Raw genomic sequence first — 50,082 nt, 5'->3', positions numbered from 1 at the left:
TACCGCCACGGTTGAGCAGGCTGTCTATTTCGCTGATACCGGTATCGATCGAATAACCGCTGTTGCCATAGGTGAAAATGTCATGCAGGCCAACGCCCTGTACCAGCATGGCGGTGGCAGCACCGGCCAGCACACCGGCAAACAGCGACGGGATCGGCGGCATGCGCTTGACGGCCAGCACTATAACCAGCGCGGCGGGCAGCAGCAGCCAGGCCGAGATCGTGAAGTTATCCTGCAAGGCAGCGGTAATGGCATTGATCTTGTCGAAGGAACCACCGTCCTGGTCAATGAGGGCAAAGCCTGCAAACAGATAGATCGCGAGAGCAATCAGCATCGCCGGGATGGTCGTCGGCATCATGTTCCTGATGTGGGAGAACACATCGGTGCCGGTCACGGCCGGCGCCAGGTTTGTCGTATCCGACAGCGGCGAGACCTTGTCGCCGAAGAAGGCCCCCGACACCACAGCACCGGCGGTCCAGTAGACCGGTATATCGAAACCGGCACCGATGCCCATCAGCGCCAGACCCACGGTACCGACGGTACCCCAGGAGGTGCCCAGTGCCAGTGACACGACGGAGCAGAGCAGCATCGCGGCGGCCAGAAAGATCTGCGGCGTCAGCAGGGTCAGGCCGTAGTAGATCAGGGTGGGCACGGTGCCGCTGGCAATCCAGACGCCGATGATCATGCCGACACAGATCAGCACGGAGACGGAGGGCAGGGACACATGGATAACGTGAAAGACGCCTTCTTCGATATCACGCCACTTCAGGCCGAGCTTGATGCCGACCAGGGCGGTGATCGCCAGGCCAATGGCCAGGGGAATATGCGGGGTAAAGTCGCCGAAATAGAACAGCTGTATCCCCAGTACCAGCAGCGTCAGCACTATGGGTGTGAGCGCGAGCAGCAAACCGGGCAGTCTGCAGCTTCCAAGTTTCGTTGGAACAGTCATGTTAATTCACCTCAATGTAGTCGCTATTTGGGTGTGCTCTAGTCAGTTTTTTTATAATTTGGAATGACAAGATTCACCTCACACTGGTTGCTGCTTATTACAGCCATCAGGGTGATGTACTACTCAGGTTTCAGACCCAATCCTTAAAAAAAGGTCATAAAAACACCTGACAAGTAGCACTGGTTTATCCAGTCCGCTAGCAATTAAAATGACAAATGGTTAAACAGTATTATTAATTTTTTAACGTTTTTTATTGGGGTTTTTCTGGGTCGTGCAATTGGATTTTTTAAATGTCCGGCCAGCTATATAAAACATAAAGCGGCCTTACGGGGTTCGGGGATTAGGCGTCTATCACTGTGCTGCCATCGGTGGATGTATCTCCGTTTGTAGGAGCCCGCTCCGCGGGCGAATAGGGCTTGGGAGGGCACCCGATTCGCCCGGAGACCGGGCTCCCACAGATATCCAGCACAGCTCCGGTTGACGATGTATTTGTCAGCCGGGTTAATAAGCGGCTGGCGATTTTTTAAATCATGCTTATTCGAAAACAATGCCCTGGGCCAGGGGCAGTTGACCACCGTAGTTGATGGTATTGGTTGTGCGGCGCATATAGGCCTTCCAGGAATCGGAACCCGACTCGCGACCGCCACCGGTCTCCTTCTCGCCACCGAAGGCACCACCGATTTCCGCTCCGGAGGTGCCGATATTGACGTTGGCGATACCGCAATCGGAACCGTCCGCGGACAGGAACAGCTCGGCTTCGCGCATGCTCTCGGTGAAAATGGCCGACGACAGTCCCTGCGGCACCTCGTTCTGGATCGCGATGGCTTCGTCCAGGGTGCTATAGGTCAGGATGTAGAGGATGGGGGCAAAGGTTTCTTCCTGAACGACCTGGGCGTCATGCCGGATGCTGACGATCGCCGGGCGCACGTAGAAGCCGCCATCCGGAACACCCGCAGTTACGCGTTCACCGCCAAACAGCACCTCGCCGCCTTCGGCCACGGCAGATTTCAAGGCGTTCTGCATCGCATCGAAGCTGCGCCCATCAACCAGCGGTCCGACCAGGCTGCCCGGCACGTTGGGATCGCCGATGGGCAGGGAAGCATAGGATTTTTTCAGGCGCTCGACGAGGTCGTCCCTGATCGATTCATGGGCAATCAGACGGCGCAGCGTGGTGCAGCGCTGACCGGCGGTACCGGCGGCGGAGAACACGATGGCGCGAAGGGCCAGATCCAGGTCCGCGGTTTCTGAAACGATCATGGCATTGTTGCCACCCAGTTCCAGCAGCGAACGGCCCAGTCGGGCGCCGACGGTTGCGCCAACGCTACGGCCCATGGCGGTGGAGCCGGTGGCCGACACCAGCGGGAAACGCTTGTCTTCTGCGATCAGCTGGCCGATGCTGCGATCGCCAATAATGACGCTGGAGATGCCTCGGGGAATTTCGGGCATGGAGTCCAGCGCTTTTTCCAGTACCGCCTGGCAGGCCAGGGCGCACAGCGGGGCCTTCTCGGACGGCTTGAGTACCATGGTATTGCCGCACACCAGACCGATCATGCTGTTCCAGGCCCAGACGGCCATCGGGAAGTTGAAGGCGGTAATCACGGCGACCGGGCCCAGCGGGTGCCACTGTTCCATCATGCGGTGGCCGGGGCGCTCGCTGACAATGGTTTTGCCGTGTAGCTGACGTGACAGGCCGACCGCGAAATCGCAGACATCGATCCATTCCTGCACCTCACCCAGGGCTTCGGGCATGATCTTGCCCGATTCCAGCGTAACGATCCGAGCCAGGTCTTGCTTGTGCTCCCTGGCGATATTGCCGATCCGGCGGACCAGTTCACCACGAAGGGGGGCGGGAAGGCTGCCCAACTCCCTGAATGCCTCTTCGGCACCGGTGATCACGGCTTCCAGCTGGGCGGGGCTGGCATTCCTGAAGCGCGCCACTTCCATGCCGTTGATCGGGGAGTTGACGCTGAATTCACTGCCTTCACCGGCTTCTTTGACAGCGGCGTTCATCACGCTGCAATACAGACCGTTTACGTGCAGCTTGTCGATTCCAAGGTTCTCTAAAAAGGTCATGTTCATCGCGAAGGCCTTTTGTAAAATTATTGACAGGATGCCAGAGTTTCATCCTATCTGGGATGGAAAGAAGAGAGAAATACTAAATAACTTGAGAGGGTATAGGTTTGATCTATACCTCTGACTATCTGCGGTATAAGCAGATATCGTTAGAATTTTAGAGTATCGAGCGTTGTCTTCGATTTAACGATGAATGAAAAAAAGGATGCTGTCCGTTTAGAGGAAAACCAAGGGCTAAGCATCCTTTCAGGTATGCGTTATCGGCTTATTAAAAGACTAACGTGCATGGGTGGATTCAAAAATCTTGTCGGCGTTGCCTTCAATGAATCCCGGGAAAAGCTCGCCGCTGTCTGTTTTGTGGCGCTTGGCGAACTCGTAAAAACAGGACGGAATGGTGCATTTTTCACCGTCTCTGAACTCAACGTCTATCTTGTCGGCCATGGTCGAGGACTGTTCGAGGAACAGCTCGGGCGACCCCTTGATTTCACTGCCAACCGAATTGATGGCAAAGCCATTGTCCTTGAGCAGCTGATTCACCGCCTGCAGATCGTCGAGGCTGTTGAGTCTGTTGACGTCCACCGTGAAGTGGTTGACCCGCAGGCCGATGGTCGACAGCCAGGCCGCATACTCGCTTTCCTGCAGGAGCCTATCGTAATCCTGCCTGGTCGGCATGTCCCACAGGCGACCCTGCCAGAAGATCGAGGGATCCTTGACGGCATCCGGGGAAATCTGTGCGGTCATGCCGGATATGATGGCGCCGGCCCGTTCGCTAAGCGCACCGACTTGTAATTCGCTCAGGAAAATCTTGGGTGCGTTTTCATCGGCTGGGTGATAGTAGCTTCTGGCATCCAGTTTTTTCTGTTCGAAGCGGTAGTTTTCGTAGGCGACATAGCCCATTTTCTCAAGCTCGATCTCGAGTTTGGCAAGACAAACCGGGCTGTCGCTGAACGTGCGAAACGCGACATGGTCATTGATCACGTCGTCACCCCGGCTGAGAAAAAGCTGACGGACATTTTCAGCCTGGGGGGTAATGTCAATGTAGTCATGCCAGAGGTTTTCAAAGAATTCGTTTGTGTTCACAAGCTGTATCCCATGGAGTCCGGTTGTTAGTGACACTACTGCTCTCAATCTATCCTAGGGTCGCGGTGTGTCCTTATAAAATACTTATTTCCTGTGACGGCTATAGATTTCCGTTATTACCTTGGCAAAGGTATCAGTGTCGTCTATTAAACCGCTGTCGTGCGCAACAGGCGCGTACAGACAAACTGCTTTCATCCATGATATATTTTTATAAGGGAATATTTAATATCACTGATTTAAAATAATGCGTCTTGAATATACCTATTCTATATAAGCAGGATACTGTACTTGGCTGAGTTCCGGTTATGCCTCATAGGAGGCGCTGGCTAATATGATACAGATCAGAGCCCCGCGCATAATACAGCGCCTGAATTTTGCGGGTTTTTATCGACTGTACATCGGTGACCGGCAAGGGCAGGGATTCAATCGGCGTTCCCAGCAGGTATTTGGCCATCCAGGTCCCCATGGCGGTTCCAGGCCCGATACCCCGTCCACTGTAGCCCAGGGTCGTGATCATGCCCGGTGCCAGCTGATGCAGGTGCGGAACATGGTCGCTGGAATAGGCAATCCGCCCTGACCAGCAATAGGACCATGGCTGCGGCGCCAGGAAGGGATAGAATTTTTTTAGCATGCTGTTTGCCCAGGCCGTCAGAAAGCCGGACTGCGCACCGTCATGGATTTCGCCGACACTGCCTATAATCAACCGACCCGCCCGATCAAGGCGCAGCGATGTCATCACCAGGCCGGTATCCCAGCACCCCTGTTTCTGCGGCAGGATGCGTTTAAGCAACGCCTTGTCCAGGGGTTGGGTGGCGCATTGGAAAAAATTGATGGGCACGAAGGAGGCGGGCATTGACGGTATCAAGCCTGCGCTGTAACCGTTGGTCGCGATTACCACCCGTTCGGCAGTCACTGTTCCGCCCGGCGTGGCGACACGCCACTGGCCGTGGTGCTGCGTTGCCGAGACCACCGGGGAGCGCTCGTAAACCGCGGCGCCGGCACTGATCGCGGCTTTTGCCAGGCCACGCACATACGCCAGGGGCTGGATTGTTCCGGCACGCGGATCAAAAATGGCGCCCTTGTAATAGGTCGAGCCGGTGAGCTCAACGGTCTTTTCGGACCCCAGCCGTTGTATCGGGGCGCCGCGACTGGCCAGTTGTTCGGCGCGGCGGTCCAGTTCCCTCAGGCCGCAGGCGTTGGGTGCCAAGTGAAGGGTGCCGCGGCGTTGTGCCTCGCACTCGATGCCGTGGCGGTCGATGAGCGAAAAGACCCTTGAAGGGCTGGTGCTCAATTCCTGGTAGAGGCGGTTGCCGTAGTCGTCACCGAGCGTGGCATTGACCTTGTCTGGCTCCAGCCAAAGACCTGCATTGACCAGGCCGACGTTGCGTCCGGAGCCCCCGAAGCCAACCTGCTGGGTCTCCAGAACGATGACGCTTGTGCATTGCTCGGCCAGTTCCAGGGCGCACGCCAGGCCGGTGAAGCCGGCGCCGATAACCACTACATCGCAGCTGTGGTCCCCTTGTAATGCGTCGGCCTGGAAGGAGGGCGCCGAAGCGGCCCATAAGGAATCGGGTAATGCTGTGGCGGCTTGGTTCTTCATGCGGTTTAACTCAGGTTAAAAGTTCGCGTGTTTGGACCAGCGCTGCCCGCCGCTATGACGAAGATTAACGTCCCTTGAGGGCGGTGAAAGCGGTTGCCGGCCTTTTGGCAGTGCTGACGACGGTCAGACGGTGAAACGCTGCTGGGCCTGCTTGATGGCCTGCAGTAATTGTGGCGCCAGCGGCTGCTGTTTCTGATAGGCCAGCCCAACAACCCGATTGAGCGCTATATCGGCAACGGTGCGTACCACGATATCCGAGCGGCGGCTGGTCGAATGGCTGGGAACAATGGATACACCGAGGCCCGCAGCGACCAGGTCCAGGGCATATTCCTCGGTCTTGACCGTGGCCTTGATGTTGTACTGAATGCCGCGTTCGGCAATGGCAAACTGCCAGGCATCCTCAATATCGCAGGGCTTGCGGCTGATAAAGGCGATATCGGTGAGAGCATCCAGGGGAATCGTTTCCATGATGCTCAGCGGATGGCTGCGCGGCAGTGCAAGCACATACTGATCGGTCCATAGCTTGTAGAACGCCTCACCCGGTTCACGCTGCGAATCCGAGATGATGCGCGCGTCTGATGCCTCATTCAGATCGACAATGGTCAGGTCGAGTCCTTCGACCAGGTTCAGAAGTTCCTTGATGATAAAGCTGACCCTGTCCCCGGAAAGGAACGGCATGAGCGCCAGTCGTATGGGAATGGACGGCGGCTTTTCATGGAACAGCTGTTTGATGGTAGTGAGGTCTCCCAGTACCTTGCAGGCCCGGGGGTAGAGCGTTTTGCCGGAGGGGGTGGGTGTAACGCCCTTGGAATGGCGGATAAAAAGCTGGCAGTCCAGGTCGGACTCCAGCTGCTGCACCGCCGCGGATATGGACGGCTGGGCGACAAAACAGCGTTTGGAGGCGGCGCTGAAGCTCAGCTCTTCATACACTGCTACAAAGTATCTCAATGATCGAAAGTACATGAGCCCCCCACCGCAATATCTGACTGCGGGCATGCCAATACTCGGTCTCCAGACCCCAAGAGCAAACGATTACGACAGTCATCAAATGCATGGCTGACACTGGATTCTCGCGCAATGATTCGTTTATAACAATATGTCTGGATATAGTTAATTCCTATAGCTATTAGGGTGGATCTGCTATAGCCAGGGCGCAAAATACGCCTGTTGCCAGGGCGTCTTAAACAACAATGGCAAGACCCCTGTAGCGCAGAGCATCCGCCCGGCACTGCGGGATCTGGCTGAGGAAGCAGTCAGATTCCAATGGCCTGTCAGATCTGACTTGCGGATACTTGCGTACGAGGTAGCGGGTGTACAAGCGCAAGCGTGCAGGTAACACTCGCATTGGCTTTGCATCAATGAGCATGCAAAGCCGTTGTAGGCTATCAGATTGTGCAATGTCGGAGTGTCGTTATGCCCTGGTTGATTGGCATTGTTACGGCTGTTGGCTGCTTGCTGGGAGGGCTCGCGCTCTTCACCCAGTTGGGCGTCAGCCGCATGGAGCAGGAGTTCGCCCCCGGGGGCAGTTTCATGGATGTCGGCACTGTGCGCCTGCACTACCGTGAAGCCGGTACCGGACCGGCCCTGGTGCTTATTCATGGCGCCAGCACCAATCTTCGTGATTTCAGTGCCAGCATTTTCGAGCCCCTGAGCCGCACCCATCGGGTGATTGCCATCGACCGTCCGGGGCACGGCTTCAGTGAGCGCCCTGAAGGCGACTGGCCAGATCCTGGCCGCCAGGCGGAAATGATTCATCAGTTGCTGCTCGGCCTTAAGGTCGAGAATCCGGTACTGGTGGGCCATTCGTGGAGCGGCTCTGTGGTGCTGGCCTATATGCTGGCCTACCCAAAGGATGCGGCGGCCGGGGTTCTGCTGGCCGGCGCCACCCATCCCTGGCCGGGCGGTGTGGCCTGGTACAACGATCTGGCAGCTGTGCCGGTTATCGGTGAGCTGTTTGTCCGAACCCTGGTCTATCCACTGGGGTTGCTGGCTCTGGATGGCGCTGTTGCCTCTGTGTTTGCGCCCAACCCGGTACCTGAGCATTACAACGCCACCACCGGTGTACGTTTGACCCTGCGCCCTGGAGTTTTTCGCGCCAACGCCGAAGATAACCGCCGCCTGAGTGATTTTCTGCGTATCCAGAGTCGTTGCTACGCCGAGATTCAAGCGCCGTTGCTGCTGTTGACCGGCAGCGATGACACCATAGTGCCGGCCTGGAATCACAGCGACCGCCTGTACCGCCAGGCGGCCCATGTCGAGCGGGTAGAGTTCGAGGGCAGCGGCCATGCGCTGCACCATGCCCACCCGGATCAGGTCGTGGCGCTGATCACGGCTTTTTCAGATCGGCAGCAGCGTGCCGGTCATCCGGTCGAGGTGACGGTCGTCGAGTAACAGGCGCGAGGCTTCATCCGCCGCGGCTTATGCCAAATATAGCTGGCTTGGCGCTGGCGGCGTTGGCATTACTGAGCCAAGCTGCTAATGCAGTAGATGACGCAATCGCTCTTCTGCCGGGATTAAGTCAGGTACCGGATTCATCCATATCATGGCGTAGCACAGTTCAGTCAGGGTTGACGAGACAGATTCCGAGGCACGGACGTCGATATCAACAAGCCGATTGGGCAGGGTGAAGGATACACAGAGCATGAATATCATCGCGGATCAGGGGTGGGAAGTATTTTTGGTTTCCCTGCTAGCCACCATTTTTGTCTCGGTTGTTCAGTACTGACCTTTGGAGGCGCAAGCCCCTTTGCTGGGGAAGATCGCAGGTTAATTGGTAATGGCTCGTTTGTACCTGCGATTTGTCATTGCCAGGGGCGAAAAAAACTTAAGGGCTGCGCGTCGCGGGATTTGAGCCGCTAAAAGAAAGACGGCTGAGTGCCGCCTGGGTTATTGCCCTGTAAACGCCGCCTGCAACCTCCTTATTCAGATTTCACGCCTGCGCCGGCATCACGCCGTGCCTGTACATCTGCGGCGCTGATCTTGCCGCCACCGTTGTTCCAGCTGTTGAGTATGAAGGTGAGAATGTTGGCAATATCGGCGTCGTCAAGGCGCTGGGCTGGCATCTCATTGTTATACGCCTTGCCATTGACCTCTATGCGTCCTTTCAAACCGTGCAAAACGATATCGATGGCGCGCCCGGTATCGGCGTTGAGGTAATCAGACTGCGCCAGCGGCGGGAAGGCCGTGGCGATGCCCTGGCCCTGTGGCTGATGGCAGGCGGCGCAATTTTGCTGGTACAGGCGTTCGCCGAAAAGAATCTGTTCATCCCGGTTGGCGGCCTTGGGTGCTTGCGGCGTCACCCTGTCAAGTTGCTGCACGGTGGCGCCTTCCGGGCGATAAATCCCTTCGGCCTGTTTGCCTGAATAGATAGCGGTATCCTGTGGTCCGCTGACGTGCAGCATGCCCAGAGCGCCCTTGTTGAAGGCCCGAAAAATAGCATGGTCAACCAGCAGGAAGTCTCCCGGTACATCGAGTCGAAATTCCACAATGCTGGTGCCGCCTGCGGGTATCAGGGTGGTCTGTACGTTTTCGTTGGTGGCAGTGCCGCCCTCGATCTGCACATGATCAAATATCTCCCCGATCACATGGAAGGACGACACCAGGTTGGGGCCGCCATTACCCACGTAGAGCCGCACGGTTTCACCTGCCTTTGCCTGCAGCGCATGATCGCCACTGAGGGCGCCGACGGCACCGTTAAACAGCACATAGTCCGCCTGTTCGCGGATCGCCTTGGCCATGTCAAACGGCTGCAGGCCGGGATCGCCGTGTTCTCCTGCGGTGTAAAAATCCCCCTGCATCACGTAATACTCATGATCCACCGCACTCATGCCCTGTTCGGGTTCCACCAGGATCATGCCGTACATGCCGTTGGCAATATGCATTCCCACGGGGGCAGTGGCGCAGTGATACACAAAGAGCCCCGGATTCAGCGCCCGAAAGCTGAAGGTCGAGCTGTTGCCGGGCGCGGTGAAGGAGGCTGTGGCGCCACCGCCTGGGCCGGTAACGGCGTGCAGGTCGATATTGTGCGGCATGCTGGAGTCGGGATGATTGGAGAGATGAAATTCAACCTCGTCACCCTGGCGTATGCGGATGAAACTGCCGGGTACGCTGCCTCCAAAGGTCCAGAAACGGTATTCCACGCCATCAGCCAGACGCATGGTCTTTTCAACGGTTTCCAGCGCTACCACCACGTGGGCAGGATGGTCACGCCCGGTCGGCGGTGGTACCTGGGGCGGGGCGGTCAGTATTGCCTGTTCTATCGGCAGCTTGGCCGCGAGCACGGGCAGGGCTAGCGCCGAAAGAGCAAAGCCCAGCAGTACCGGGCGCAACTGTGCCGACCAGCGCTGCGTTGCGCAGGCAGGAACCGGGTCAAAAGGTGCGATCAGGCTTCGACTTTTCATGACTGGGCTCCTGCCAGTAACTGAGGTAGGTGCAAGTATAGGCCGGCGTTCACAGGCCCGGTTGACCTGGATCAAGCGGTTGCCGGCATTATGCAAAACGTCTTCCGGTGTTTAACGAGGTTTCAGGAGCATCAAAGACAGCGGTATATAACCGTAAGACGCTGGATGCTGGGTCAGGGCGCAGCCTGTAGTTTGTGCGCGGCTGTTACGCGAAACGGTTGACAGTTGCTCGCCTAATGAATTAATAATTACATAATTATAAATATTAAGTGACCCGTGCAAACCAATATCCGTCAGCATCCTCGCATCGAGCCGCCGGTAGTCGCAGGCGTTCGCCGGCACTGGCAGTTCGATGCGTGGAGTTCGGGCTGCGGACTACCGAGGCCGTTGAATGAAACTTGTGACATTTTTGAATCCCGTGGGCGTCCAGCGCATTGGCGCCCTCTTTGTGGACGAGGCAGGGGAAAAGGTGGTGGATCTGAACTACGCCTATGCCGCCTTTGCGCTGGCGGTTAACGCAGATCCTCGGCCCCAGGCCATGGCGGATGCGCTGGTGCCACCGGACATGCGCGAGCTGTTCGCAGGGGATGATCGCAGCCTGGATGCCGCCCGCCTGGCCGAAACCTACGTTATCGAGATGAACGATCCGGCGTTGCGGGGCGTGAACGGCGAAATGCTCCTGTTCAGGCGTGAGGATGTCAGGCTGCTGGCGCCCATTCAGCCGACAAAGCTATGGCACACGGCGGGCAACTTCCTGGAGCATATCGATGAAATGGGTGAGGCGGGCTTCAAATACGAGGTCGAAAAGCCCTGGATCGGTTTTTATCAGAACACCACAGCCTGTATTGGCCCGGACGCGGCCATCGTCTATCCGCAGCATCTGACCGGCGAGGTTGATTACGAACTGGAAATCTGTGCGGTCATCAAGGGCGTCAAGCACAAGGATCTGACGCCTGAAGACGCGGAAAAGGCAATTGGCGGTTACCTCATTTTTAACGATGTCACGGCACGGGATATTCAGGCGACCGAGTTCCCCAATCGCAGCTATGGCTACAGCAAGGCGCTGGATACCTTCTGCCCAATCGGCCCCTGTATCGTGACGCTGGATGAAATCGGCGATGTGCAGAACCTGGAGATGAACCTCAGGGTCAATGGCGAACTACGCCAGCAGTCCTCGACCCGTCGTATGTGCCGCAGCATGGCCCAGATCGTGAGCTACTACTCCGGCCAGGGATTTGTCGGCGGCGACCTTATCAGCTCAGGCACGCCCGCTGGCTGCGCCGTCTTCCATACCGACCCCCAGGCCTGGTATCTAAAGCCCGGCGATGTGGTGGAGTGTGAAGTCGAGAAACTCGGCATACTGCGTAACACTGTGGTTGCCGGCGAACAGGTGCGCTAGCGCCTTGTTCACTATTCAGGGGGGGCTGGGCTCCTCTTTTTTAGTTGTACATAATGGAGAAATAGGCAGGGATGCAATTTGTCCGTGGGTTTAGGGTATGGGCAGCTGGCTAATAAATAGTCGATAAGCCATGGCGGCTGCGTTTTGGTAGGCGACTGTCAGACGGTAGAGCCTGTTTCTCGGTTACTCTTGCGCTGACTGTCTCGCGCCCAGCCGGTGCTAGCTTGAAATTAAATACAGAGTACGTATTGAGCGATACGGGTGGGCAATGTCGGATTGTTGGCCCGCAGACTGCGCTATCAAGTGAAACACCGGCATGCCCGTGAACAGTTTCACGCTATGTGATCCTTATAAGGGTCGCTTTTTCCAGCATCCTGCGTTGTGTTTCCTGGCCGCCGTGCGATACAGCTGAATGTCCAGGGGACGGTGTACGATACTGCTGAACAGCAGCATCGCAGCTGTTAGTCAGCAGCAGGGGGGCGATACGTCACTCAGCTGCAGCAGCCCGTTTTGTATCATTGCTGTTAGTAACCTGCTGATCGTTTCCGGTCCTGGCAAGGTGTCAGTCTGCGAAGCTAATATCGCTAATCAGCAGACGTTTGGCAGCAACCCGGAATTTAAGGATAATACCTCTACGAATCATAACTGATCGTCCGTTCCGGTCTCCTCGCAGCCAGTTACGCCCCCTCGCTAACCACTCTGTCTACTACCTATTCAGGCGGGTTTTAGTTCCAAAGTACCATTCTGTCTGTGCGTCAGGCTTCCTATCATCGATAGGTAGCGGATATGTCTGTGCCCAGGGGGTACTGAATAGCCTGCTAGCGATCAACTGCTAAAACAGCATGCTCCAAAACAACTTGCTCCAAAACAAAAAGAGGAACGCACCATGTGGACTAAACCGGCATACATCGACCTGCGCATCGGCTTTGAAGTCACCATGTACTTCGCAAACCGCTAAGCGCTTTGGGTATTGGCCTCGCTGTGCGGGGCCTTTTCTTTGCGGCGGGCAGGGGGATGCTTTCCCGTCACTCTCGAGGAACGGTCAGAGAGCGGACATTATAATAATGAAAATTCAGATACTCGGCTCGGCAGCCGGCGGCGGCTTCCCGCAGTGGAACTGCAATTGCCACAATTGCAGCGGCCTGCGCAACGGTACGCTCAATGCCAAAGCCCGCACCCAGTCTTCCATCGCGGTCAGTGCCAATGGCATCGACTGGATACTGTTTAACACCTCACCCGATATCCGGGCTCAGCTCGAATCCTTTGCTCCCATGCAGCCGGGGCGTGCCCTGCGGGACACCGGCATTGCCGCCATCGTCTTCATGGACAGTCAGATCGACCACACCACCGGCCTGCTGATGCTGCGCGAAGGCTGCCCGCACCAGGTCTGGTGTACCGACCGGGTGCAGGATGACCTCAGCCACAGCTTTCCGCTGTTCAATATGCTCACCCACTGGAACGGTGGTATCGACTGGCGCCGCATCGGTGTCGAGCCCGGCAGCAGCAGCTTTGTCATTGACCGGGTGCCGGAGCTGACCCTCACCGCCGTGCCCCTGACCAGCAGCGCGCCACCCTATTCACCGCACCGGGGTGACCCGCATCCCGGCGACAATATCGGCGTGCTGATCACGGACAGCCGCAGCGGCAAGTCGCTGTTTTACGCTCCAGGCCTGGGTGTGATAGAGCCGCACCTGCTGCCGTTCATGCAGGAGGCCGATTGCCTGCTGGTGGATGGCACCCTCTGGAATGATGACGAAATGATTCGCGCAGGCGTGGGCACCAAGCTTGGCCGCGATATGGGTCATCTGGCAATGTCCGGCGAGAACGGCATGATTGCGTTTCTAGATACTTTAGAAAAGCCGCGCAAGGTGCTGATTCATATCAATAACACCAATCCGATTCTGGATGAAGACTCCGCCGAGCGGGCCGAACTCGGGCGCCACGGCATCGAGGTTTCCGAAGATGGCATGTCGATCGAACTATAAAAACAACGCAGAGGCGACGCGATGAACAGCTCAGTACAGCAGTCAGCCCAGCAAAGCCTGCAGACCCCCCTGACGCCAGAGGCCTTCGAGGCGGCGTTGCGGGCCAAGGGCGACTATTACCATATTCACCACCCCTTTCACCGTGCCATGTATGAGGGCGAGTGCACGCCCGAACAGATTCGCGGCTGGGTTGCAAACCGGTTCTACTACCAGATCAGCATACCGGTGAAGGATGCCGCCATCATGGCGAACTGTCCCGATCGCGATACCCGCCGGCTCTGGGTGCAGCGCCTGCTGGATCACGACGGTTATGACGGCGGCGAGGGCGGTATCGAAGCCTGGCTGCGCCTCGGCGAAGCCGTGGGCCTTTCGCGGGATGAAATCCTGTCCCAGGAGCATGTGCTGCCCGGTGTGCGTTTTGCCGTGGATGCCTATGTGAACTTCGCCCGCCGCGCGTCCTGGCAGGAAGCCGCCAGCTCGTCACTGACCGAACTCTTTGCACCGACCATTCACCAGGCGCGCCTGGCCAGCTGGCCTGAGCACTACCCCTGGATCGATGCCAGCGGCTATCAGTATTTCCGCAACCGCCTGACCGAAGCGCGGCGCGACGTGGAGCATGGTCTGGCGATCACGCTGGATCATTACCGTACCCGCGAGGGACAGGAGCGCATGCTCGAGATCCTGCAGTTCAAGCTCGATGTGCTCTGGAGCATGCTTGATGCCATGACCATGGCCTACCAGCTCGACCGTGCGCCTTACCACACGGTGACATCGCAACGGGTCTACCACCGGGGGCTTTTCCGATGAGCAATCAACGCATACCGGGCTTCAATCCCATGTTCCGTCTGCAGTGGGAAAAGGCTCAGGACAGCTACGTGCTGCTATATCCAGAGGGCATGATCAAGCTCAACCCCAGCGCCGGCGAGATTCTGGCACGGGTGGATGGCCAGCGCAGCGAAGCCGAAATCACCGCTGCGCTGCAACAGGCCTTCCCCGAGGCTGACTCCCTGGCCGCAGATGTGTGTGAATTTATGGAGGTGGCCTGTGAACAGAACTGGATCCGTTTCCACGAGTGAGCTGCAAGGCTCGGCCTGCCTGCCGGATGTGGCGCCCAAGCCCGCCGGCCAGCCGCTCTGGCTGCTGGCGGAGCTGACCTACAAGTGCCCGCTGCAATGCCCCTACTGCTCCAATCCGCTGGATTTTTCCGCCAGTGGCCAGGAACTGAGTACCGAGCAGTGGGTGAAGGTATTGAGGGAGGCGCGGGAAATGGGCGCAGCTCAGCTGGGGTTTTCTGGCGGTGAACCCCTGACAAGGCCCGATCTCAACGAGCTGATTCAGGAGGCGCGCCATCTGGGCTATTACAGCAACCTGATAACGTCGGGAATCGGTCTCAACGATCACAAGCTGGAGCAGTTTCGAGCCTCCGGGCTTGATCACATCCAGGTGAGCTTTCAGGCCAGCGACGAGGCCGTCAACAACATGCTGGCAGGTTCCGCCAAGGCGTTCGAGCAGAAGCTGAAGATGGCGCGGGCGGTTAAGGCCAATGGTTATCCCATGGTGCTGAATTTCGTCACCCACCGGCATAATATCGATCGCATCGACCGCATTATTGAACTCTGTATCGAGCTTGGGGCCGACTATGTCGAACTTGCCACCTGCCAGTATTACGGCTGGGCCCTGGAGAATCGCGAGCAGCTGATGCCGAGCCGCGCCCAGCTTGAACGCGCCGAACGCATTACCAACGAATACCGCGTGCGGCTCGAAGCCGCCGGCAACCCGATGAAACTGATCTTCGTGACGCCGGATTACTACGAAGAGCGGCCCAAGGGCTGCATGAACGGCTGGGGGCAGATCTTTCTCACCGTCACCCCCGATGGCACGGCGCTGCCCTGTCACAGCGCGCGCCAGCTGCCGGTGCAGTTTCCCAATGTGAAGGACCGCAGCCTGGACGATATCTGGTATCGCTCCTTTGGCTTTAACAAATACCGTGGCAATGACTGGATGAAGGAGCCCTGCCGCTCCTGTGACGAGAAGGAGAAGGACTTCGGCGGCTGTCGCTGCCAGGCCTATATGCTTACCGGCGATGCCGCCAATGCGGACCCTGTGTGCAGCAAATCGCAACACCACGGCAAGATCCTGCAGGCGCGGGCCGAAGCCGAAGCGCCCGCTGATGTGCCCATGACCTTTCGCAACGAGCGCAATAGCCGTGTTTTCTGTCGCAGCGAATAAGCCTGATTTAATCCGTGCCAGCGCGCCAGCCAGCGCCATGAGCGCTCGCGAGGCCTGTGCGGAGCAATACGACTATGCGGGCCTGGTGGCCTGTCGCTATGGTCTTATCTGGGTTGAATATCAGCCGGAGGATGGCTGCAATCGCCTGGTGCGCCTTGATCGGGGCCAGCGCCAGGTGCTCACGCCGCCAGGCTTTAGCGTGCGCAGCCGGGTGCATGAATACGGCGGCGGTGCCTTCTGCGTGGCGGGGGACCGCATTCTGTTCGTCAACCAGAGCGATCAGCAGATCTGGCTGCAGCCCCTCGGCGACATTGATGCCAAATCTGAGGCTTCGCACTGCCTGCGTCTGACCCATACGCCCGATACCCGTTATGGTGACCTGGTCTACGACGGCCCGCGCCGGCGGGTCATTGCCGTGGCCGAGCAGCACTTTGACAGGCCCAGTACAGCGGCGCCTGAATCGAACCGCAGTGACGCCAAAGTCGAAAACACGCTGGTAGCGGTGTCGCTGCAAAGTGCCCGGCAGCAGCTGTTGGCGGCGGGAAACGACTTTTACAGTTCGCCCTGCCTGAGCCCGGATGGCCGCGAGCTGGCCTGGCTGGCCTGGGACCATCCCCACCAGCCCTGGACCCGCAGCCGACTGTTCCATGCAAGGCTGGACCGCGCCGGGTATTGCGCAGAGGTCCGCGAGCTGTCTGTTGGCGACGATGAATCCCTGTTTCAGCCGGGGTTTGATGCCGCCGGTGTGCTGCATGTGGTGAGCGACTGCAACGGCTGGTGGAACCTGTACCGCCAGGAACGGGGCGGGCACTGGCACAATGTCTGCGAGCTTGCGGCCGAGTTTGCCCTGGCCCAGTGGCAGCTGGGGCTCAAAACCTGGCTGCGCCGTGATAAGGGCGACTATGTCTGCGCGCTGGTGGATCAGGGCCGAGGCCGGCTGGTGCAGATCGTCGGTGATAAACAGATAAAGGATCTGGCGCCTGGCTATGGCCTGGTTCGCGCACTCTGCACTTACAACGATCAGCTGTACTGCATTGCCCAGGCTGCCGATGCCGCCGTGGCGGTGCTGCAGGTTGAGGCCGCCGGGACTGTCGATGGAACGAGCCAGGGCGCCTGGCCCCAGGTGCGGGCCGGGGGTGAGCGGGCCGGGCATCCGGTGGCGCTGCCGCAAGTTTTCAGCTGCAGCGTGGCCGGCAACGAACAGGTGCACGGATTCTTTTATCAACCCATTGCCGCTGCAGCCGAGGCCGTAACGCCGGGCCGCGCACGCGGGGATGAACGGCCACCGCCACTGCTCATCATGACCCACGGTGGCCCCACGGCAACCAGCTATCCTGTGTACCGTGCAGCAGTGCAGTACTGGTGCAGCCAGGGCTTTGCGGTGCTGGATCTCAATTACCGTGGCAGCGCAGGCTATGGTCGTGCCTATCGGCATCGCCTGTGCGGTAACTGGGGCCACAGCGACGTGCAGGATGTGGCTGCCGCCATGGCCGCTCTCGGCGACCGTGGCAGCATAGACCCGCAGCGTGTTTTTATTCGTGGCAACAGCGCCGGTGGTTACACCACGCTCAGCGCGCTGGCGGGGATCGACGGCCTGAGGGCCGGTGCCAGCCTCTATGGCGTCAGCGATCCGCTCTCCCTGGGCGAGGTCACCCACAAGTTTGAATCCTGCTATCTCGACTGGCTGATTGGTGATGCTGGTGCGGTGCCAGAGCGCTATCAGGCGCGCTCCCCCCTGGCTAATGCGGATCGAATTCATGCCCCGGTGATCTTCTTTCAGGGCATGCAGGACAAGGTGGTGTTGCCGGATCAGACGTTGCGCATGAGCGCGGCACTGCATGCGCGTGGCATCGATACCGAGCTTCGGCTGTTCGAAGACGAAGGTCATGGCTTTCGCCAGCTGGACAATCAGATACAGGTGCTGGAGCAGGAACTGGCGTTTTACCGACGCTATCTGTGAAAGCTGCGCATGCTTTCGTCCGAGTGACAGACCCCTGTCTGTGCAGCAAGCATCGCAGGGTGGGAGAGTGAGGCACAGCCCATCCTGATTCCAAAACCACTGTATTCTGTGTCGCCTAACCCAGCATGCCCTGTGCTGTGATTGGTGTTTCCCTTGCCGCTTTCCCCTTGCTCTTCAGCGTGCCACGCCTAAAAAACTACTACCAACGAACTAAGTCTTGGCGGCCAAAGTAGAATTCTGGTGTGCCATGGACGGGCGCTATCATGGTTACCAGAATGCGCACCGGGTCTCGATTAGGGTGATAGCACCGTTTAGCTTAAAGCGCGTTTGTAACCAGTTCAGTCATAAAAATCAGAAGGGTAGTAGCCATGACAATTAACAAGAAACTGCTCGGCGTCGCCGGTACCGGAATGCTCACGCTGATGCTCTCCAGCCAGTTGCTGGCCCACGGCGATGTGACCCCCCAGGCGGTGGATACCGCAGGTCTTGCGCCCCTGGGAGAGGAATGGCTGGAGGCTAACCCCTATGGAACGGACCATCCCGACCACGAAAGAGCGGTCGAGATCGGAGCCTCCGCCTATAACCAGAACTGCGCCCGCTGCCACGGCCTTGAAGGCATTTCCGGTGGCATAGCGCCGGACCTGCGCATGCTGGAAGTCGGTATCGAGGGCGATGAGTGGTTCCAGTACCGGGTGATCAATGGTGCGGTACGCGATGGCCGCGTCTACATGCCCAAGATGGCGGACTACCTGAGTCAGGAAGCGCTCTGGGCGATTCGCGCCTGGCTGGAGACCCAGCATGTTGAGCAATAGGCTCAGCGCTTTTCTGCTCGGCTGCGTCTGTCTGCTGGCGCTGCCAGCGCAGGCGCGTGAATACGATGACGTTATCGCCAGTGGTTATGTGCGCATCGGTCTGTACCAGGATTTTCCACCCTATTCGTACCTCGACAACGGCGCCCCGGCGGGGGTCGATGTCGAGATCGGCAAGCGCATTGCCAAGGGGCTGGGGGTGCGATTTGAACCCCACTGGATTACCCCGGACGAGAACCTTGAAGACGATCTGCGCAACAACGTCTGGAAAGGCCATTACCTGGACAAGAACGATGATCAGCCGCTGGCGCTCAAGCGCCTGGCGGATGTGATGATGCGGGTGCCCTACGACCGCGAATTCTCCTACATGCGTGACTCGACCGGGGAAATCATCAACGAGCAGGTGGTGATGTTCGGGCCCTACCAGAGCGAACGCTGGCAGCTGGCCTATGACAGCAAAAAGATCGACCGCGTCAGTACCATGGCGGTGTTCCAGTATCACCCCATCGGTGTGGAGGTGGACAGCCTGCCGTCCTTCTATCTGACCTCGGGCTTCCAGGGCCGCATGCGTGAACATACGCGTCACTTCCCGTCGCTGCCGCTGGCGTTCGCCGCCATGCAGCGCGGTGAGGTCGATGCCGTGATGGGTATGCGCGCCGAGATCGATCAGCAGCTGAGGCTGGCGGGTTCCGAGCGTTATCGTCTGGGCGAAAACGGCTTTCCCGGCATGGGCAAGCAGAGCTGGGATCTGGGCATGGCGATCAAGCAAAACAATCGTCAGCTTGGCTACGCCGTGGAGGAGGTCGTGGACGGCCTGATCCGCAGCGGCGAAATGGCCAGGATCTACGAAGTGCTCGGCTTGCAGTACGAACTGCCGGCGTTCTATCGGGATACCGCGAACTGAGGGCTTGCGCTCCCTCTGTCGCAGGCGGTCGAGGGTGCTGGTTGCAGGCGGGCAGGGCCCCGCACAGGAGTGGATCATGAAGTTAGTTGCACAGGGCTCGGCATTTGGTGGGGCACGGGTCTGGCGCGATGCCTGGCCTGGCATTCTGCTGGGGCTGCTGGTAACCCTGTCGGTGATGGCGCTGGCAGCAGAGCCTGAGGGCGACAGTACGGCCATGCCCGCATCAGAACAGCAGGACCCGCTCGACTCCCCGCTGTGGAACTATCTGCGTCAGCGCTTTATTGGCGATGCTCCCTACCGTTTCGATGCGCTGATCAAGGTACGGGTGCCGCCCTTTGCCGAAGACCCGTCCCAGGTGCCGATCAGTATTGATGCCAGCGCCCTGGCAGGCCAGGTCGAACGCATTGTTGTCTGGGCCGACTTCAACCCCATTCAGCACATTGTCACCGCCTGGGTGCACAGCGATCAGGTGCAGCCGCAGTTGTCGTTGCGCATCAAGGTGGAGCAGGGCACACCGGTGCGGGCGGCGGTATTGACCACCGATGGCGTCTGGCATATAGGCGGCAGTTACCTGGATGCCGCAGGCGGTGGCTGTACTGCGCCGAGCATGGCGGCCAGCGATCCGTACTGGGAAAGCCATCTGGGCGAAATCCAGGCGCGCCTGTTTGCCTCGGTGGATGGGGCCGCGGCCACGGAGCGTCTTGGCAAGCGTTACAAGTTTCGCGTTATTCACCCCATGGATACGGGGCTGGTGAGCGGCATCCCTGAGTTTTACATCGAGCAGGCGCAGCTAAGGGACGGAAACGGCGCCTTGCTGATGCGCCTGCAACTGTCGCCGCCGGTGAGCGAAAATCCGGTGCTGACCTTTGATACGGGCAGCACGCGTAATGTGCGGCTCTGGATGCGGGATAACAACGGCAACGAGTTCGAAACGGTCGTCCCAGAGCCGGCGGCAGGAGCTTGATATGCGCACTTTTGTTTCCCTTATCCTGCTGGCGCTGCTGATTGCAGCATCGCCCAGCCAAGGGGCAGAGCGTTTTGACTACGATCTAAAGCCGCGCCAGATTGCGCCCGATACCTGGCTTGTCGAGGGGCGCCGGGAATCCTTTTCGACTCTCAACGGCGGCAATATTGTCAATGTGGCCTTTATCGTGACCGATGCTGGCGTCGTGCTCTTTGATACCGGGCCCTCGCGGCGTTTTGGCGAACAGCTGCGCCGCGCCATTGCGAGCGTGACCGACAAGCCCGTGGTGCGGGTGTTCAACAGCCACGCCCACCCTGACCATTTTCTCGGCAACCAGGCCTTTGCCGACGCCACTGTCAGTGCCCTGGCTGGCACTGTGGAACAGATCCGCCAGAACGGCGATAGCTTTGCCACCAATCTCTACGCACTGACCGGTGACTGGATGCGCGGCACCGACGTGGTGGTGCCCGGCGATATTCAAGATGCCGAGCAGCAAACCCTGGGCGGGCATCGGCTGCGCTTTCTCGCCTTCGAGGGCCATACAGGGGCGGATCTGGTGATGCTGGATGAAACCACAGGCGTGCTCTTTGCCGGTGATCTGGTGTTTTACCAGCGCGCCCTGACCACGCCTCAAACGCCAGGCCTCGGCCACTGGCGCGACGAACTTGATCAACTGGCACGGCTGGATTACCGCCTGCTGGTACCGGGTCATGGCCCATTGGACAGTGATCGTGCGGCCATTGGCCAGATGCAGGATTACCTGGTCTGGCTGGATGCCACTCTGGCGCGGGCGGCGGCGCTGGGCCTGACCATGACCGAGGTCATGGTACTGCCGATCGATCCGCGCTTTGATGCCATCAGCCTCACGCGTTACGAATTTGGCCGCAGCGTGGCGCACCTGTATCCCGGTTATGAAGAGGCGGCATTCTGAACCTCTGTTGCACCACAACATCATCTTTCAAGGGGGTCTGCCACGGAGGCGCCTATGTCAGCCAATCGCATCGCACCCGACAACATGACACCGGCCCAGGCGGCAGTCAGCAGCCCGCGCTCTGTGCCGAGCCTTACCGCCGGCACGCAGCTCTATTTTGACAACCAGCACCAGCGCTGGGTGATCAAGGCGCCGCATCAGGTGGTGTTCCTCGATCCGGTGTCACTGGATGTGCTGCGCGCCTGTGATGGCGAGCGCAATCTGGCGCGCATTGCCCTGTGCATGGATGCGCTCAACCACCGCCCGGGTCGTGCCTGGCTGGATGTGGTGCAGGATATTGTGCGTCATTTCGAGGCCCGCGGCGTGCTGCGCTGCCGGTTGGAGGACGGCGCTCTGGCGCAGGCACAGAGGCCGCTGCAAAGCCTGGCCGAACGCATGCTTGAGCGTAGGAGTAGTACCAAGTGAGTAGAAATCCGCTACTGCGGTGCAATTGTCGGTTTGCTCCTCAAATTCAAGAATTCATGTCAGGTTCGGGAGTTTGTCCCGTAGCTCTAATAAGAACGAATCCGTGAAGGAGACTGTGATGAAGAGATTTGGCTGCATCCAAGGCTTTGCTGTTACCACCCTGGTAGCTGCAATGTCGATGACCGGAATGACCCATGCTGGGGTTACCGATGAAGATATTCAGAATGACCAGGCGACCACCGAGGATGTCGTCAGTTACGGGATGGGGTTGCGGGGTCAGCGTTACAGCCCCCTGACAAAACTAAACGGGGATACGATCAAGGAACTGCGTCCGGTATGGGCCTTCTCCTTTGGCGGTGAAAAACAGCGGGGCCAGGAAGCACAGCCCATGGTGAAGGATGGTGTCATGTACGTGTCCGCCTCCTACTCACGCGTATTTGCCATTGATGTGGCAACCGGTGATGAGCTGTGGCAGTACGATGCACGTCTGCCCGATGGCATTATGCCGTGCTGCGACGTGATCAACCGCGGGGTTGCGCTGTACGGCGATCTGGTGATCTTCGGCACTCTGGATGCCAAGCTGGTGGCGCTGGACAAGGACAGCGGCAAGGTGGTCTGGAAGAAAACTGTCGAAGACTACAAGGCCGGCTACTCCCTCACAGCGGCTCCAATGGTTGTTAATGGCAAGGTCATTACCGGTGTCTCCGGCGGTGAATTTGGTGTGGTCGGCAAGGTTGAAGCCTACGATGCCAAAACCGGCGATATTCTCTGGTCGCGTCCGACCGTTGAAGGTCACATGGGGTACACCTGGAAAGACGGCAAGAAGGTGGAAGCCGGTATTTCCGGTGGCGAAGCCGGAAAAACCTGGCCGGGCGATTTGTGGAAAAGCGGCGGCGCCGCAACCTGGCTGGGCGGCACCTACGATGCCGACACCAACCTGCTGTTCTTCGGTACCGGCAACCCGGCACCCTGGAACTCGCACATGCGCCCCGGCGACAACCTCTTCTCGTCGTCGCGTCTGGCCCTTAACCCCGATAATGGCGAGATCGTCTGGCATTTCCAGACAACCCCGCACGATGGCTGGGATTTCGATGGTGTTAACGAGCTGATTGCGTTCGACTACGAAGAGGGTGGCAAAACCGTGAAGGCGGCGGCCACCGCGGACCGTAACGGTTTCTTCTACGTGCTCAATCGCGAGAACGGCGACTTTATCCGCGGTTTCCCCTTTGTCGACAAAATCACCTGGGCCGAAGGCCTGGATGACAAGGGTCGTCCGATCTATATCGAGGCGGGTCGTCCGGGGAATCCGAGCGAAACCGAAGGCGAAAAAGGCCAGTCCGTGTTCTCGGCACCGTCCTTCCTGGGCGGCAAGAACTGGATGCCCATGGCGTTCAACCAGGATACCGGTCTGTTCTACGTGCCTTCCAACGAATGGTCCATGGACATCTGGAATGAAGCGACCACCTATAAAAAGGGTGCCGCCTACCTGGGTGCCGGCTTTACCATCTCCGCGCTCAATGATGATTACATCGGTGTGCTGCGGGCCATTGATCCGAAAACCGGCAAGGAAGTCTGGCGTTACAAGAACTACGCACCACTCTGGGGTGGTGTCATGACGACCAAGGGTGGTCTGGTGTTCACGGGTAATCCGGAAGGCTACCTGATGGCATTTGACGCCAAGACCGGCGAACAGAAATACAAGTTCAACACCGGTTCCGGGATTGTTGGCACGCCCATCACCTGGGAGCAGGGCGGCGAGCAGTATGTTTCTGTGATATCCGGTTGGGGTGGTGCTGTGCCTCTGTGGGGTGGCGAGGTTGCCAAGCGCGTCAAGGATCTGAACCAGGGTGGTACCGTCTGGACCTTCAAGCTGCCGCAGTCCGCTGCTATGGCAGCCAAATAGGCGCCAGCGACACCGGCCTGTTCATATAGGCCGGGCAAGACGATGATCAAAAAGGGGCCGGATAGTATCCGGCCCCTTTTGCATTGCAGGGCATAAGAACCGAACCCGGCGTCAGGGTAGCTTGAAGGGTTCTATCCGTGTTTTTGGCGCGCCATTGCCGTTGTCATTACCCAGAATGATCACCGGCTTTTGCAGCAGCAGGTTGTTGGGGTAGGCGATGGTTTCGCCATTTTCGCCCCGCAGCAGTACCTGGAAAAAGGTGATCTCGACGATCTCGCCGATAATGGTTTCCTCATCGTCCAGAATGCGGATGCGGTGGCCGATACGGGCCGGAAACGCAAAGAAGATGATGATGCTGGAGGTGACGTTGCTCAGGATCGACCACTGCGCAAACAGGGCCACACCGACGATGGCGAAGATCGATGAGGCGAACAGCATCAGGTTGCTGTAATCGACACTCCAGATCAGCGAAATTATCACCAGGGCGGTGAATATGCACAGGCCGTTGAAATACTTGTTGATGTAGATGACGCGCTGGGCAGGCACCTTCTTGACCTGTCCCAGTGAGCGGATCAGTTTGCGCACAAGGCCGAACAGCACGAAATAGCCGGCGATAACGCCCAGGGTGGCAAGCAGTTGTGTGTACACGCAATCCTCGCGATATTGAATGACGGGTTCTTATTTGAAATCCGGTAGCCGGGCAGATTCCCCGCCGGCAGCCGACGTTAGCAGCTGCGGCGCGAAGTGCGGCCTTTGTAGCATGCACAGACCCTAAACACGAGCCTCGGCGCTACGCATCCTCAACCAGGAACGCCGATTTCCCGCAGCCAGAGGCGGGCCCGCAGCAGCGCGGGGGTTCTACCAGCAGGTCAATTCCCCGCACAAGGGTTGGGGGCAGTGTGTCGCCCATGTCGGCCACCCTTGTCAGTGCGCACAGATTAAACCCTTTCAGTATCGGTAGCCTTTTTCGTCTGTGCCAGTGCCAGTGCCAGGAGCAGCGCTGGCGCTCTGTGACGCCAGGCTCGTATAATCGCGCCATGAGTTCAGCACCCTTTATTCTCGATCTGCGCAGTTACGACCGTGACACCCGGCGACACCAGCACGACTATCATCAGCTGGTGCTGCCCGTGGCCGGTGAGCTGCAGATGCAGATCGGTGTGCGGGAGGGCCGGGTACACAGCCGCCAGGCCGCGATCATCGGTGCCGGGGAAGACCATGCCTTTGCCGGTGCGGCGGATAACCGCTTTATCGTCGCCGACATTCCGGTGGCGTTGGCGCCGCTGCTGCAGCGCCTGCCGGCCTTTATCGATATAGATGACTCCCTGGGGCGTTATATCGCCTTTCTGCAGACGGAGCTGGAGCAGGGCGGCAGTCAGGTGGTGCGCCGCCAGATGCTGCTGTTACTGCTGGAGTTGCTCAGTGCCCGTTTCGATGCCGCGCCTGCGCTGGATCGGCGGGTGCGGGCGGCCCAGGTCTGGATCGATGAGCACCTTGATGCGCCCGTGACCCAGGCGCAACTGGCCGCCGTGGCCCATGTCAGCCCGCGCCAGCTCAGGGCGCTGTTTCACGAGAGTCTGGCCATGACGCCGCAGCAGTATCTGCTGGAGCGGCGCATGCAGGCCGCCTGGGCACTGCTGGAGTCCGGCGATTTGAGCATTCAGCGCATTGCCGAGCGCGTGGGGTACAGCAGCCTGGCGGCGTTCAGTGATCGCTTTAGACGTCACTTTGGCAAATCGCCGCGCTATTTTCGCAGCGCCCTGCCACCAGCTTAAGAGCGCCGCAACTTCTTCCTCCGAACCATAGACAAGCACCCGCGTAGTTACGCCAGCAAGCCGCATCCCGAATGCAGTCTGCCGTTTCGGCAAAATGTCTTGCCGTCTCGGCAAAGTCGGCGTGGCGCAGGCAGGCTATGCTGGCGGTTCATCATATTCAGCCGCAGGCCTGCCCCGCGACTTGCAAGGACTATGCATAAATCATGACGCAGACGACAACAATACAGCGCCGGGCCACCCTGATCGGCGCCATTTCGGTGTTTCTGTGGGGTCTGCTGGCGCTGTTCACCCAGCTCAGCGGCAACCAGATACCGCCGTTTCAGATGCTGGCCATGACCTTCGGTATCGCCTGGCTGCTGATGATGCTCAAGGGCTGCCTGCTGGGGCCATCGCCGCTGCGCGTGCTACGCCAGCCGGTACGGGCCTGGCTGCTGGGGGTTGGCGGTCTGTTCGGTTTTCATTTCTGCTACTTCCAGGCCATGGCGCTGGCGCCAGCGGTGGAGGTGGGGTTGCTGGCCTATCTGTGGCCGCTGCTGATTGTGCTTTTCTCGGCTCTGTTGCCAGGCCAGAAACTGCATCCGCTGCATCTTGCCGGAGCTCTCTCGGCCTTGCTGGGTTGCTGGTTGTTGCTGGGCGAGGGTGATACCGGCTTTGAGGCGAAGTACTGGCAGGGCTATGCGCTGGCGCTGGCCTGTGCGCTGATCTGGTCGGGCTATTCGGTGGCCAGCCGGCTGGTGGCGCGGGTGCCCACCGATGCGGTGGGCTGGTTCTGTGGCGCAACGGCGTTGCTGGGCCTGATCTGTCACCTGCTGTGGGAAGCGCCTGTATGGCCGCAGAACCTTATGCAATGGAGTGCGGTGGTGGGACTGGGGCTTGGCCCCGTGGGGATTGCGTTCTTTACCTGGGATCATGGCGTCAAGCATGGTGATCTGCGTCTGCTCGGCGTGCTGGCCTATGGCGCGCCTTTGATCTCGACCCTGTTGCTGGTGCTCAGCGGCTTTGCCCAGGCGAGTCTGTCACTGCTGTTGTCCAGCCTGCTGATCGTCGGTGGCGCGCTGGTGGCAGGCGTCATGCCGGGCTGGCTGCAGCGCCACAAGGGTGCGGGGGCCTGGGGTAAGCAGGGCCAAAAGTAGTAGATCGCCCCGGCGTTTTCGATGCCAAGGGAGCATACCGGGGTTGCCGGCCTTATCGCTACTATGTAGTTGTAGTCGAACAGCATAAGGCGCCGGGATAAAACGGTCGTCGCAGCGATAACAACAAGAGGCATGAAAAAATGATCTACGCACAGCCAGGAACCGAAGGCTCCGTTGTTACATTCAAACCGCGTTACGGCAACTTTATCGGTGGTGAGTGGGTCGCACCGGTCAAGGGTGAGTACTTCAAGAATGTGTCGCCGGTCAACGGTCAGCCGTTCTGTGAGATTCCCCGTTCCACCGCCGAAGACGTTGAACTGGCGCTGGACGCCGCCCACGCCGCCAAGGCCGCCTGGGGCAAGACCTCTGTCACCGAACGCTCCAACCTGTTGTTGAAAGTCGCTGACCGTCTGGAAGCGAACCTGGAAACCCTGGCCGTGGCCGAAACCTGGGACAACGGCAAGGCCGTACGTGAAACCCTGGCCGCCGACGTGCCGCTGATGGTGGATCACTTCCGCTATTTCGCCAGCTGCATCCGTGCCCAGGAAGGCTCCATCGGCGAGATCGACGAAAAAACCGTGGCCTATCACTTCCATGAGCCACTGGGCGTGGTCGCTCAGATCATTCCGTGGAACTTCCCGCTGCTGATGGCGGCCTGGAAACTGGCACCTGCGCTGGCCGCCGGCAACTGCGTCGTGCTGAAACCCGCCGAGCAGACCCCGGTGTCCATCCTGGTGTTTGCCGAGCTGATTTCAGACCTGCTGCCCGCCGGTGTGCTGAACATCGTCAACGGCTTTGGTAGCGAGGCCGGTCAGGCACTGGCCACCAGCACCCGCATTGCCAAGATCGCCTTTACCGGCTCCACCCCGGTGGGCGCGCACATTCTCAAATGCGCCGCCGACAATATCATCCCGTCCACCGTCGAGCTGGGTGGCAAGTCCCCCAATATCTACTTCGAAGACGTAATGGCACAGGAAGACAGCTTTGTCAGCAAGGCCGTTGAAGGCACCGTACTGGCGTTCTTCAACCAGGGCGAAGTCTGCACCTGTCCGTCCCGTCTGCTGGTGCAGGAAAGCATCTATGACGACTTCATGGCTCTGGTCATCGAGCGCATCAAGCAGATCAAGCGTGGCAACCCGCTGGATACCGAGACCATGGTCGGCGCCCAGGCCTCGCAGCAGCAGTACGACAAGATCATGAGTTACTTCGATATCGGCCGTGAAGAAGGTGCTGAAGTGCTGATCGGTGGTGGCGCTGAGACACTCGAGGGTGATTTCAATACCGGCTATTACATCCAGCCGACTATCCTCAAGGGCACCAACAATATGCGTGTCTTCCAGGAAGAAATCTTTGGCCCGGTCATCTCCGTGACCACCTTCAAGGATGAAGCCGAAGCCCTGGCCATCGCCAATGACACCGAGTTCGGTCTGGGTGCAGGTCTCTGGACCCGCGACATGAACCGTGCCTACCGCATGGGCCGTGGTATCGAAGCCGGTCGCGTCTGGACTAACTGCTACCACCAGTACCCGGCACATGCTGCCTTCGGTGGTTACAAGAAGTCGGGCGTTGGCCGTGAAAACCACAAGATGATGCTGGATCATTATCAGCAGACCAAAAACATGCTGGTGAGCTACGACGTTAATCCGCTGGGCTTCTTCTAAACCGCCACGTGCCTCGTACCGCAGCGCGCAAGGACCTCCTGCCGCGCTGTATCGCAGATCGACTGGTTCGTCCCATGGGCCAGCCAACCCCCCTGACCGAGTGCTCGCACTCGCAGGATTTAGCGCGGCTTGCCGCGCTTTTTTTCGTCTGTATTTTGCCTTTCTGGCGACTGACCAGAGTTCAGCCACATGGGTAACACTTCAGTTCAATAACAGGGGTAACAGTCTCTAGAAAGTTTTAATTCCTGGATGTTCGATCTGCAGTGCTGGCGGACGCTTTGGATAGGTTAGATGGCCTGTATTTCGCTTGTGGGCGACATACTTTCTTTGTGCGCGCAAATAAAGTAACCAAAGAAAGGCCCCCGATGAAGCCTTCTTGCTGCGCTCTGACGCCATTGTGCGGGTGCCTGCCTTCAAGGTGGAGAGTCGGCACATCCATGTGCTAATCGGCGTCGATAGGTCCCTGTCTTCGCCCCTGCGGGCCTGAACGCACAATGACGCCAGTGCTCGCCGGCTTCAAAAGGGGGATTGGAGTCGTTCTGATGTTTCGGTGTTTATGAAGTTTTTCATCGCCAGGTTGATGAGCATGGGTAACACTGTAACGGCGAGCGCATAGAGTGAGTGATTAGCCAGGGAGGTCTGGATGCAGGATCAGCATTACAGTATTCGTACCATGACGCGGGGCGAGGTGGATATTGCCATCGAGTGGGCGGCGCGGGAGGGATGGAATCCCGGTTTGCAGGATGCCGACTGCTATTACGCGGCCGACCCGAACGGCTTTATGGTCGGGGTGCTGAATGGCACGCCTGTCGCCTGCATTTCCGTGATCCGCTACGGTGAGAGCTTCGGTTTTCTGGGGTTCTATATCGTCAGCCCCGAGTATCGGGGCCAGGGCTATGGCATTCAGCTCTGGAATGCCGGCATGCAGTATCTGAAAGGGCGGAACATCGGGCTGGACGGCGTGGTAGATCAGCAGGACAACTACCGCCGCTCCGGTTTTCGCCTTGCCTACCGCAATATCCGTTATCAGGGCCTGGGCGGTGGCAGTGCCACTGCTGGGGTTGATGCGGCTGCTGTGGTGAATCTGGCCAGCGTGCCGCTGGCTGACCTTGTTGCTTACGACCGGCCGTTCTTCCCGGATGACCGCGCCAATTTCATCAGCACCTGGGTTCAGCAGCCCGATTGCCATGCGCTGGGAATACTGCACGACACTGAGCTTGCAGGCTATGGCGTGATTCGCCCCTGTCGCAGTGGCTACAAGATAGGCCCCTTGTTTGCCAATACACCAGAGCTGGCCGAATCGCTCTTTGTGGCGCTCAAATCGCGGGTTGGGGCAGGGGAGACGGTATATCTCGATACGCCGCAAGCCAATGCTGCGGCTGTGGAGTTGGCCGAGCGCCACGGAATGACGGTGGCGTTTGAAACAGCGCGCATGTATACGCGGGATGCGCCGGTTCTGCCGCTGGATCGGATTGTCGGCGTGACGTCGTTTGAGTTGGGGTAGTTGTTTGTAGATACCGTCCCGGTATCGACTCTTCGGGCCAATTCGCCGCATGAACTCAGTGCTCGCCGGTATATGGCCATGGATGGCCGTTAGCCAGTAAATGCAGCAGCAATTTTTTGCTCAAAAGGGGTAACAAAAGCCGTTCTGACATCGTTGATGCTGGCATGTCAGCAGCTGTACTGAACTCTTCGAGTCTGTATTTCACCGAGTCTGGCGGCTCGGTTCAGTGATTCAGGTCCTGTCTTCTGATAGCAAAACACAAGACTTGATCCGTTGTACGCTCAGCTCAATCTACTGAGCTGAAGGCTCAGGCAAAGACGAAGTGCTTGCGCACTGTTTCCACTACTTCCCAGGTGCCTTTGATGCCGGGTTCGATCACGAACACAGCGCCGGCCTTCAGGTGTACTGGCTGCTCGCCTTCGGGCGTGATGATGCAGTAGCCGTCGAGGACGTGGCAGAACTCCCATTTATCGTAATTCACCTCGAATTTTCCGGGCGCAGGCTGAGCCTGCTTCCCAGCCAGTTTGCCTTATCGTTACCCAGCGATAACGTTACTCCTCAGGTGACAGGCTCGAGAGGTGTGCCCCACGCTAGCCGGCTCGCCATGCAGCGATTAGTTAATGCGGGCCTTAACAAAGCTACCGGGTGCCGGCTCAAGAGGAGGGTAGTCTTCGTTGCCGAGGGCCTTGGGTGCGGCAACCTGTTTGCCGGCGCGCTTTTTGACCCAGGGAGCCCAGTGGTTCCACCAGGTGCCCTGGACGTCTTGGGCGGTTTCCAGCCAGTGGTCGGGGCCTTTGCCGGTTTCACCTTTAATCCAGTGGTTGCGGCGATTTTTGGAGGCCGGGTTGATAACGCCGGCCACGTGGCCGCTGCCACCCAGCACGAATTCCACGTTTGGGATGATATCAGTGGCGGCGAAGGTGCTTTTCCAGGGTGCTATGTGGTCGTCAATGCAAGACAGGAAGTAGCAGGGGGTACTGATTTTGCTGAGGTTGACCTTTTCACCGCAGATGGTGAGGCAATCGGGCTTGATCAGGTTATTCTGCTGGTACATGTTGCTTAGGTAGTAATTATACATGTCCGCCGGCAGGCTGGTGGGGTCACTGTTCCAGTAAAGAATGTCGAAGGGGGCCGGGGATTTGCCCTTAAGGTAGTTGTTGACCACGTTGGACCAGATCAGGTCGTTGGAGCGCAGCATATTGAACACGTTGGCCAGGTTTTTACCGTCCAGTACGCCGGCCGCGTCCACGTCACCCAGGATTTTCTTTGCGTCATCACCGTCGATGAAGACCTCAATTTCACCCGGATCTTCAAAATCCGTGAGGGTGGTGAGGAAGGTGGCGGAGCTGATTGTATTGTCTTTGCGCGCCGCCAATACGGCCATGGCGCTGGCAGTGATAGTGCCGCCTACGCACCAGGCCACGCAGTTGACCCGCGTGCTGCCGCTAACCGCTTTGGCAACGTCCAGCGCCTTGAAAACGCCGCTTTCCACGTAGTTGTCCCAGGACAGGTGTCGTTGTTCCGGGGTGGCGTTAACCCAGGATACGAGGAAGACAGTGTTGCCCTGGTCAACGGCGTATTTGACGAAGGAGTTATGGGGCTGTAAATCGAGAATATAAAACTTGTTGATGCACGGCGGAATGATCAGTAGCGGCCGTCCGGCGACCTTGTCCGTAGCCGGGCTGTACTGGATCAGTTGCATGAGTTCGTTTTCGAAGATGACAGCGCCTTGAGTGGTGGCTATGTTTTCGCCGAGGGTGAAGGCCGTTTCATCGGTCATGCTGATGCGGCCCTTCTCCATATCTCCCATCAGGTTCTGCAGGCCGTCCATCAGGCTCTGTCCCTTGGTGTCGATGGCGTGCTTGATCACCTCGGGGTTGGTGGCGGCGAAGTTGCTGGGGGAAAGGGCATCAATATACTGCTGGGTGTAAAATTCCAGCTTTTTCTGCCTTTTCGGATCCAGGTTGGCGTTCTGGGCTGTTTTCTGAAGCATGTGCGAGGCCATCAGGTAGGACTCTTTGATGTAGTTGAAAACCGGGTTTTCACTCCATTCCTCTGAATGGAAACGGCGGTCTCCCGGGGTGGACTTGGTGGCGCCATCAGGGGCATTACCCAGTAATCCCGCCCAGAGTTCCAGCTGGTTTTTCTGGTAGTCGCTGACGGCCTTCATCAAGTCATCGGAGGTCTTGGGGGCATTCAACACCTGGGCACAGGCCTCGTTGAACTTCTCCAGATAATGGTTACCGGAGCCGGCCTTGCCGCCGAACATCTCCATTAATTTTTGGGATTCTGTGGTCATGGCATCCAGGAAATCCTGGGTGACCTTATCAAGGCTTTTGTTGTCCATGGGCTGATCTCGGATGTTGAGTGAAAGAGTGGGCCGGCCAATGCCTGTGCGCACCAAGTACCGGACATGATAGACCAAGCTACCTGATACTTTGGGTCAGAAGGGGTCAGAAGGGGTCAGGTTTGCGCCCGTGCTCGATGATGTGTGAGATCGTTAACCGGGTATCGTCGCATCGTTTAGCGCGGGGCAGAAAGCTGCCGTTGTCTGCGTTCAACATCCGCTTTCAGGCGCTATGCTGCATAGCGCCTGAGTGTGAATACCTCAGCACAGGGCACTTCTGACAAAAGGAGCAACCTCTATGACTACGGGAACTGTTCGCCTTCATCGTGTGCTGCGGGCCAAGCCGGAGAAAATCTATCGTGCCTTCCTGGACGCGGACGCAATCGCCAGGTGGCTGCCGCCCTATGGCTTTGTCTGCAAGGTTCAGCACATGGATGCACAAGTGGGAGGGAGTTTTAATATGTCCTTTGTGAATTTTTCGACCGGGCAGGAGCACGCGTTTGGCGGGGACTATCTGGAGCTGGTGCCGGGCGAGCTCATTCGATACAGCGACAAGTTCGACGATCCGAACCTGCCTGGCGAGATGCAGGTCCGGGTGTCGTTGCAGCCGGTATCCTGCGGTACAGAGGTTCATATAGTGCAGGAGGGTATTCCGGCCGTGATTCCGCTCGAAATGTGCTATCTCGGCTGGCAGGAATCGCTTGCCCAGCTCGCCAATCTTGTCGAGCCCGATATCCCAGGCTAGCCGACGCGGCTAGGCCAAGGAAAGGAGATCCTAATGCCCGACTTGGCGTCTTGCGCCCAATGGGTTAACGGCTATTTCCTCGTCTGTGCCGAAGAATTGTTTGAGACAGTGGTCAGGGTGACGGGACCAGGTCTTGTATTTCGATAGCAAAACTCAAAACCTGGCCCTATTTTACGCCGGGCTCAGTAAACCCTGCTGAGCTGAAGGCTCAAGCAAAGACGAAATACTTGCGTACTGTTTCCACCACTTCCCAGGTGCCCTTCATGCCGGGTTCGATCACGAACACATCACCGGCCTTCAGGTGTACCGGCTGCTCGCCTTGCGGAGTGATGATGCAGTAGCCATCGAGGAAATGGCAGAACTCCCATTTATCGTAATTCACCTCGAATTTGCCCGGGGTGCAGATCCAGGTGCCCATGATCTTGCTGCCGTCTTCGGAAAGGTAGGCGTTGAGGTTCACTGTGTGCGGGTCGCCGCCGATGCGCTTCCACTTAGTGGCGTCAACGACCGGAGTGGGGCAGGTTTCGCGCATTACGGTGATGAAATCGGACATGTCAGCTCCAAACGATCTGATGAAAGGTCCGCCATTGTAGTTTCAGTGCCATACAGCAGCGTGTCTGGTTCCGACACTGACAGGGCTGAAATGCGCCTGCAGCAATACCCTAGCCTGCAATAACCTCTAGGACGCACTTGCCGTAGGACAAAAAAGGTCTTGTCGTTTGCTATTAACCCAGCGGGTCAATACATGAACTACCTGGTGACCAGGGCTATCAGGTATTTGTACTGGAAAAAGCACAAAGACAATGAATATTCGAGAAGAAAAGCCTGGCGATCTCGAGGCAGTCGAGGCGTTGACGTACCTTGCATTTGAAAACCACCCTTACCACGTACCCGGTGCGAAACCCACTGAGCATCTGATCGTTAACAGACTGCGGGCCAGCGGCGCACTAACGCTTTCACTGGTCGCAGAGGAGGGTGGCGTAATTGTCGGTCATATCGCCTTTTCGCCGGTTACCGTTGAGGGTCAGGCGTGCGGCTGGTTCGGGTTGGGGCCGGTATCTGTGAGGCCGGAACGCCAGGGGCAAGGCATCGCAAGTCAGTTGATACGCCAGGGCCTGAGAAATCTTGAAGCCCGGGGGGCGGAAGCTGTCGTATTGGTGGGTGAGCCTGCGTATTACGGGCGTTTTGGATTCAAGGCGAATCCTGATCTTGTGTTCCCCGGTGTACCAGCTGAGTATTTTGTTGTCCTGCGGTTGCGTGAAGACATCAAGGTGCCCGCTGGGCTGGTCGGCTTTCACAAGGCATTTGGATGAATGCACCAGTACTGACTGAGGTGAGCCTTTTTCAGGCATCGTCTGTGCTGGCCCAATGGAGCTTCAGTACCAGCATCAGGGCGCCAGCGGCTGCCGCAAGGTGCTTGAGCGTATGGCCACTCAGAAGAGTGCCGCTGAGTTCGTATACACGCGCATCCCAGGTCTCCAGCACCTTGGCCAGCACATAAAATGCCAGCGTCAGCCACAACCAGAGGGTTCCGGGCCCGCGGAATGTCAGGATGATCAGTGGCAATATCAGCACCGGTCCGAATTGAACCAGCAGATACAGTTTGAGGTCGTCCCGCCAGTGCCAGTACAGGACACTCAAAATTGCCAGCGCGAGTAACCAGGGAAACAGTGTGCGCCCGGCACCCAGGCCCAGGCGCTCCGCGACCACGATCGAGGTGAAGGCTGCGAAACATACTGCCATTGGCAGCCGGTCCCATACCAGGGCGTTGTTGCCGGGGTGCAAATGGTAATAGGCCGATCCGAGCGCGACGCAGACAAGGCCAGCCATAAAGCAGGCGTAGATGGTGACCAGCTCGCGACTCATGCCTGGCCGTTTTCTTAATACGGCCAATCCGATAATGCCAACCAGGGCAAAGGGCAGATTGGACAGGACATTGAGTGCATTGGGTACATGGATGAACGGACGCGGGTCTGCAAATGCGTGGTAATCCAGGTTCTGAGGCCAGGGCTCAGTCAAAAACAGCACCAGTATCAGCAACGACGTAGCAAAGAGCAGCAGGCCCGCAAGTGCAGAACGGTGACTATAGCACCAGGCTTTTAGGGTTATAGGAAAGTCATCCAGCATGGTCAGTGTCTCCCATCGTTCGGCCAGCGATAGCAGCCTCCTCAGGTGTCAGGTTGCCTCGACCATTGTGCCGCACGCAACAGACATATCTGAAGTAGCGGATATTGTGACCTTAAGTATCCTAAGGCAATGCGATGCGCCGCACGACATCACTGATTGGAAAAGCCACTACAAACAGCTTTGTGATAAAACCATCAAGGCAAGGCGCTGTGCGGCGCTTAGCCGCGCAACTAGCGCCAGCCCGGCAATTTAACCAACAGGCCTGTCGGGTGGTAACTTAACCGGCAAAGGAAAGGAGATCCCAATGTCCGACTTCACGTCTTGCGAAGAGTCCGTTAACGGCCATTTCGTCGCGTACTCCGACGAGTTTCAAGAGGTTGTGGGCAAGGACCCGCAGTTCTACACGGTGATCGAAACCGACGCCCACGAGGGGCCTGTGTACGTCGGGGCAGAAAATGCCCTGTACTTCACGACGCTGCCGGCCAGCAGCAATATCCCCGTCGCCAACGCCAGGCAGGTCGCGATCAGGAAGATTTCCCTGGAGGGCGAGCGCTTCCCGTTGACGCCACAGGCTGTCATGAGCGTTCGAGGTGCCTCCAACATGGCCAATGGCATGAGCCTGGATCTGGACGGGCGCCTGGTGATCTGTGAACAGGGCACCAGAACCACGCCGGCGCGCATCAGTCGGCTGGATATCCGCACGGGCACTGTGGAAACGCTTGTCGACCAGTGGCGCGGCCTGCGCTTCAATTCGCCCAACGACGTGGTGGTGAAAAGCGACGGCACGGTCTGGTTTACGGATCCGAGCTACGGTGCGCTGCAGGGATTCAAGGATGCCCCGCTGGTGGGTGATTACGTCTACCGCTACGACCCGGCGACGCAGCAGACGTCGGTCGTCGCGGATTCGTTCAACAAGCCCAACGGGCTGGCGTTCTCGCCGGACGAGTCCATCCTGTACATCAACGACAGTGGCGCCATTCAGGGGCCCGGCAGCTACTTTGCCAAGCTGCCGCATCATATCCGGGCCTTCGATGTGCGGGGCGGGCGGCAGCTGGGGAACGGGCGCCTGTTCGCCGTCGTGAGCCCGGGCATTCCGGACGGGCTGAAAGTCGATACCGCTGGGCGGGTGTACAGCTCTTCGGCCAGCGGTGTTCAGGTGTTCAACCGCGACGGCGACCTGATCGGCGAGATCATCGCGCCGGGGGTGGCGAACTTCACCTTCGGTGGTCCGCAGAACAATGTGCTGTACCTGATGGCGGACACCCGGATCTGGGCCGCCAGGATCCAGGCCGTTGGCGCCACGCGCCCGCCGCTGGCCCGGTAGGCAGCCAAACCCTGATCCAGGCGCCGGGCTGCCTTTCGCCACTAACGGGGACGAGGGGGCCTGCCTGCAAAGGGATGCACAGGCGAGGACGAATAGCATGGTGCACAATCCCCATTTCGAGACCGCCGCTGACTGGGCGCAGGCAGCGGCTCTGGTCGACTTCGAACCGCGCCGACCCGCGTTTACCGCAGGCTTTGCGCTTCAATCCCTGGCGGTGCATGTGATGGATCACCGCAAGCGGCGGCTGCCCGTCTCGGCGCGCAGCCTCGAAGCGCACTATGGCGGCTTCGTTATCGATCAGAAGCGCGCATCCTGCGCCGCGCAGGCCAGGCACCTGGCATTGTCCAGGCCCCATGGCCGGGCTCCCGCGACCGTGCAGGTGGCCGGACAGGAGGGGCGCAGCTATGCGCTCGGGCCCGTGCCGGAATCCGGCGACATCGATGGCCGCAGCCCGGCCGTCGTCGTGTGGCACGAGGGCGACAGGGTCTATCTGGTGGCAAGCGACCAGCTCGAGGTAGCAACCCTGCTGCGCATCGCCGTGTCGCTGTACGACTAGAGCGCCGGACGAGGGTATTGTTCGCCCGTTTCACCGATGTTATTTTGCGTCGCCTCTCCAGCAGGTCGTTTTGCAACGCCGGCTAAGCCTCCATCTGCACCGTCCGGTACGGGTTGGCCTCTGGATTGTCGCGTGCCAGGAAGGCCAGGCCAGTCCAGGCGCTGGAGGCGACATGCAGCCAGTTGAAGTACTTCCAGCCCAGGCCCTCGCCGGTATCCGCTTCCTGCCCCGGTGTTGCCACCAGGCCCAGGCCGTCGCCGTTGGCGGCGCCGGCCTGTTGCCGGGCCAGGCTGTCGTAGTAGACAGCAGCCCGGTCGCGGAAAGGGCCGCCCTCCAGGTAGAGTGCCATGGCCGCGCCGGCGGTGACCTCGTTCTGCACGCCGCTGCCGGCAACGGCGAACTTGAATCCCGCATAGCCCGCTGAGTCGGTGCTGGTCTGGTCCAGCATGTACTCCAGGCAGCGCGCGTTGCCGTGCGGGTCGATGCCGGCCAGGGCGGTCCAGGACTGGGTATCGGTGGGCACCACCGTCGTGTTCAGCGTCTGACCGGTCCCGGTCCCGGTGCCGGTGACGTAGTACCCGGCCGGTGTCCGGCACGCCACGACCAGCGTCTTCGCGCGATTCGCGGCATCCTGCCAGGCCTGCTCCCCGGTGAGGGCATGCAGGTTGAGGAAGAACGCATAGGCATCGACATTGTGTTCCACCGAGCGCCACAGTCGTTTGTTACCCCACTCGTCCTCGCCGCCGGAGTAACCCTGCCAGGCGTCGTCAACGCTGCTATTGTGCAGGATCCAGTCGCCGATCAGCAGGGCGTTGTAGAGATAGCGGGCGCTTCGGGTTTTGGCATACAGCCGCGTCAGCGCAATGCCGGCCCAGCACATATTGCCGATATCCCGGGCTGCGCCATCGGGGTGAAACATCGAGGTGGCGAAACGGTTGTCGCCATCGATGACGCCGGTGGCCTTGGTAGCGGCCATGATGCGTCCGCCGCCAAGCGGGTCGTGCTCGATGGCGGCACAGAGCCCGTCTGCCAGATCCGTGGCCCGGGGCAGATCTCCGCGCAGCGTCAGGTAGATGGCGGCGACCGCGGTATCGTAGCTGTCGGCGCGATGAAAGATGTTGCCCTGTTCGCCGAATTTCACTTCGCCCGGCAGGCGATAGGTCTGCACATAACGGGGGCCGCTCAGGGCGAACTGGTCCATCTGCTGACCGAGAAACAGATCGATACGCGCCAGCAGCGGCAGCCTTTCACTGATGCCGGCTGAGTGCTTCAGGGGATAGGCCTGCACCACCATCCGGTCCCTGGCCTTGCGCTCGCCCTTTTCGCCGGGCCAGTCCACGAACTGCATGAACTGCGCGGTGGTCCCGGTCAGGTGTTGGTCCCACCAGTCGTACAGCTGCTGTTTCTCCCGCTGGGCATAGACCTCGATGCCCTGGTGGGCCTTTTGCCGGGCCGCTCGATACTCCGTGGAATCGCCCAGGGCCCAGACCCAGCCGGAGTCGTAGTCGCCCGAAAAGAGAATCTGCGTCCTGATGCCATAGGGATCGAGGGACCAGCTGGCAAAGTCGTCGTAGGCGAAAAACCTGATACGCTTTTCGGCGCCAACGCCCGGCCGGTTGCGCTTATCGATCTCCGACTCCTCCACGATGCCCTTGCCCTCGGCAATCTGCCCCAGCCGGTACCAGAGGAAGCGGTCGCGCAGGCGGCCGGCCAAGTCGGAATAGCGAATCGCCGTCTTGTTGAGCGTCAACTGGTGTTCGTAGCGCTGCGGATACATCTGTACCTGGTCCAGCAGGACGGCGATATTGAGGACCGCGACGATCTGCAGCATGTCAGTCAGCAGATAGAGGAAGCGGTCCGGGACCGCCTCAGCCTCGGCGACGGTGGCATCGGCGAGAGTCAGCAGATAGCCGAGCCTTATCTTGCGTTCGTCAAGGTCAACGACCTGGGCAAAGTCCTTGAAGGCGTCGCCCAGCCCTTGCAGCCGGGCATGGACGCGGTTGAACGCTGCCATGCCGACCGTTGCCTCCACCTGCTTTTCGACCATCAGCGCGACCTGTTTCTCGTATTGCTGGAACTGGTCGGTTTTGGCTTTGGGGAACAGCCAGTCATCGAAGAGCCCGGGGTAAATCACGTTGTCGAGAACGAATCTGATGACCAGGCCGGAACCGCCGGGGGCTTTGCTGACCGCAACGCCGATAAACCGCTTGATGACATCCTTGAGAAGGTCGTTCTTGTCCATGGCTGTTCCCTTGATTGAATGTGTGGCATTGCGACAAGCGTTAAATCGTAGCAGAGACTGTCGTGGTGGAGCTGGGGCTGGCCGCGGGGGAGGGTTCATACACAGTGGTAACAGTGCTGTGCAATGACCTGGGTGACACTTTGCCTGGCATCGATCCTTGCTGCGTCCTGGAGATTCTGTGCTTGATAGGTACAGCCCCAATGCCGCCGTTGCGCGGGCGGCGGCCTTCAAGGTGAAGAGCCGGCACGTTGTGCCTAATCTGCGGCGCAACAGTCCCTGTCTCGCCCCTGCGGGCCAATTCACCGATTGACCTCAGTGCTCGCCGGCATAAGGCCCTGGATGGCCGCTAGCCAGAAAACGCAGGAGCGATTTTCTGGTCATAAGGGGAATGGTGCCGCTCTGACGTCCCGATGGTGCAGAGTTCAAATATGCACCGATGGCGCTATATCATCGAGCCTCGTAGGAGCCGCGCCTCGCGGCGAAACTTTGAATAGGGTTGGTGCGCTCCAGACATCTGGTGGCGCACTGTCATATGGCGGTACGCTGCTTTTATTTCTATATCTTTGTCTGCCGACGGTCGCTTTTTGGGTTACTTGATGATCCGTGTTGCGCCTTGCTGGCGCGGTACTTTCTTTGCCCGCGCAAAGGAAAGTAGCCGAGGCTCCTTACCTCAAAGTGCGCCCCAATGAAGCCTGCTTGCTGCGCTCTGCCGCCTTTGTGCGGGTGCCGGCCCTCAAGATGAAGAGCCGGAACATCCTGTTCCTAATCTGCAGCTCGACAGCCCCTGTCTCGCCCCTTCGGGCCTGATCGCACAATGGCACCAGTGCTCGCCGGTTTATGGCCATGGATGGCCGGTAGTCAGAAAATGCAGGAGCAATTTTCTGCTCATAAGGAGGAATGTAAGCCGCTCTGATGTATTGGTGGTAATGGGTAGCGAGGCATGGGTTTTGGTAGGGTGCCAATGAGCGTGCGAAATGCACCATGCGGCGGTACGCCGCCATGCCGGATGGCATAAGTGAAAAAAGCAGGAGTCCTTAGTGTCCTGGGTCGCGCTTGTAAGCGGAAGCTCCGCAGATTCTATCGAGTCTGTATTTCGCCTCTCGGCGACCTACTTTCCTTGTCGCGCAACAAGGACTGTTTATAAGGGAAAGTGCGCAAAGGAAACGCGCCACCCATCAGGCGGCCTGCGGCTGCACTGCGCGCCGGAACGATGTGCCGGGCGCCCTGCCTTCAAGGTGAAGGGCGGGACATGCATGTTCCCAATCGGTGGCTTGGCAGTCGGTGCTGTTCCTGATATTGAATACAGTAAGGTTCAACCACATGGGTAACAGTTCAGTTCAATGATATGGGTAACACTTTGCTGAGTTTTAGGCTCGCGCGCGGCGGTATTGATCCTTCGAATAACACTGTATTACAACTACCTACAGTGACTGCCTGGTAATCCCTGTTTTGACCTCTTGGTCGTGTTACTTTCTTTGCACGCGCAAAGAAAGTAACCAAAGCTCCTTACCTTCAAGAATGCGCCCCCGCAGAAGCCTTTTCGCTGCGCTCTGAGATCATTCGGCGGGCTCCGCTGACGGTACATCCATGTACTTCATCTGAGGCGCAACAGTCCCTGTTGCGCCCCTGCGGGCCATTTCGCCGAATGACCTCAACGCTTGCCGGCTTCAGAAGGGGGAACAAGAGCCGTTCTGTAGGGCGCCTCGAAAAACCGTAACGAGCGGTTCAGAGGCAAGGCGCACGGCGCGCAGGAACCGCAGTGTATGGGGTATACATGAGGATTCCGAGCACCGCGCAACGCAGCATATGAGTCGCGCAGTAGGTTTTTAGAGATGCCCTGTTGTCTTGGTGGTAGTCGTATTTCGATCGGGGCGGTAACGGCTGTTGCTTTTTCAACCTTCCATCTAGTCCCTAGCCCCTCCAGCAGGCCGCTGGCTTTTTTCCTTCCAACTTGAACCTGTTTTGGGCATCATGCTTCGAGCACCAACGGTGTACCGGTGCATGTTTTGATCGTCATAAAAGCACAATCGTCAGCTGAGCATCGGAAGCCAGGCTGGGTGAACTCTCCCTCCCCAATCTCAATCCCTCCGTTATTCCTGGCGCTGCCTGCATCGAATGCAAGACCGTATTTCGTCATCGTTAGGGCGGTAGCGTGGTTTTTCAGCCAGTTCAGCCCGCTCAGAAGAGAAGAGCAGAGCAACGTGGTGAGGTATCGAGTGCAGGATCGCATGCAGTGCAAACGGCCTCGCAGGCCAGTATCCCCAGTCAGTCTGCAAGTATTGCCGACACCTCGCCCTTGAAATGTTCAGAAAGCCTACGCTGATACCTTTTGGACGGGCTGCCGTCGAAGAAAAATACCTTTTTTGCCATTCAACAGGATCTTTGAAGAGGTGGTTTTTATATGAAAATCAATGTGATAAACCCCATTCTGGGGTTGATGAGAAAATTAAAAGGTATACCTTCTAATAATTATTATGAGGCCGTAGGCCTCATTAACAGACTGTTAGCAGCGAAACATGGATCAAAAAACCAATACCATCATAGGTTTAATTATTGCGGTAGCTATGGCCATTGTTACTTGGGTAACAATTACTTCAAGACAACGACAGCTTGATGACCCAAATGACGATAGCGTTGTTTATTTTGATCAATTAATAGATGTGTGTAAATTGCAGTCAGGCGGTAAATATATTCTTCGTGTTCTGCGTCAAAGTGGAAACTTACAAAAAGATGATCAAGTATTTTCATCTTATGAATCAGCAATAAAATCAGCTATATCTACTTTTAAACGCGCTAAGATTGAATGCGCATATATCACAAACAACACTGAAGTAGAGTTTTTCTTTCGTCGTCCATATTATCATCATGGCGGAAGTGCTGAAGGTAAAAAGGTTGGTAGCGTTGAAATATATAAAATTGAATAGCTACTGCTAACAATGGTAAGCACTTGACCCCAAAAGCTGCGCTTTTTCGGTCAAGTGTTACAAGCGTTAGGCGCTCAAAGTGATAACCTGGAGGAATTTGAAAAATGATTGGTAGCTGTTTGTGCGGAGCAGTCAAATTCGAAGCAAAAGTTGATAAACTCAAAATTTATCAATGTCATTGCACACTTTGCAGAAAACAAACCGGTACGGCATCTAGTTGTGGGGCAATCGTTAACTTAGATGACCTAGTATGGGTATCGGGTGAAAATAACATTTCAAAATGGGAAAAATGCACAGGATTCACTTCTCATTTTTGCACCACGTGCGGGTCATCCGTTCCAAATAAGTTTAAAAATAGTCCATACTACTGGGCGCCGGCAGGCCTAATTGAAAGCGACGACATCGAAGTTGCGGCTAATATATTTGTTTGCGATGCTGCAAAATGGAGCAAGGTTTCGACTAAAACTAACCCATTTGAAACTAGGCCTGAAGTTGAAGAATTAATTGCATTACTATGCGCAAAAAACGCCTAACAAATAAGGATAGGTGGCGCGAAGCCGCCACCTGATCCGGGTGTTGAACAAGCCCGGCCAGATGCCTTTATAAGGTAAATTACGGCGTGCGGTGCGTGGCGGTTTTGGACGGCGGCACGAGCGGTGACTTTTTCGCAGACGCGCGTCACCCTTGGCCCGCTGAACCAATCAAAGCGTTGTCGTTGATCGCATCCTGGGTATCAGTGCCCTCCACGTCGGTTGAGGTGATTTTCCTTATAAGGGGTCAGCCCAGGGTCGGTGGTCGGGCGGCACGCACCCCGGCCCATAGCATGGGCAGATGGCAGCAGGGGCAAAGCGGTCGCGGCGGCGTGTCATCCCGTGGCGTCGGTGTGACCTGCAGCAGTTGAATCCGTTGCAGCCGTGACTGCGCATTGCCGCGCAGGAAGCCGTAATCGCGCAAGCGGTGGAAGCCCTTGGGCAGCAAGTGTTGCAACACAAGCCACAGGAACTGGACGGCGGGCAAGGTGCGGGTGCTGGGCTGACCGCTTTGGCTGTCGCGGTAGCGGAAGGTTACCAGGCCCGCGTTTTCGCCGAGGATGTTGCGTTCCGGCAGCACGCCCCGGTACAGGTAGCGTGACAGGTACTGGAGTGCCGGCAGTCCCCGGCCGACGCGACGGCAGTCTACGACCCACTGCTCGGGCAGCGCCAGACCTTGGCCAGGGCGCGGGCGTTGAACAGGTAGCGCTGGCGGATCTTGTAAGGGCTTCGGGGTCTTGCCTTTTGCCCCGGTTTCTCGGCTATGGGGGCAGTGCCTCGTATGAATCCTAGACTCTTTAATCCTCACCCGGTGAGGAGCCAAGGATGGCCAGACCGTTACGATTAGAGTTCGCAGGTGCGCTGTACCATGTCACCTCGCGAGGTAACAGACGCGAATTGATCTGCGAGACGGATGATGACAGGCGACTGTTCCTCGGTGTGCTTTTTTAAAATGGAATGCCGAGCTTAGTATATAAATTCGGCTACCTTGATAGTCTTTCACAGCAGCCAATGAACAATAACAAAGCAGGGATGCCTGCAGGGATGGAGATTTCCATGGACGATCTGGTTCTGTTGCCCGTTACCCATCAATCAAAAATTGCTGTTCTTGAGGAACAGTTCGTCGTCAAATCCGATAATCGCGTCCAGGTGTCGGAGCGCAAGAGTTTCACCCGCGGCCGGTTTAATACGCTGCAAAACCCGGTCACCCGGGAGCTAACGGTAACCAGCACGGCCCTGCATTGGAACGGTTCCACTGCGGTGCTCGAAGCCTTATGCGACACACGGGATGTTACCCGAATGGTGTTGATTGCCGATGAAATCCGCATCGAACAGGTCTTGCAGTGGAAGGGCGCCTGCGTCGATATTTACGCGCGCAGACTGGTGTTTCGCGGTGACGGTTGTATCGTTACCAGCCCCGAGGCCTACGCAGGCCCGGCGTTCAGCGACAGGCGCAGCGAGCGCGGCGATCCGTTGAACGCCGCCAACGAGATCGAGTCTGTGGACGGTCTCGATGGTGAGGCAGGCGGCGATATCCGCCTGTTCGTCGCTGAGCTGGATCTTGGTGACACAGACAAGGTCCGCCTGAAGACGGACGGTGCCCCAGGGCAGATTGGCGAAAAGGGCGGAACGCTGCCGTTCAAACCGCGCAAGAACGGCCCGCCGACCAAGGATGTCGGCACGGTCACCAGCAAGGATGTCCTGGCGGTGTTCAGCAACGCCGATAACTCCACCCCTGATCTGAAAGATGTCAAACATTGGAGAAGCGCCGGCGGTCTGGGTGCCAAGGGCCTGGACGCGACCTGGACCAGGCTGGACGGTGACATTATTAAAGATGGCACGCTAATCGACTATAGCGAATATGTCGTTACTGACGTGCGGGTGGGCCTGGCATTCATGCCCTTCTTGCAGAAGATTTACAATGAAGTGCCGGTGCCGTCTCGGGAAAGGCCCTCCGGCAGAAGGAAGGTGCCGCAGGAGGTGACCTTCGCCAAGGCGTGGCAAAAGACTTGCAAGCTCACCAATCCCTGGGCGCCGTCTGACGGTGAGGATGCCTATCCGTCCGGACACACAGGACGCGGCGGTCGCGGCGGTAATATCACTCTGGCGGTGGCGCCGAATGGGGCGAGTAGCTGGTATTCCTGCAGTGGTGGCGCCTCAACTGACTCGCCCGCGGTAGACGGCGGCAAGCCGGGCACACCAGAGAAGTACATCTGTGCCGCAATTAATGCGGTGCAATTCGTCAAGGACCCTACGAGTAGCAATCCGGACGCTAATGCATTTTTGCTGCCGACCAAGCTCGAAATGCATCGTATCTTCGGCACGACCAAGCCCGGACAAAGGGCACTGGGCCGCGCCAAGGGGCCGGGGGATGATGGTACGCTGACACCCGCCGAGGCGAACACCTGGCTGGATACGCGACTGCTGCGCACCATGGCCGATTACGCCCGGGAGTATTATGGTGCCGGACAACGCGAGCGCGCCTGGGAGCTGATCGCGCCCTATTGGCAGGCCTGCCGCGAGCTGCCGCGCGCGGCACTGGCCACGGACGCACGCAGCAGTCATCAGGCCATCGAAAACCTGGTGCAGAACTACCAGGCCAATCTTGATCTTTACGGCAACCCGCCGGGTTGGGTGCCACGCTTCAGCGCCTCGAGTTATCTGCGCACCTATCTCGCGGATCGCCGCTTCAGCTATCGCTTTGTCGGTATCATGGAAAAGGCGACCAGGCTGATGGGCGGCCTGGAACAGGCCAACGCGATGCTGGGTGATCTGACGGCATCGACCGAAAACCTGATCGACCAGCTTCGCGATGAGCTCTACACCGCTTTCGTGCGTTACGACGTCGCGGGCGAGTTGCTTTACGAGGCCAACAGCACCCTGTTGAACGTGCAGCAGCAGCTTTCGGCGCTGGAGAGCGATGCCGAGCTTGCCGCCATCATCAAGGTTCACGATCAGGCGGTCGTGAAGGCCGTGTTTGACATCTCGGGCGCTGTGCTCAAGGCCATTCCGGTCTACCAGCCCGCCCTGGCCGGTGTTGGCGCGGTGGTGGAAAGCGTCGGCGGTGTCGTCGTCTCCAGCATGAACCCCGATCCGGACCAGCCATTCGACGGCTGGCAGGCCGTGGCCACCATCAGTGGCTCGGTCGAAGGCGTGCTGAAAGAGAACGCCGGCAGCTTCAAAAGCCAGCTCGAAGGTCGCTTGCGCTCGCGCTACAAGGATCAGCTCGACCCCGACGCCGCTGACCTGCGCACCCAGGTCAAGCAGTTGCGCACCGCGATTGCCGAAGGGCAGACCGAGCATGATGCCGCCGTTGTCGAAGCCAGCGCCGCGCTCGAACGCGACGAACTGCTGGCCGAGCTGCTCAATACCGACGCCGAGCTCACCGAACGCCTGGCCGGGAACGCGGAAAACCGCGAACAGCTCCTGCAGGAGCTTAAAAGCTTCAACCAGACGCTGAACGAACTCGCTCCCGCAAACGGCAAAGAAATCTCGATAGACGCGGCAAACCGAGGCAAACAACGCCTGCTGATCACCCGCGCCAAACTCTATACACTGCTCGCCAACGCCCAGAACGAAAGCCGCGCACTGGAACTGGAAATGGCCGACAATGCCGCCACGCGTGCCGAACTCGAGGCACCGCGCCAAGCGCTCGCAAAGCGGCGCAGCAGGCTGGAAGCCCAGCAGGAGGCACTGGACAAGCTGTTGCCTGATTTCGAAGAATCACGCGCCAAAAACAAGATCAAGAAAGCCGGCGAAACGGCTGGCAAAGCGCTCGAAGGGGTACAACGCCTGGCCCAGGGCGCCGCCACTATTGCCACCTCGATCAGCAGCGTTGCCCGAATGCCTGAATCCGACAGCGAGGAAGTACAGGCACTCAAGGCGCAGATCCTCAAGGGCAAGTACGGTGAGCGTTATGCCGCGCTGCAGGATCAGGTCGAAAAGGCGACCGCCACTATGAGTGAGGCCTTGAGCGAATTGATGAGCTGCAATCAGGGCGTCACCACTCTGACTGCGGATTTTGCCAGTGCCATCCAGTCGAGCATCGACATCAGCCGCAACCGGCTGGCGTTCGCGCGCGGGCTCGATGCCAGCCTGAAGACATCCTTGGTGGCGATGCAGCGGCAGGCCCGCCAGCGCATGGATTACTACCTGTATCTGTTCCGCAAGGCCTACATGTATGAGTACTGTGAAACGGTGGGAAGTGACGTCGCCAGCCTGAATGGTTTCATTGAGCAAGCCGACAAGTGGCTGCGCGACAGCCGTGCTGCGCTCGCCGATGCCCGCGAGGCGCCGCGAAGCTCGGATGCGCTGCAAGGTCTCGCTCAGTTGTCGGCAATGACCGATGCCAACATCGAGGAATTCGGAAACGACGCGCTGCGCCACACGCTGAGTGAACTGGCCAGCAAGCTGCTGCAACGGCGACAGGCGCAGGGCATGCCGCGGGGCAACAGTGTGCGTTTTGTAATCGACGCGCCGCGACGCCAGGCCCTGGCGCGCGAGCGGCGCATCACGCTCGGGCCCGTGCTCGACCTGATCCCCAATGCCGGCGAGTTCTTCAGCAACAATCGTCTGCTCAAAGTGACCAGCATCGCGCTGGCCAAGGGTGATCTGCGCTTTCGTGCTACCGCTACCCCGCAGTCCTCGGTGCGGATCCTGTTCGAGTTCGGACGTGAACTGGTACTCTGGGACGGTCGACGCTACGTCATGTTTCGGATCGCACAGTCAGAGCGCCCGCTAAGCTTCGGTTTCGTCGCCAACCATTTCACCTCCGACGCCAATGGTGAATGGAGCGGCGAGTTCAAGGCCGACAGCGGCAGCAGCGCGGACGAACTGTTCAAGACCGTCAGCGCCGAAGCCCTGGGGCAGTCTCTGAGCTACGCCGAAATCAACCCGTCTTTCCTGTCTACATTGAGTGCCACCATCACCTTGGGTGGCAGCCAGATTGAGGAAATTACCCACCTGTCGCTGAACCTAGGCTGGCAGGCAAACTGACCATGGACGTCGCACTTCAATCCCCGGCCCGTCGCTAACCGCACGGCCACCAGGAGAACCAAAATGCCGAGAATCCACCGTGCCGACCTGCGCGGCTTGACCCTTCAACAACTGATGGATCTGCTGCAAGCTTCCGCCGACGACGGCACCTATCCGCGTCACGACATTGAGAAAGTGCTGGCCAAAATCCGCAAGCGAATCCTCGACGGCAACGCCCAGGATTACGTCGATGAGGATACGATCGACGATATAACCAAACCGGGGGGCGGCTTGGGGATGGCCTGAAGGACTTCACGCCGCCCTGGCGACCATAAAAAACAGAGACTCCCGTAGTTCACTGAGTAAAAACGCGGTTCCTGGGCTGCTGCGGCGTGCATATGCTGTTAGGTGCGGCTGCCCATTACATGCAGTTCGTGCTGAACAACGGGAAAATGTATGATTGGGCAGAGCAAGTTCGAACTGCGCCGCCACAGAGACCTATCGGCGTTCGAGTATTGTGTACAAGGATAGGATCTGATTGTTCATAACTGAGCAAGACTAAGGAGTGGATAAAGTAATTACCTCACAACACCTCAAACAGGGTCTCGCTGCACTTGTGCTGGTAGTCTTGGCCGCGGGTCTGAGGGTATGGCCGCTGCAAACAATGGATTCGGAGCTCGCCTGGCTGACATTCTATCCTGCGGTGATTGCCGTTGCGCTCTATGCGGGATTTTATGCCGGGTTGCTGGCAACCGCGCTTGCCTGTCTTACGGTCACATTTCTGTGGCCGCTAATTGTTACACACCCTTTTATCGAGAGTCGTCTGGATCTGCTGGAGATGGCCATTTTCGCCGTCATCTGCGGATTTATTTCCTTCCTTGTCGAAGCTGTGCATCGAAATAAAAAGGCACTCAAGCAGGCCGAGTCCGAATGGCTAGCCAGTACCAGACGCGAGCAGTTCATCAGGTCCATCGTTGATGGCGTGCCCAATATGGTCGGCTATTGGGACAGGGACTTGCGCTGCCGCTATGCCAACCATGCCTACTATGAGTGGTTCGGAAAGTCGCCCGAGGAGATTGTCGGTATCAGGTTCCAGGATCTGACGGGCGAGGCTCTGTTTGCCCTGAATGAGCCCCATATCCGCGGAGTCCTGGCGGGCGAGCCGCAACGCTTTGAGCGGACATTGAACAAAGCCAGTGAAAACGTGGGTCATATCATTGGGCACTATATCCCCGATTTTGACGCCGCTGGTACAGTCAAAGGATTTTCTATTCAGGCCAGCGAAGTGACTGTTCTCAAGGAGACTGAGGCGAAGCTAGAACTGGCCGCATGCGTCTTTGAAAACACCCTCGATGGCGTCATGATCACCGATGTAAACGGGATTATTTTGTCGGTTAACCCGGCCTTCATTGAGATAACAGGCTATGGGGCTGAGGAGGCCGTCGGGCGTAGCCCCCGCATTCTTCATTCTCACCGGCACGACCAGGTATTCTACGCCTCCATGTGGGAAGAGATAAAAACCAGAGGGCGGTGGAATGGCGAAATATGGAACCGTCGTAAAGACGGGAACCCTTACCTGGTACGCATGACGATCAGTATGGTTCGCGTCGTGGATGACGAGCCCGTTCGCTATGTATCGGTATTCAGCGACATTACTGAACTTTGGCGTAAAGATGAGCACATAAAGCACTTGGCTTTTCACGATGCCTTGACTGGCTTGCCAAATCGTAACCTGCTGATGGACCGGATAAACCAAAAAATTCTCCATTTCAATCGTGAACAGTGCAGTCTTGCGCTGATGTTCCTGGACCTTGACGGATTCAAACGGGTCAACGACCAGTTTGGCCACAAAGTTGGGGACGACCTGTTACAAACGGTAGCGGAAAGGCTGCTGGCACTGGTGCGAAAATCAGATACGGTGGCCCGCGTGGGCGGCGACGAGTTCATATTTGTCCTCGACAATCCGCAAGGGAAAGACGAAATTATGGTAGTCGCTAACCGTGTTGTCAGCTTGATTAATGAGCCGATGGATATTCTAGGCGAGGTGATCCAGATAGGCGCATCCGTCGGCATTGCCATGTTTCCGGCTGATGCGGGTACCTACGTTGATTTAATCAAGAATGCCGACACGGCAATGTACGCCGCCAAAGCCTCGGGCAGGAATAATATTAGTTTTTTCTCACCTGAAAATGATTTCAAAAAAGCGTGAATTTCAACAGGCATAAACGACCAGAAAAAACCGATAGGAGTCGCCCGCAGCCACCTTATCCCAGGGCGTCTCAGGGAAAATGAATCTCAAGATCAAGGATGCAGGCATAGAGAAACCGGGCATGCAGATCAATACCACAGTAATACCGGTGATTTTTCGTATAGAATCTTATTAGCCTTCTCCGGTTTTAGTTTCGCCACCTCCAGCATAGGCTGAGGTCTATGCTGGGCGGAGAAGGCTCAATCAGTATCAAGCGCATGTTGTCGGACTGGTTTTCCGCTGGGCTCCAAACCAGCCTCGAATGCAGGTGTCATGCCGTTCCTTGAACTTATTAACCCGTATATGGTCTCCTCCCGTATTGCAAGGCTTTGAAGTTGGATGCC

The 50,082-nt window shown here is 58.1% G+C and carries 38 protein-coding genes and 2 pseudogenes; 27 read left to right on the top strand and 13 right to left on the bottom strand.

Annotation, left to right across the window (positions count from 1 at the left end; genetic code table 11):
* From MRS74_RS20210 to MRS74_RS20190, 5 genes are all read right to left on the bottom strand, one after another.
* Positions 1-949 (bottom strand): Na+/H+ antiporter NhaC family protein (locus MRS74_RS20210; protein WP_306422017.1); only part of this gene is annotated, 949 nt, incomplete at its 3' end.
* Between the two features lie 534 nt (positions 950-1,483).
* Entirely contained in the window at positions 1,484-3,028 is a 1,545-nt protein-coding gene (amaB, locus tag MRS74_RS20205; RefSeq protein ID WP_254582086.1) for an L-piperidine-6-carboxylate dehydrogenase, read from the bottom strand.
* A 270-nt stretch (positions 3,029-3,298) separates the two neighbouring features.
* Positions 3,299-4,102 (bottom strand): DUF1338 domain-containing protein, encoded by an 804-nt coding sequence (locus MRS74_RS20200; RefSeq protein WP_254582085.1) that lies wholly within the window; start codon positions 4,100-4,102, stop codon positions 3,299-3,301.
* A gap of 310 nt (positions 4,103-4,412) precedes the next feature.
* The gene (locus tag MRS74_RS20195; protein ID WP_254582084.1) at positions 4,413-5,702 is read right to left on the bottom strand and encodes an NAD(P)/FAD-dependent oxidoreductase; all 1,290 of its coding nucleotides are present in this window, start codon (positions 5,700-5,702) and stop codon (positions 4,413-4,415) included.
* 123 nt (positions 5,703-5,825) lie between these two features.
* Positions 5,826-6,665 carry a LysR family transcriptional regulator gene (locus MRS74_RS20190; protein WP_254582083.1) on the bottom strand — a complete coding sequence of 280 codons (840 nt, stop codon included), beginning with the start codon at positions 6,663-6,665 and terminating at the stop codon, positions 5,826-5,828.
* A 450-nt stretch (positions 6,666-7,115) separates the two neighbouring features.
* On the opposite strand from MRS74_RS20190, the gene MRS74_RS20185 reads away from it, so the two are divergent.
* Complete coding sequence (locus MRS74_RS20185) at positions 7,116-8,093, top strand: alpha/beta fold hydrolase (RefSeq protein ID WP_254582082.1); 978 nt, start codon at positions 7,116-7,118, stop codon at positions 8,091-8,093.
* A gap of 527 nt (positions 8,094-8,620) precedes the next feature.
* Here the strand turns inward: MRS74_RS20185 and nirK are convergent.
* Positions 8,621-10,102, bottom strand: coding sequence for a copper-containing nitrite reductase (gene nirK, locus MRS74_RS20180; protein ID WP_254582081.1), 1,482 nt, complete (start codon positions 10,100-10,102; stop codon positions 8,621-8,623).
* 391 nt (positions 10,103-10,493) lie between these two features.
* Here nirK and MRS74_RS20175 point away from each other — a divergent pair, with 391 nt between their 5' ends.
* The 13 genes from MRS74_RS20175 (at position 10,494) to MRS74_RS20115 (ending at position 23,651) form a co-directional block, all read left to right on the top strand.
* The gene (locus tag MRS74_RS20175) at positions 10,494-11,501 is read left to right on the top strand and encodes a fumarylacetoacetate hydrolase family protein (RefSeq protein WP_254582080.1); all 1,008 of its coding nucleotides are present in this window, start codon (positions 10,494-10,496) and stop codon (positions 11,499-11,501) included.
* Positions 11,502-12,387: 886 nt separating this feature from the next.
* Complete coding sequence (pqqA, locus tag MRS74_RS20170; protein WP_075961633.1) at positions 12,388-12,459, top strand: pyrroloquinoline quinone precursor peptide PqqA; 72 nt, start codon at positions 12,388-12,390, stop codon at positions 12,457-12,459.
* A gap of 106 nt (positions 12,460-12,565) precedes the next feature.
* Positions 12,566-13,486 carry a pyrroloquinoline quinone biosynthesis protein PqqB gene (gene pqqB / locus MRS74_RS20165; RefSeq protein WP_254582079.1) on the top strand — a complete coding sequence of 307 codons (921 nt, stop codon included), beginning with the start codon at positions 12,566-12,568 and terminating at the stop codon, positions 13,484-13,486.
* A 21-nt stretch (positions 13,487-13,507) separates the two neighbouring features.
* A complete protein-coding gene (gene pqqC / locus MRS74_RS20160; protein WP_254582078.1) occupies positions 13,508-14,293 on the top strand; it encodes a pyrroloquinoline-quinone synthase PqqC in 786 nt (261 codons plus the stop codon).
* Positions 14,290-14,562 carry a pyrroloquinoline quinone biosynthesis peptide chaperone PqqD gene (pqqD, locus tag MRS74_RS20155; protein ID WP_254582077.1) on the top strand — a complete coding sequence of 91 codons (273 nt, stop codon included), beginning with the start codon at positions 14,290-14,292 and terminating at the stop codon, positions 14,560-14,562. Before pqqC ends, pqqD begins: the two co-directional genes overlap by 4 nt.
* A gap of 1 nt (position 14,563) precedes the next feature.
* A complete protein-coding gene (gene pqqE / locus MRS74_RS20150) occupies positions 14,564-15,715 on the top strand; it encodes a pyrroloquinoline quinone biosynthesis protein PqqE (protein WP_254582087.1) in 1,152 nt (383 codons plus the stop codon).
* Between the two features lie 37 nt (positions 15,716-15,752).
* Positions 15,753-17,675, top strand: coding sequence for an alpha/beta hydrolase family protein (locus MRS74_RS20145; RefSeq protein ID WP_254582076.1), 1,923 nt, complete (start codon positions 15,753-15,755; stop codon positions 17,673-17,675).
* Positions 17,676-18,043: 368 nt separating this feature from the next.
* Positions 18,044-18,487 (top strand): cytochrome c-550 PedF, encoded by a 444-nt coding sequence (gene pedF / locus MRS74_RS20140; RefSeq protein WP_254582075.1) that lies wholly within the window; start codon positions 18,044-18,046, stop codon positions 18,485-18,487.
* Entirely contained in the window at positions 18,474-19,388 is a 915-nt protein-coding gene (locus MRS74_RS20135) for a substrate-binding periplasmic protein (protein WP_254582074.1), read from the top strand. Before pedF ends, MRS74_RS20135 begins: the two co-directional genes overlap by 14 nt.
* 76 nt (positions 19,389-19,464) lie before the next feature.
* Positions 19,465-20,352 (top strand): quinoprotein dehydrogenase-associated SoxYZ-like carrier, encoded by an 888-nt coding sequence (locus MRS74_RS20130; RefSeq protein ID WP_254582073.1) that lies wholly within the window; start codon positions 19,465-19,467, stop codon positions 20,350-20,352.
* A 1-nt stretch (position 20,353) separates the two neighbouring features.
* Entirely contained in the window at positions 20,354-21,283 is a 930-nt protein-coding gene (locus MRS74_RS20125) for a quinoprotein relay system zinc metallohydrolase 1 (RefSeq protein WP_254582072.1), read from the top strand.
* Positions 21,284-21,337: 54 nt separating this feature from the next.
* A complete protein-coding gene (locus MRS74_RS20120) occupies positions 21,338-21,748 on the top strand; it encodes a hypothetical protein (RefSeq protein ID WP_254582071.1) in 411 nt (136 codons plus the stop codon).
* 118 nt (positions 21,749-21,866) lie between these two features.
* Positions 21,867-23,651, top strand: a complete 1,785-nt coding sequence (locus MRS74_RS20115) for a PQQ-dependent methanol/ethanol family dehydrogenase (RefSeq protein WP_254582070.1) — start codon at positions 21,867-21,869, stop codon at positions 23,649-23,651.
* Between the two features lie 111 nt (positions 23,652-23,762).
* On the opposite strand, the gene MRS74_RS20110 is transcribed toward MRS74_RS20115, so the two are convergent.
* Positions 23,763-24,299, bottom strand: a complete 537-nt coding sequence (locus MRS74_RS20110) for a mechanosensitive ion channel domain-containing protein (RefSeq protein ID WP_254582069.1) — start codon at positions 24,297-24,299, stop codon at positions 23,763-23,765.
* A gap of 389 nt (positions 24,300-24,688) precedes the next feature.
* On the opposite strand from MRS74_RS20110, the gene MRS74_RS20105 reads away from it, so the two are divergent.
* The 4 genes from MRS74_RS20105 to MRS74_RS20090 all read left to right on the top strand — a co-directional run bounded on the left by MRS74_RS20105 (position 24,689) and on the right by MRS74_RS20090 (position 29,721).
* Positions 24,689-25,423 (top strand): AraC family transcriptional regulator, encoded by a 735-nt coding sequence (locus MRS74_RS20105; protein WP_254582068.1) that lies wholly within the window; start codon positions 24,689-24,691, stop codon positions 25,421-25,423.
* A gap of 203 nt (positions 25,424-25,626) precedes the next feature.
* Positions 25,627-26,556 (top strand): aromatic amino acid exporter YddG, encoded by a 930-nt coding sequence (gene yddG / locus MRS74_RS20100; RefSeq protein WP_254582067.1) that lies wholly within the window; start codon positions 25,627-25,629, stop codon positions 26,554-26,556.
* 140 nt (positions 26,557-26,696) lie between these two features.
* Positions 26,697-28,217 (top strand): acetaldehyde dehydrogenase ExaC, encoded by a 1,521-nt coding sequence (gene exaC / locus MRS74_RS20095; protein ID WP_254582066.1) that lies wholly within the window; start codon positions 26,697-26,699, stop codon positions 28,215-28,217.
* Between the two features lie 643 nt (positions 28,218-28,860).
* Entirely contained in the window at positions 28,861-29,721 is an 861-nt protein-coding gene (locus MRS74_RS20090; protein WP_254582065.1) for a GNAT family N-acetyltransferase, read from the top strand.
* A 307-nt stretch (positions 29,722-30,028) separates the two neighbouring features.
* Here the strand turns inward: MRS74_RS20090 and MRS74_RS20085 are convergent.
* Positions 30,029-30,217, bottom strand: a pseudogene (locus MRS74_RS20085) (cupin domain-containing protein); the annotation flags it as partial.
* Positions 30,218-30,334: 117 nt separating this feature from the next.
* The gene (locus MRS74_RS20080) at positions 30,335-32,068 is read right to left on the bottom strand and encodes a PHA/PHB synthase family protein (RefSeq protein ID WP_254582064.1); all 1,734 of its coding nucleotides are present in this window, start codon (positions 32,066-32,068) and stop codon (positions 30,335-30,337) included.
* A gap of 298 nt (positions 32,069-32,366) precedes the next feature.
* On the opposite strand from MRS74_RS20080, the gene MRS74_RS20075 reads away from it, so the two are divergent.
* On the top strand, positions 32,367-32,813 hold the full coding sequence (locus tag MRS74_RS20075; RefSeq protein WP_254582063.1) for an SRPBCC family protein: 447 nt from the start codon (positions 32,367-32,369) through the stop codon (positions 32,811-32,813).
* Between the two features lie 208 nt (positions 32,814-33,021).
* Here MRS74_RS20075 and MRS74_RS20070 read toward each other — a convergent pair whose 3' ends face one another.
* A complete protein-coding gene (locus MRS74_RS20070) occupies positions 33,022-33,366 on the bottom strand; it encodes a cupin domain-containing protein (RefSeq protein WP_254582062.1) in 345 nt (114 codons plus the stop codon).
* 250 nt (positions 33,367-33,616) lie between these two features.
* On the opposite strand from MRS74_RS20070, the gene MRS74_RS20065 reads away from it, so the two are divergent.
* Positions 33,617-34,126: a GNAT family N-acetyltransferase gene (locus MRS74_RS20065; RefSeq protein ID WP_254582061.1), complete on the top strand. Its 510-nt coding sequence runs from the start codon at positions 33,617-33,619 to the stop codon at positions 34,124-34,126.
* 31 nt (positions 34,127-34,157) lie between these two features.
* On the opposite strand, the gene MRS74_RS20060 is transcribed toward MRS74_RS20065, so the two are convergent.
* A complete protein-coding gene (locus MRS74_RS20060) occupies positions 34,158-34,940 on the bottom strand; it encodes a ceramidase domain-containing protein (RefSeq protein WP_254582060.1) in 783 nt (260 codons plus the stop codon).
* Positions 34,941-35,244: 304 nt separating this feature from the next.
* Between MRS74_RS20060 and MRS74_RS20055 the strand changes: the two genes are divergently transcribed.
* Complete coding sequence (locus MRS74_RS20055) at positions 35,245-36,264, top strand: SMP-30/gluconolactonase/LRE family protein (protein ID WP_254582059.1); 1,020 nt, start codon at positions 35,245-35,247, stop codon at positions 36,262-36,264.
* A gap of 97 nt (positions 36,265-36,361) precedes the next feature.
* Positions 36,362-36,820 (top strand): hypothetical protein, encoded by a 459-nt coding sequence (locus MRS74_RS20050; protein ID WP_254582058.1) that lies wholly within the window; start codon positions 36,362-36,364, stop codon positions 36,818-36,820.
* Between the two features lie 82 nt (positions 36,821-36,902).
* Here MRS74_RS20050 and MRS74_RS20045 read toward each other — a convergent pair whose 3' ends face one another.
* Complete coding sequence (locus MRS74_RS20045; protein WP_254582057.1) at positions 36,903-39,062, bottom strand: hypothetical protein; 2,160 nt, start codon at positions 39,060-39,062, stop codon at positions 36,903-36,905.
* Between the two features lie 2,516 nt (positions 39,063-41,578).
* Between MRS74_RS20045 and MRS74_RS20040 the strand changes: the two genes are divergently transcribed.
* Together MRS74_RS20040 and MRS74_RS20035 are read left to right on the top strand one after the other, a co-directional pair.
* On the top strand, positions 41,579-41,986 hold the full coding sequence (locus MRS74_RS20040; protein ID WP_254582056.1) for a hypothetical protein: 408 nt from the start codon (positions 41,579-41,581) through the stop codon (positions 41,984-41,986).
* A gap of 104 nt (positions 41,987-42,090) precedes the next feature.
* Positions 42,091-42,519 (top strand): GFA family protein, encoded by a 429-nt coding sequence (locus MRS74_RS20035; protein WP_254582055.1) that lies wholly within the window; start codon positions 42,091-42,093, stop codon positions 42,517-42,519.
* A 244-nt stretch (positions 42,520-42,763) separates the two neighbouring features.
* On the opposite strand, the pseudogene MRS74_RS20030 reads toward MRS74_RS20035, so the two are convergent.
* Positions 42,764-43,236: pseudogene (locus tag MRS74_RS20030) on the bottom strand (transposase); the annotation flags it as partial.
* 336 nt (positions 43,237-43,572) lie between these two features.
* On the opposite strand from MRS74_RS20030, the gene MRS74_RS20025 reads away from it, so the two are divergent.
* The 3 genes from MRS74_RS20025 to MRS74_RS20015 all read left to right on the top strand — a co-directional run bounded on the left by MRS74_RS20025 (position 43,573) and on the right by MRS74_RS20015 (position 49,699).
* The gene (locus MRS74_RS20025) at positions 43,573-47,511 is read left to right on the top strand and encodes a coiled-coil domain-containing protein (RefSeq protein WP_254582053.1); all 3,939 of its coding nucleotides are present in this window, start codon (positions 43,573-43,575) and stop codon (positions 47,509-47,511) included.
* A gap of 63 nt (positions 47,512-47,574) precedes the next feature.
* Positions 47,575-47,796 carry a hypothetical protein gene (locus tag MRS74_RS20020; RefSeq protein WP_254582052.1) on the top strand — a complete coding sequence of 74 codons (222 nt, stop codon included), beginning with the start codon at positions 47,575-47,577 and terminating at the stop codon, positions 47,794-47,796.
* A gap of 259 nt (positions 47,797-48,055) precedes the next feature.
* Complete coding sequence (locus tag MRS74_RS20015; protein WP_254582051.1) at positions 48,056-49,699, top strand: diguanylate cyclase domain-containing protein; 1,644 nt, start codon at positions 48,056-48,058, stop codon at positions 49,697-49,699.
* Positions 49,700-50,082: the final 383 nt, after the last annotated feature.

This window comes from Marinobacterium sedimentorum, from assembly GCF_024267675.1.
Classification (GTDB): domain Bacteria; phylum Pseudomonadota; class Gammaproteobacteria; order Pseudomonadales; family Balneatricaceae; genus Marinobacterium_A; species Marinobacterium_A sedimentorum.
The sequence above is the reverse complement of the archived record's forward strand: the minus strand, read 5'-3'. Positions and strand labels throughout refer to the sequence as shown.

Coding starts and splice junctions, on each gene's coding strand:
- MRS74_RS20195 (WP_254582084.1), bottom strand. CDS start 5,702: ATGAAGAACCAAGCCGCCACAGCATTACCCGATTCCTTATGGGCCGCT.
- MRS74_RS20115 (WP_254582070.1), top strand. CDS start 21,867: ATGAAGAGATTTGGCTGCATCCAAGGCTTTGCTGTTACCACCCTGGTA.
- pqqC (WP_254582078.1), top strand. CDS start 13,508: ATGAACAGCTCAGTACAGCAGTCAGCCCAGCAAAGCCTGCAGACCCCC.
- MRS74_RS20125 (WP_254582072.1), top strand. CDS start 20,354: ATGCGCACTTTTGTTTCCCTTATCCTGCTGGCGCTGCTGATTGCAGCA.
- MRS74_RS20135 (WP_254582074.1), top strand. CDS start 18,474: ATGTTGAGCAATAGGCTCAGCGCTTTTCTGCTCGGCTGCGTCTGTCTG.
- MRS74_RS20035 (WP_254582055.1), top strand. CDS start 42,091: ATGATTGGTAGCTGTTTGTGCGGAGCAGTCAAATTCGAAGCAAAAGTT.
- MRS74_RS20080 (WP_254582064.1), bottom strand. CDS start 32,068: ATGGACAACAAAAGCCTTGATAAGGTCACCCAGGATTTCCTGGATGCC.
- MRS74_RS20040 (WP_254582056.1), top strand. CDS start 41,579: ATGGATCAAAAAACCAATACCATCATAGGTTTAATTATTGCGGTAGCT.
- MRS74_RS20025 (WP_254582053.1), top strand. CDS start 43,573: ATGGACGATCTGGTTCTGTTGCCCGTTACCCATCAATCAAAAATTGCT.
- MRS74_RS20130 (WP_254582073.1), top strand. CDS start 19,465: ATGAAGTTAGTTGCACAGGGCTCGGCATTTGGTGGGGCACGGGTCTGG.
- MRS74_RS20145 (WP_254582076.1), top strand. CDS start 15,753: ATGAGCGCTCGCGAGGCCTGTGCGGAGCAATACGACTATGCGGGCCTG.
- pedF (WP_254582075.1), top strand. CDS start 18,044: ATGACAATTAACAAGAAACTGCTCGGCGTCGCCGGTACCGGAATGCTC.
- MRS74_RS20105 (WP_254582068.1), top strand. CDS start 24,689: ATGAGTTCAGCACCCTTTATTCTCGATCTGCGCAGTTACGACCGTGAC.
- exaC (WP_254582066.1), top strand. CDS start 26,697: ATGATCTACGCACAGCCAGGAACCGAAGGCTCCGTTGTTACATTCAAA.
- MRS74_RS20120 (WP_254582071.1), top strand. CDS start 21,338: ATGTCAGCCAATCGCATCGCACCCGACAACATGACACCGGCCCAGGCG.
- MRS74_RS20190 (WP_254582083.1), bottom strand. CDS start 6,665: ATGTACTTTCGATCATTGAGATACTTTGTAGCAGTGTATGAAGAGCTG.
- yddG (WP_254582067.1), top strand. CDS start 25,627: ATGACGCAGACGACAACAATACAGCGCCGGGCCACCCTGATCGGCGCC.
- MRS74_RS20065 (WP_254582061.1), top strand. CDS start 33,617: ATGAATATTCGAGAAGAAAAGCCTGGCGATCTCGAGGCAGTCGAGGCG.
- MRS74_RS20055 (WP_254582059.1), top strand. CDS start 35,245: ATGTCCGACTTCACGTCTTGCGAAGAGTCCGTTAACGGCCATTTCGTC.
- MRS74_RS20060 (WP_254582060.1), bottom strand. CDS start 34,940: ATGCTGGATGACTTTCCTATAACCCTAAAAGCCTGGTGCTATAGTCAC.
- amaB (WP_254582086.1), bottom strand. CDS start 3,028: ATGAACATGACCTTTTTAGAGAACCTTGGAATCGACAAGCTGCACGTA.
- MRS74_RS20070 (WP_254582062.1), bottom strand. CDS start 33,366: ATGTCCGATTTCATCACCGTAATGCGCGAAACCTGCCCCACTCCGGTC.
- pqqD (WP_254582077.1), top strand. CDS start 14,290: ATGAGCAATCAACGCATACCGGGCTTCAATCCCATGTTCCGTCTGCAG.
- MRS74_RS20045 (WP_254582057.1), bottom strand. CDS start 39,062: ATGGACAAGAACGACCTTCTCAAGGATGTCATCAAGCGGTTTATCGGC.
- pqqB (WP_254582079.1), top strand. CDS start 12,566: ATGAAAATTCAGATACTCGGCTCGGCAGCCGGCGGCGGCTTCCCGCAG.
- MRS74_RS20020 (WP_254582052.1), top strand. CDS start 47,575: ATGCCGAGAATCCACCGTGCCGACCTGCGCGGCTTGACCCTTCAACAA.
- MRS74_RS20175 (WP_254582080.1), top strand. CDS start 10,494: ATGAAACTTGTGACATTTTTGAATCCCGTGGGCGTCCAGCGCATTGGC.
- MRS74_RS20075 (WP_254582063.1), top strand. CDS start 32,367: ATGACTACGGGAACTGTTCGCCTTCATCGTGTGCTGCGGGCCAAGCCG.
- MRS74_RS20090 (WP_254582065.1), top strand. CDS start 28,861: ATGCAGGATCAGCATTACAGTATTCGTACCATGACGCGGGGCGAGGTG.
- MRS74_RS20050 (WP_254582058.1), top strand. CDS start 36,362: ATGGTGCACAATCCCCATTTCGAGACCGCCGCTGACTGGGCGCAGGCA.
- nirK (WP_254582081.1), bottom strand. CDS start 10,102: ATGAAAAGTCGAAGCCTGATCGCACCTTTTGACCCGGTTCCTGCCTGC.
- MRS74_RS20185 (WP_254582082.1), top strand. CDS start 7,116: ATGCCCTGGTTGATTGGCATTGTTACGGCTGTTGGCTGCTTGCTGGGA.